General features: G+C 30.1%; 52 protein-coding genes and 5 tRNA genes (2 of these 57 running past the window's edge). 22 read left to right on the top strand and 35 right to left on the bottom strand.

The window, feature by feature from the left end; genetic code table 11:
* The 23 genes from rpoC to OD91_RS04750 form a co-directional block, all read right to left on the bottom strand.
* Positions 1-446, bottom strand: partial view of a DNA-directed RNA polymerase subunit beta' gene (gene rpoC, locus OD91_RS04640; RefSeq protein WP_144895225.1) — the start only. The gene continues 3,829 nt to the left of window position 1, outside the view; 446 of the gene's 4,275 nt are visible here — the first part of the coding sequence; the start codon lies at positions 444-446; its stop codon lies beyond the left edge, outside the window.
* A 91-nt stretch (positions 447-537) separates the two neighbouring features.
* A complete protein-coding gene (gene rpoB / locus OD91_RS04645; RefSeq protein ID WP_144895226.1) occupies positions 538-4,350 on the bottom strand; it encodes a DNA-directed RNA polymerase subunit beta in 3,813 nt (1,270 codons plus the stop codon).
* Positions 4,351-4,490: 140 nt separating this feature from the next.
* Complete coding sequence (gene rplL / locus OD91_RS04650; protein ID WP_144895227.1) at positions 4,491-4,868, bottom strand: 50S ribosomal protein L7/L12; 378 nt, start codon at positions 4,866-4,868, stop codon at positions 4,491-4,493.
* A gap of 51 nt (positions 4,869-4,919) precedes the next feature.
* Positions 4,920-5,435, bottom strand: a complete 516-nt coding sequence (gene rplJ, locus OD91_RS04655) for a 50S ribosomal protein L10 (protein WP_144895228.1) — start codon at positions 5,433-5,435, stop codon at positions 4,920-4,922.
* Between the two features lie 19 nt (positions 5,436-5,454).
* Entirely contained in the window at positions 5,455-6,147 is a 693-nt protein-coding gene (gene rplA / locus OD91_RS04660; RefSeq protein ID WP_144895229.1) for a 50S ribosomal protein L1, read from the bottom strand.
* Between the two features lie 20 nt (positions 6,148-6,167).
* Positions 6,168-6,605: a 50S ribosomal protein L11 gene (gene rplK, locus OD91_RS04665; protein ID WP_144895230.1), complete on the bottom strand. Its 438-nt coding sequence runs from the start codon at positions 6,603-6,605 to the stop codon at positions 6,168-6,170.
* 73 nt (positions 6,606-6,678) lie between these two features.
* Positions 6,679-7,227 carry a transcription termination/antitermination protein NusG gene (nusG, locus tag OD91_RS04670; protein WP_144895231.1) on the bottom strand — a complete coding sequence of 183 codons (549 nt, stop codon included), beginning with the start codon at positions 7,225-7,227 and terminating at the stop codon, positions 6,679-6,681.
* Between the two features lie 12 nt (positions 7,228-7,239).
* A complete protein-coding gene (gene secE / locus OD91_RS04675; protein ID WP_144895232.1) occupies positions 7,240-7,428 on the bottom strand; it encodes a preprotein translocase subunit SecE in 189 nt (62 codons plus the stop codon).
* Between the two features lie 17 nt (positions 7,429-7,445).
* Positions 7,446-7,518 (bottom strand) — tRNA-Trp (locus tag OD91_RS04680).
* Positions 7,519-7,597: 79 nt separating this feature from the next.
* Positions 7,598-8,785, bottom strand: coding sequence for an elongation factor Tu (tuf, locus tag OD91_RS04685; protein ID WP_144895233.1), 1,188 nt, complete (start codon positions 8,783-8,785; stop codon positions 7,598-7,600).
* Positions 8,786-8,846: 61 nt separating this feature from the next.
* A tRNA-Thr gene (locus OD91_RS04690) sits at positions 8,847-8,919 on the bottom strand.
* A 15-nt stretch (positions 8,920-8,934) separates the two neighbouring features.
* Positions 8,935-9,007, bottom strand: a tRNA-Gly gene (locus OD91_RS04695).
* Between the two features lie 45 nt (positions 9,008-9,052).
* Positions 9,053-9,134, bottom strand: a tRNA-Tyr gene (locus OD91_RS04700).
* Between the two features lie 43 nt (positions 9,135-9,177).
* Positions 9,178-9,251: transfer RNA gene (locus tag OD91_RS04705), tRNA-Thr, on the bottom strand.
* Positions 9,252-9,348: 97 nt separating this feature from the next.
* Entirely contained in the window at positions 9,349-9,657 is a 309-nt protein-coding gene (locus OD91_RS04710) for an HPF/RaiA family ribosome-associated protein (RefSeq protein ID WP_144895234.1), read from the bottom strand.
* A 4-nt stretch (positions 9,658-9,661) separates the two neighbouring features.
* Positions 9,662-10,552, bottom strand: coding sequence for a tyrosine-type recombinase/integrase (locus tag OD91_RS04715; RefSeq protein ID WP_144896927.1), 891 nt, complete (start codon positions 10,550-10,552; stop codon positions 9,662-9,664).
* Positions 10,553-10,649: 97 nt separating this feature from the next.
* Positions 10,650-10,847 (bottom strand): 30S ribosomal protein S21, encoded by a 198-nt coding sequence (gene rpsU / locus OD91_RS04720; RefSeq protein ID WP_144895235.1) that lies wholly within the window; start codon positions 10,845-10,847, stop codon positions 10,650-10,652.
* Positions 10,848-10,989: 142 nt separating this feature from the next.
* Positions 10,990-12,156 (bottom strand): acyl-CoA dehydrogenase family protein, encoded by a 1,167-nt coding sequence (locus tag OD91_RS04725; RefSeq protein WP_144895236.1) that lies wholly within the window; start codon positions 12,154-12,156, stop codon positions 10,990-10,992.
* Between the two features lie 19 nt (positions 12,157-12,175).
* Entirely contained in the window at positions 12,176-12,871 is a 696-nt protein-coding gene (locus OD91_RS04730) for a helix-hairpin-helix domain-containing protein (protein ID WP_144895237.1), read from the bottom strand.
* Between the two features lie 9 nt (positions 12,872-12,880).
* The gene (locus tag OD91_RS04735; protein ID WP_144895238.1) at positions 12,881-14,512 is read right to left on the bottom strand and encodes a sodium:alanine symporter family protein; all 1,632 of its coding nucleotides are present in this window, start codon (positions 14,510-14,512) and stop codon (positions 12,881-12,883) included.
* A gap of 89 nt (positions 14,513-14,601) precedes the next feature.
* Positions 14,602-15,501, bottom strand: coding sequence for an SDR family oxidoreductase (locus OD91_RS04740; protein WP_144895239.1), 900 nt, complete (start codon positions 15,499-15,501; stop codon positions 14,602-14,604).
* Positions 15,501-16,499 (bottom strand): TrkA family potassium uptake protein, encoded by a 999-nt coding sequence (locus OD91_RS04745; protein ID WP_144895240.1) that lies wholly within the window; start codon positions 16,497-16,499, stop codon positions 15,501-15,503. Before OD91_RS04745 ends, OD91_RS04740 begins: the two co-directional genes overlap by 1 nt.
* Positions 16,500-16,501: 2 nt before the next feature.
* The gene (locus tag OD91_RS04750) at positions 16,502-16,729 is read right to left on the bottom strand and encodes a PspC domain-containing protein (RefSeq protein ID WP_144895241.1); all 228 of its coding nucleotides are present in this window, start codon (positions 16,727-16,729) and stop codon (positions 16,502-16,504) included.
* Positions 16,730-16,841: 112 nt separating this feature from the next.
* Between OD91_RS04750 and uvrA the strand changes: the two genes are divergently transcribed.
* From uvrA to OD91_RS04770, 4 genes are all read left to right on the top strand, one after another.
* Positions 16,842-19,664 (top strand): excinuclease ABC subunit UvrA, encoded by a 2,823-nt coding sequence (gene uvrA / locus OD91_RS04755; RefSeq protein ID WP_144895242.1) that lies wholly within the window; start codon positions 16,842-16,844, stop codon positions 19,662-19,664.
* Between the two features lie 53 nt (positions 19,665-19,717).
* The gene (locus OD91_RS04760) at positions 19,718-20,428 is read left to right on the top strand and encodes a TIGR00730 family Rossman fold protein (protein WP_144895243.1); all 711 of its coding nucleotides are present in this window, start codon (positions 19,718-19,720) and stop codon (positions 20,426-20,428) included.
* Between the two features lie 115 nt (positions 20,429-20,543).
* Complete coding sequence (locus tag OD91_RS04765; RefSeq protein WP_144895244.1) at positions 20,544-23,300, top strand: M1 family metallopeptidase; 2,757 nt, start codon at positions 20,544-20,546, stop codon at positions 23,298-23,300.
* A 120-nt stretch (positions 23,301-23,420) separates the two neighbouring features.
* Positions 23,421-25,874: a thiamine pyrophosphate-dependent enzyme gene (locus OD91_RS04770; protein WP_144895245.1), complete on the top strand. Its 2,454-nt coding sequence runs from the start codon at positions 23,421-23,423 to the stop codon at positions 25,872-25,874.
* Here the strand turns inward: OD91_RS04770 and OD91_RS04775 are convergent.
* Positions 25,871-27,148 (bottom strand): DUF2851 family protein, encoded by a 1,278-nt coding sequence (locus OD91_RS04775; RefSeq protein WP_144895246.1) that lies wholly within the window; start codon positions 27,146-27,148, stop codon positions 25,871-25,873. The genes OD91_RS04770 and OD91_RS04775 overlap by 4 nt on opposite strands.
* 113 nt (positions 27,149-27,261) lie before the next feature.
* Between OD91_RS04775 and OD91_RS04780 the strand changes: the two genes are divergently transcribed.
* The 10 genes from OD91_RS04780 (at position 27,262) to OD91_RS04825 (ending at position 35,988) form a co-directional block, all read left to right on the top strand.
* Complete coding sequence (locus OD91_RS04780) at positions 27,262-27,894, top strand: NAD(P)H-dependent oxidoreductase (RefSeq protein ID WP_144895247.1); 633 nt, start codon at positions 27,262-27,264, stop codon at positions 27,892-27,894.
* A gap of 50 nt (positions 27,895-27,944) precedes the next feature.
* Positions 27,945-29,405: an aminoacyl-histidine dipeptidase gene (locus OD91_RS04785; protein WP_144895248.1), complete on the top strand. Its 1,461-nt coding sequence runs from the start codon at positions 27,945-27,947 to the stop codon at positions 29,403-29,405.
* A gap of 156 nt (positions 29,406-29,561) precedes the next feature.
* On the top strand, positions 29,562-30,332 hold the full coding sequence (locus OD91_RS04790; protein ID WP_144895249.1) for a ParA family protein: 771 nt from the start codon (positions 29,562-29,564) through the stop codon (positions 30,330-30,332).
* Positions 30,325-31,212: a ParB/RepB/Spo0J family partition protein gene (locus OD91_RS04795; protein ID WP_144895250.1), complete on the top strand. Its 888-nt coding sequence runs from the start codon at positions 30,325-30,327 to the stop codon at positions 31,210-31,212. The genes OD91_RS04790 and OD91_RS04795 overlap by 8 nt, the downstream gene beginning before the upstream one ends.
* Position 31,213: 1 nt before the next feature.
* Complete coding sequence (locus OD91_RS04800; protein ID WP_144895251.1) at positions 31,214-31,804, top strand: DUF5683 domain-containing protein; 591 nt, start codon at positions 31,214-31,216, stop codon at positions 31,802-31,804.
* A gap of 1 nt (position 31,805) precedes the next feature.
* Positions 31,806-32,507: a 4-hydroxy-tetrahydrodipicolinate reductase gene (gene dapB / locus OD91_RS04805; protein ID WP_144895252.1), complete on the top strand. Its 702-nt coding sequence runs from the start codon at positions 31,806-31,808 to the stop codon at positions 32,505-32,507.
* Positions 32,508-32,590: 83 nt separating this feature from the next.
* Positions 32,591-34,321, top strand: coding sequence for a signal peptidase I (gene lepB / locus OD91_RS04810; protein ID WP_144895253.1), 1,731 nt, complete (start codon positions 32,591-32,593; stop codon positions 34,319-34,321).
* A gap of 3 nt (positions 34,322-34,324) precedes the next feature.
* Positions 34,325-34,918, top strand: coding sequence for a WbqC family protein (locus OD91_RS04815; RefSeq protein WP_144895254.1), 594 nt, complete (start codon positions 34,325-34,327; stop codon positions 34,916-34,918).
* Between the two features lie 45 nt (positions 34,919-34,963).
* Positions 34,964-35,539, top strand: coding sequence for a Crp/Fnr family transcriptional regulator (locus tag OD91_RS04820; RefSeq protein WP_144895255.1), 576 nt, complete (start codon positions 34,964-34,966; stop codon positions 35,537-35,539).
* 140 nt (positions 35,540-35,679) lie between these two features.
* On the top strand, positions 35,680-35,988 hold the full coding sequence (locus tag OD91_RS04825) for a DUF6122 family protein (protein WP_144895256.1): 309 nt from the start codon (positions 35,680-35,682) through the stop codon (positions 35,986-35,988).
* On the opposite strand, the gene OD91_RS04830 is transcribed toward OD91_RS04825, so the two are convergent.
* Genes OD91_RS04830 through OD91_RS04850 form a run of 5 tightly spaced genes read right to left on the bottom strand, consistent with a single transcriptional unit; the run spans position 35,983 to position 41,560 of the window.
* Positions 35,983-37,476 carry a lipopolysaccharide biosynthesis protein gene (locus OD91_RS04830; RefSeq protein WP_144895257.1) on the bottom strand — a complete coding sequence of 498 codons (1,494 nt, stop codon included), beginning with the start codon at positions 37,474-37,476 and terminating at the stop codon, positions 35,983-35,985. The genes OD91_RS04825 and OD91_RS04830 overlap by 6 nt on opposite strands.
* A 1-nt stretch (position 37,477) precedes the next feature.
* Positions 37,478-38,566 (bottom strand): non-hydrolyzing UDP-N-acetylglucosamine 2-epimerase, encoded by a 1,089-nt coding sequence (gene wecB / locus OD91_RS04835; RefSeq protein ID WP_144895258.1) that lies wholly within the window; start codon positions 38,564-38,566, stop codon positions 37,478-37,480.
* Entirely contained in the window at positions 38,563-39,846 is a 1,284-nt protein-coding gene (locus OD91_RS04840; protein WP_144895259.1) for a glycosyltransferase family 4 protein, read from the bottom strand. The genes wecB and OD91_RS04840 overlap by 4 nt, the downstream gene beginning before the upstream one ends.
* Positions 39,843-41,033 carry a glycosyltransferase family 4 protein gene (locus OD91_RS04845; protein ID WP_144895260.1) on the bottom strand — a complete coding sequence of 397 codons (1,191 nt, stop codon included), beginning with the start codon at positions 41,031-41,033 and terminating at the stop codon, positions 39,843-39,845. Before OD91_RS04845 ends, OD91_RS04840 begins: the two co-directional genes overlap by 4 nt.
* Positions 41,030-41,560, bottom strand: a complete 531-nt coding sequence (locus tag OD91_RS04850) for a methyltransferase (protein ID WP_144895261.1) — start codon at positions 41,558-41,560, stop codon at positions 41,030-41,032. The genes OD91_RS04845 and OD91_RS04850 overlap by 4 nt, the downstream gene beginning before the upstream one ends.
* 291 nt (positions 41,561-41,851) lie before the next feature.
* Here OD91_RS04850 and OD91_RS04855 point away from each other — a divergent pair, with 291 nt between their 5' ends.
* Positions 41,852-43,555 carry an AraC family transcriptional regulator gene (locus tag OD91_RS04855; protein WP_144895262.1) on the top strand — a complete coding sequence of 568 codons (1,704 nt, stop codon included), beginning with the start codon at positions 41,852-41,854 and terminating at the stop codon, positions 43,553-43,555.
* On the opposite strand, the gene OD91_RS04860 is transcribed toward OD91_RS04855, so the two are convergent.
* Together OD91_RS04860 and OD91_RS04865 are read right to left on the bottom strand one after the other, a co-directional pair.
* Positions 43,552-45,951 (bottom strand): YfhO family protein, encoded by a 2,400-nt coding sequence (locus OD91_RS04860; protein ID WP_144895263.1) that lies wholly within the window; start codon positions 45,949-45,951, stop codon positions 43,552-43,554. The two genes, OD91_RS04855 and OD91_RS04860, sit on opposite strands and share 4 nt — an antisense overlap.
* Before the next feature lie 2 nt (positions 45,952-45,953).
* Positions 45,954-46,208: a DUF4834 family protein gene (locus OD91_RS04865; RefSeq protein ID WP_144895264.1), complete on the bottom strand. Its 255-nt coding sequence runs from the start codon at positions 46,206-46,208 to the stop codon at positions 45,954-45,956.
* A gap of 178 nt (positions 46,209-46,386) precedes the next feature.
* On the opposite strand from OD91_RS04865, the gene OD91_RS04870 reads away from it, so the two are divergent.
* The 6 genes from OD91_RS04870 to OD91_RS04895 all read left to right on the top strand — a co-directional run bounded on the left by OD91_RS04870 (position 46,387) and on the right by OD91_RS04895 (position 52,214).
* A complete protein-coding gene (locus tag OD91_RS04870) occupies positions 46,387-47,658 on the top strand; it encodes a transporter (RefSeq protein WP_144895265.1) in 1,272 nt (423 codons plus the stop codon).
* 20 nt (positions 47,659-47,678) lie between these two features.
* Positions 47,679-48,797: a GNAT family N-acetyltransferase gene (locus OD91_RS04875; protein WP_144895266.1), complete on the top strand. Its 1,119-nt coding sequence runs from the start codon at positions 47,679-47,681 to the stop codon at positions 48,795-48,797.
* A complete protein-coding gene (locus OD91_RS04880; protein WP_144895267.1) occupies positions 48,797-49,507 on the top strand; it encodes a 16S rRNA (uracil(1498)-N(3))-methyltransferase in 711 nt (236 codons plus the stop codon). Before OD91_RS04875 ends, OD91_RS04880 begins: the two co-directional genes overlap by 1 nt.
* Positions 49,508-49,602: 95 nt before the next feature.
* The gene (locus OD91_RS04885) at positions 49,603-50,244 is read left to right on the top strand and encodes a DUF4159 domain-containing protein (protein WP_144895268.1); all 642 of its coding nucleotides are present in this window, start codon (positions 49,603-49,605) and stop codon (positions 50,242-50,244) included.
* Complete coding sequence (locus tag OD91_RS04890; RefSeq protein ID WP_144895269.1) at positions 50,228-51,157, top strand: bile acid:sodium symporter family protein; 930 nt, start codon at positions 50,228-50,230, stop codon at positions 51,155-51,157. Before OD91_RS04885 ends, OD91_RS04890 begins: the two co-directional genes overlap by 17 nt.
* Positions 51,158-51,164: 7 nt before the next feature.
* On the top strand, positions 51,165-52,214 hold the full coding sequence (locus OD91_RS04895; RefSeq protein WP_144895270.1) for a lysophospholipid acyltransferase family protein: 1,050 nt from the start codon (positions 51,165-51,167) through the stop codon (positions 52,212-52,214).
* Here the strand turns inward: OD91_RS04895 and OD91_RS04900 are convergent.
* The 4 genes from OD91_RS04900 to OD91_RS04915 form a co-directional block, all read right to left on the bottom strand.
* Positions 52,198-55,119: a glycoside hydrolase family 3 N-terminal domain-containing protein gene (locus OD91_RS04900; RefSeq protein ID WP_144895271.1), complete on the bottom strand. Its 2,922-nt coding sequence runs from the start codon at positions 55,117-55,119 to the stop codon at positions 52,198-52,200. The two genes, OD91_RS04895 and OD91_RS04900, sit on opposite strands and share 17 nt — an antisense overlap.
* A 30-nt stretch (positions 55,120-55,149) precedes the next feature.
* Positions 55,150-55,635: an ABC transporter ATPase gene (locus tag OD91_RS04905; RefSeq protein ID WP_144895272.1), complete on the bottom strand. Its 486-nt coding sequence runs from the start codon at positions 55,633-55,635 to the stop codon at positions 55,150-55,152.
* Positions 55,636-56,463 (bottom strand): 3'-5' exonuclease, encoded by an 828-nt coding sequence (locus OD91_RS04910; RefSeq protein ID WP_144895273.1) that lies wholly within the window; start codon positions 56,461-56,463, stop codon positions 55,636-55,638.
* Positions 56,464-56,534: 71 nt separating this feature from the next.
* Complete coding sequence (locus tag OD91_RS04915) at positions 56,535-57,389, bottom strand: PPK2 family polyphosphate kinase (RefSeq protein ID WP_370511740.1); 855 nt, start codon at positions 57,387-57,389, stop codon at positions 56,535-56,537.
* Positions 57,390-57,533: 144 nt separating this feature from the next.
* Between OD91_RS04915 and OD91_RS04920 the strand changes: the two genes are divergently transcribed.
* Positions 57,534-57,671 carry the 5' portion of a flavodoxin family protein gene (locus OD91_RS04920; RefSeq protein ID WP_144895275.1) on the top strand. It continues 363 nt past the right edge of the window, so only the first 138 of its 501 coding nucleotides appear in the window; the start codon lies at positions 57,534-57,536; its stop codon lies beyond the right edge, outside the window.

The raw sequence follows: 57,671 nt of genomic DNA on the forward strand, positions 1-57,671 counted from the left end.
GTTGCAATACCTGGTTGAATTACTACATAACGTTCGTAGTAAATAATCATATCTAACTTTTTAGATGGTAAACCTAAAAGGTATCCCATTTTGTTAGGTAATGATCTAAAGTACCAAATATGTGCTACTGGTACTACTAAATTGATGTGTCCTACTCGGTCTCTACGTACTTTTTTCTCAGTAACTTCAACACCACAACGGTCACAAACAATTCCTTTATAACGAATTCTTTTGTATTTACCACATGCACATTCGTAATCCTTAATAGGACCAAAAATACGCTCACAGAATAAACCATCTCTTTCTGGTTTATGTGTACGGTAATTTATTGTTTCTGGTTTTAAAACTTCACCTTTAGAAATCTCTAAAATAGCTTCTGGTGATGATAAACCAATTGAAATTTTATTAAACTTTTTTACAGTGTACTTATCGTTTTTTCTTGCCATGGTAATGGATTCGAATTAAAATTGTAAAAAGATCTGCTTTAAGCAGAAAATATTATAAAAGCAGGAAAGCAAAAACTTTCCTGCCAAATTATTATTCCTCTAATCTAACGTCTAAACCTAAACCTTTCAGTTCGTGCATTAATACGTTAAATGATTCTGGTAAACCTGGTTCTGGCATAGACTCACCTTTAACAATACTTTCGTATGTTTTAGCTCTACCCATTACATCATCAGATTTTACAGTTAAGATTTCACGTAAGATACTTGATGCTCCATATGCCTCAAGTGCCCAAACTTCCATCTCTCCAAAACGCTGACCACCAAATTGTGCTTTACCACCTAATGGTTGTTGTGTAATTAATGAATAAGGACCAATAGAACGCGCGTGCATTTTATCTTCAATCATGTGTCCTAACTTAATCATATAAATTACACCAACTGTTGCTGGTTGATCAAATCGTTTTCCTGTTCCTCCATCATATAAATACGTGTGACCAAATCTTGGTACACCAGCTTCATCTGTATAAGAATTAATCTCATCTAAAGAAGCTCCATCAAATATTGGTGTTGCATATTTCTTGTCTAATTTCTGACCTGCCCATCCAAGAACAGTTTCATAAATCTGACCAATATTCATACGCGATGGTACACCTAATGGATTTAATACGATATCTACTGGAGTTCCGTCTTCTAAGAAAGGCATATCTTCTGCTCTAACAATACGAGCAACAATACCTTTATTTCCGTGACGACCTGCCATTTTATCACCTACTTTTAACTTACGTTTTTTAGCGATATAAACTTTAGCTAGTTTTAAGATTCCTGCTGGTAATTCATCACCTACAGAAATAGTAAATTTCTCACGACGTAAATTACCTTGTAAATCGTTTACTTTAATTTTATAGTTGTGAATTAATTCACTTACTAAAGCATTCATTACTTTATCAGTAGTCCAGTTACCTCCCGTTAAATGTGCATAATCTTCAACAGCATTTAACATTTTTAAGGTATACTTTTTACCTTTTGGTAAAACTTCTTCGCCTAAATCATTAAATACACCTTGAGATGTTTTTCCAGATACAATCTTGAAAAGTTTATCTACTAATATGTCTTTTAAATCTTCAAACTTAGATACAAAAGATCCTTCTAAAGCAACAATAGACTCTTTATCTCTTGCTCTTTTTTGCTTATCTTTTACAGCTCTTCTAAATAACTTTTTATCAATTACTACACCTCTTAATGATGGGGAAGCTTTTAATGATGCATCTTTTACATCACCGGCTTTATCACCAAAAATAGCACGTAATAATTTTTCTTCTGGAGTTGGATCAGATTCTCCTTTTGGTGTAATCTTACCAATTAAGATATCACCAGGATTAACTTCTGCTCCAATTCTAATCATTCCATTTTCATCCAAGTCTTTTGTAGCCTCTTCAGAAACATTAGGAATATCATTTGTTAATTCTTCTGTTCCTAATTTAGTATCACGAACATCTAAAGAATACTCATCAATATGAATTGAAGTAAAGATATCTTCTCTTACTACTTTTTCAGAAATTACAATTGCATCCTCAAAGTTATACCCTTTCCAAGGCATAAAGGCTACTTTCATATTTCTTCCTAAAGCTAATTCTCCTTTTTGAGTTGCATATCCCTCACAAAGTACTTGACCTTCTTTAACTCGATCACCTTTTTGTATAATTGGTTTTAAGTTAATAGAAGTACCTTGATTGGTTTTTCTAAATTTAATTAAGTTATATGATCTTTCATCAGATTCAAAACTAACTAGTTTTTCCTCATCAGTTCTATCATACTTAATTGTAATAATATTTGCATCTACATATTGTACAACCCCGTTTCCTTCTGCATTTATTAAGATTCTAGAATCTTTTGCAACTCTACGTTCTAAACCTGTACCAACAATTGGAGATTCTGGACGTAATAAAGGTACCGCTTGACGCATCATATTTGACCCCATCAATGCACGGTTTGCATCATCATGTTCTAAGAAAGGAATTAACGATGCAGAAATAGAAGCGATTTGATTTGGAGCAACGTCCATATAATTAATTACTTCTGGAGTTTCTACTGGAAAATCACCCTCTTCACGAGCAATAACTCTTTCAGCAGTAAACTTACCATCTTTATCTACATCTAAATTAGATTGGGCAATTTTCATACCTTCCTCTTCTTCAGCACTTAAGTAAATTGGATCTTGATCCAATACTTTTCCTGCTTCTACCTTCTTATATGGTGTTTCAATAAATCCAAGGTTATTCACTTTAGCAAAAACTGCTAAAGAAGAAATTAAACCAATATTTGGTCCCTCTGGAGTTTCAATTGGACATAAACGACCGTAATGTGTATAGTGAACATCACGAACCTCAAATCCTGCTCTTTCTCTTGATAAACCTCCAGGTCCAAGTGCCGATAAACGACGCTTATGTGTAATCTCTGCTAATGGATTTGTTTGATCCATAAACTGAGATAACTGATTGGTTCCAAAGAACGAGTTAATTACAGATGATAATGTTTTAGCATTAATCAAATCGATTGGTGTAAACACCTCGTTATCACGTACATTCATACGCTCACGGATGGTTCTAGCCATACGAGCTAAACCAACACCAAATTGACCTGCTAATTGCTCACCAACTGTTCTAACACGACGGTTAGATAAGTGATCGATATCATCTACTTCAGCTTTAGAATTGATTAACTCAATTAAATACTTAATGATGGTAATGATATCATTCTTAGTTAATACCTTTTGATCTATAGGTTCATTTAACTGAAGTTTAGTGTTCATTCTAAAACGACCAACTTCACCTAAATTATAACGTTGTTCTGAGAAGAATAATTTATCAATAATTCCTCTTGCTGTTTCCTCATCTGGCGGTTCAGCATTACGTAATTGTCTATAGATATGTTCTACAGCCTCTTTTTCTGAGTTTGTAGGATCTTTTTGTAATGTGTTATGAATAATTGCATAATCTGCCATTAAATTATCCTCTTTATGTAAAAGGATAGCTTTAGCACCTGCTTCAATTATTTCATCAATATGTTCTTTTTCAAGAATCGTATCACGATCAAAAACAATTTCGTTACGTTCAATAGATACTACTTCTCCAGTATCTTCATCTACGAAATCTTCATGCCAAGTTTTTAATACTCTTGCGGCAAGTTTACGACCTAATACTTTCTTTAATCCTGATTTAGAAACTTTTACTTCTTCAGCTAAATCAAAGATTTCAAGAATATCTTTATCTCTTTCAAAACCAATGGCTCTGAATAATGTTGTTACTGGTAATTTTTTCTTTCTATCAATATAAGCATACATTACTTGATTGATATCAGTTGCAAATTCGATCCAAGATCCTTTAAAAGGAATTACCCTTGCAGAGTATAATTTTGTACCGTTTGCGTGGAATGATTGTCCAAAGAATACACCAGGAGATCTGTGTAGTTGAGATACAACTACTCTTTCTGCTCCATTGATAACAAATGTACCAGAGTTTGTCATATAAGGAATTGTCCCTAAATAAACGTCTTGTACAATGGTTTCAAAATCTTCGTGTTCAGGATCTGTACAGTATAATTTTAGACGTGCTTTTAATGGCACACTATGTGTTAATCCTCTTTCAATACATTCTTGAATGCTATATCTAGGTGGATCTACAAAGTAGTCTAAAAATTCTAATACAAATTGATTACGTGTATCAGTAATTGGAAAATTATCCATAAAGGTTTTGTATAAACCTTCTTGACCTCGCTCTTCTGCTTTAGTTTGAAGTTGGAAAAAATCTTGAAATGATTTTACTTGAATATCCAAAAAATCTGGATAATCAGTTCCCAACAGAGAAGATGCAAAGTTTATTCTTTCAGTAGTGTTTTTCGTCGCCAAAAGAGAAAATATTTTAGATTAAAATCTTAATTAATAAAGAACGAATATATACACAAAATGGTCTAGGTCTAAAAACTAACGTTTTTAGTACCTAAACCTTTATTGTTTTCCCGTGTGTAAATAAAAACGGGAGTTGTAGCTTACTTAAGCTCTACTTCTGCTCCAGCTTCTTCTAAAGATTTTTTAAGACCTTCTGCCTCATCTTTAGTTACACCTTCTTTTACTGCTGCTGGTGCGCTATCTACGATACCTTTAGCTTCTTTTAATCCTAAACCAGTTAATTCTTTAACTAATTTTACAACAGCTAATTTAGAACCACCTGCTGCTTTTAAGATTACATCAAATTCAGTTTGCTCATCAGCTCCACCATCAGCTCCACCTGCTGCTGGACCTGCTACTGCTACAGCTGCTGCTGCTGGCTCAATACCATACTCATCTTTTAAGATAGTAGCTAAATCATTAACTTCTTTTACTGTTAAGTTAACTAATTGCTCTGCGAAATCTTTTAAATCTGCCATTTTAATTGTTTTAAAAATTCTTTTATTATTTAGTTTATTTAGTGTGCTTTATTATCTTTCTGATAAAGTTTTTACAATTCCAGAAAGTGTTTGACCACCAGACTGTAATGCTGAAATAACATTTTTAGCAGGTGATTGTAATAAGGTAATAATATCTCCAATAAGTTCTTCTTTAGACTTAATGTTTACAAGTGTGTCTAATTGGTCATCGCCAACATAAACAGACTCTTCTACATATGCTCCTTTTAATAAAGGTTTGTCTGATTTTTTTCTGAACTCTTTAATTACTTTCGCTGGTCCATTACCAGTTTCAGAAATCATTAAAGAAGTATTTCCTTTTAAAACATCTTGTAATTCTCCAAATTCTTTATCTGAAGCTTCCATTGCTTTCGAAAGCAATGTGTTTTTAACAACAGCCAATTCTACGTTTGCTTTAAAACAAGCTCTACGTAAGTTTGATGTAGTTGCAGCATCTAATCCAGAAATATCTGTTAAATAGACAATACTAGTATCTGCTAACTTTGCTGTTAAATCTTCTATTACTTGTGATTTCTCTTCTCTAGTCATAATTTACTATTTAACTGCCTTATGAAAATGCTTTTACATCAATAGCAACACTAGGACTCATAGTAGAAGACATAAAAATGCTTTTAATATAATTTCCTTTTGAAGCTGTTGGCTTTAATTTTAATATCGTTTGTAATAATTCATTTGCATTATCTGCAATTTTATCAGCATCAAACGAAGCTTTACCTATAGCTGCATGTACAATACCAGTTTTATCAACTTTAAAGTCAATTTTACCAGCTTTTACATCTTTTACAGCTTTTGCAACATCCATTGTTACCGTACCTGTTTTTGGGTTTGGCATTAAACCTCTAGGACCTAAAACTCTACCTAAAGGACCTAATTTACCCATTACACTTGGCATGGTAATAATAACGTCTACATCTGTCCAACCTCCTTTAATTTTCTGAAGGTATTCATCTAAACCAACATAATCAGCTCCTGCAGCTTCTGCTTCAGCTTCTTTATCTGGTGTTACTAATGCAAGCACTTTTACATCTTTACCAGTACCATGTGGTAGTGTTACCACACCACGTACCATTTGATTTGCCTTACGAGGATCTACTCCTAAACGTATTGCTAAATCTACAGATGCATCAAACTTTACAGTAGTAATCTCTTTGATTAAAGCGGAAGCAGAACTTACATCGTAAGACTGATTAGCGTCTACTTTTGCGTATGCTTCTTTTTGCTTTTTTGTTAATCTTGCCATTTTACTATTTTTTATAAAGTTTATGCTGGTGCATTACCTTTTACGGTTAATCCCATAGAACGTGCAGTACCTGCGATCATTTTCATTGCTGATTCAACTTTAAAGGCATTTAAATCTACCATTTTGTCTTCTGCAATTACTTTAATTTGATCCCAAGTAACAGATGCTACTTTCTTTCTGTTTGGCTCTCCTGAACCTTTTTTTACTTTGGCCGCTTCCAGTAATTGTACTGCCGCTGGAGGTGTTTTTACAACAAAATCAAAAGATTTGTCTTTATACACATTAATAACAACTGGTAAAACTTTACCTGGTTTGTCTTGAGTTCTAGCATTAAACTGCTTACAGAACTCCATAATGTTAACACCAGCAGCACCTAAAGCGGGTCCAACCGGCGGCGATGGATTCGCTGCGCCTCCCCTTACTTGTAATTTAACTACTTTGCTAATTTCTTTTGCCATTTCTAATAAATGTTTAGTGATGAATTTTAAAATTGGAAGCTTTAAAAAACACCGGTATATATTTGTGTAACAATTATATCTTATCTACTTGCATATAACTTAATTCTAATGGGGTTTTTCTTCCGAAAATCTTAACCATTACTTCAAGTTTACGCTTCTCTTCATTTACTTTTTCTATTGTTCCGTCAAAACCATTAAATGGTCCATCTACAACTTTTACAGTTTCACCTACTGTATAAGGTATTGCAATATTTTCATCTTGTACAGAAAGTTCATCAACTTTACCAAGCATCCTATTAACTTCAGATCTACGCATTGGTACTGGCTCTCCCCCTTTTGTTTCCCCTAAAAAACCAATAACTCCTGTAATTGATTTTATAACGTGAGGAACTTCTCCAGATAGATTTGCTTCTACCATTATATAACCAGGAAAATAAACGCGTTCTTTATTTACTTTCTTTCCGTTTCTAATCTGAACTACTTTTTCTTTTGGTACTAAAACCTGACTAACATAGTCTGAAAGACCTAAACGAGAAATTTCAGTTTCAATATAAGATTGAACTTTATTTTCTTGTCCTCCAATTGCTCTTACAACATACCACTTCATTACTGAATCAGTCATAGTTCTACTTGTTTAAAATAATTTGAAAAAGTTATCTAATCCTGTTTGAAAAACCTTATCTATTGCAGCGACTGCTACAGCAAATAAAATAGTAAACACCGCTACAGTAACTGTAGTCTTTTGTGCTTCCTCTTTAGATATCCACGTCATGTGGTTATTTAACTCTTCAAAAGAATCTTTGATATATTGTATAAAGTTCATCTTTCTATTCTGTTTTGCACGGGTTGAGAGGCTCGAACTCCCGACACCTAGTTTTGGAGACTAGTGCTCTACCAACTGAGCTAAACCCGTATCCTTATTTTATTCATAAAGGCGTCCCGATAAAATCGGGACACCTTGATAATTAAACTTTTATTTATTGACTAATAAATTAGTCTAAAATTTCAGTTACTTGACCTGCACCTACTGTTCTACCACCTTCACGGATAGCAAAACGTAAACCTAAGTTTAATGCAATTGGTTGAATTAATTCAACAGTAATTGTTAAGTTATCTCCTGGCATAACCATTTCAACTCCATCAGGTAACCCAATGTTTCCTGTTACATCAGTTGTACGTACGTAAAACTGTGGACGGTAATTGTTATGGAATGGAGTGTGACGTCCACCTTCTTCTTTCTTAAGTACATAAACCTCAGCTTTAAACTTAGCATGTGGTGTTACAGAACCTGGCTTACAGATTACCATACCTCTTGAAATCTGAGTTTTTTCAATACCTCTTAATAAGATACCTGCATTATCTCCAGCTTCACCTCTATCTAAGATTTGACGGAACATTTCGATACCAGTAATTGTAGAAGCTAATTTCTCAGCACCCATACCAATAATATCTACTGCATCACCTGTATTAGCGATACCTGTTTCAATTCTACCAGTAGCAACAGTACCACGACCAGTAATAGAGAATACATCTTCAATTGGCATTAAGAAGTCTTTATCAACCTCTCTTAATGGCTCTTCAATCCATGCATCAACAGCTTCCATTAATTCTAAAACTGTATCTACCCATTTTTTCTCACCATTTAACGCTCCAAGTGCTGAACCAGCAACTACAGGACCATTATCTCCATCATATTCATAGAAAGAAAGTAATTCTCTTACTTCCATGTCTACTAATTCGATTAATTCTTCATCATCAACCATATCCACTTTATTCATGAATACAACCATTCTAGGAATACCAACCTGACGTCCTAATAAGATATGCTCTCTAGTTTGAGGCATTGGACCATCTGTTGCAGCAACTACTAAAATAGCACCGTCCATTTGAGCAGCACCTGTTACCATGTTCTTTACGTAATCCGCGTGACCTGGACAGTCAACGTGAGCGTAATGACGATTAGCTGTTTGATATTCTACGTGTGAAGTATTAATTGTAATACCTCTTTCTTTTTCTTCTGGTGCATTATCAATCTGATCAAAAGATCTAGCTTCAGAGAAACCTGCATCAGCTAATACTTTAGTAATAGCCGCAGTTAAAGTTGTTTTACCGTGATCTACGTGTCCGATAGTACCAATGTTCAAGTGTGGTTTCGAACGGTCAAAAGTTCCTTTTGCCATAATTATTAATTTTAATTCTTAGTTTAAATATATTTAGTGTCTAATAATACGTATTTATTTGAGCCAATGACGGGATTTGAACCCGTGACCTCATCCCTACCAAGGATGCGCTCTACCAACTGAGCTACATCGGCCTTATTGGATTTTTGAGCGAGAGACCGGGTTCGAACCGGCGACATTCAGCTTGGAAGGCTGACGCTCTACCAACTGAGCTACTCTCGCTTTTCTAAATTAAAAAATCAACTTAGATTTTCATATTAAAATATGTGGGGAGAGCAGGATTCGAACCTGCGAAGACGTAGTCAACGGAGTTACAGTCCGTCCTCGTTGGCCGCTTGAGTATCTCCCCTCAATTTTAATTATTTTAATGAACTAACATTCTGTTGTTATTGAGCCGATGGAGGGACTCGAACCCACGACCTGCTGATTACAAATCAGCTGCTCTAGCCAGCTGAGCTACATCGGCTTTTATAATAAAAAACAACCCGCTATTTCTAACGGATTGCAAATGTATAAAGTTTTTCTTTATTGTAAAACTTTTTAGAATTATTTTTTTTAACTTTTTACAATACTAATGTTTCTCTTTGTTTTTGTTTAGATTTTTTTAGCTGTCTTTTTAATGACTCTACCCCTAAACTCACACCTTCTTCAAAAGATTTTGTAAGTTTTTTCACTATTAATTCACTTCCTGGAATATTTATTTTTATTTCAGTTATTTTATTTTCTTTATCACTTGTATGCTGCACTTTTAAAAATACTTCCGAATCTACTATCTTATCATGAAACTTTATTAAGCTTCCAACTTTATCATCAATAAAACTAATTAGTTCTTTGTCTGCATTAAAATTAACTGATTGGGTATACACTTTCATAAATCTACTTTTTATTTCCGCTTCTAGGATGCGATTGATTATACACTTTCTTTATCTTATCTAAACTATTATGAGTATAGACTTGGGTAGAGGCTAAACTTGAATGTCCTAGTAATTCTTTAACCGAGTTTAAATCCGCTCCTTCGTTTAGTAAATGAGTTGCAAAAGAATGCCTTAGAATGTGGGGACTCTTTTTTACCTTAGAGGAAACTTTACTAAAGTAAGAATTTATTACTCTATACACAAGAGTTTCATAAATTTTATTTCCTTTTTCGGTGATAAATAAATCGCTAGATTCTGGAAATATTTCTTTTTTTCCTTTAATATAAACTTTTAATGTTTCTTCTACAGATTTTAATAAAGGTACAAAACGCTCCTTATTTCTCTTTCCTAATACTTTAATAGTATTATCTGAAAAGTTAATATCTCTCTCCTTTATATTAATAAGTTCAATTCTTCGAATTCCTGTTGAATAAAAAAGCGCTACAATCGATTTATTTCTAAGGCTAATAAAGTCAGTCTCATTATTTATATCATCTAAAACTGCGTTTATTTCTTTTAAGGAAAAAGGTACCTGTATTTTTTGTTCTACTTTTAAAGCTTTATGCTTTGCTAGCGGATTAATTTCAATTTTTTTTACCTTTTGTAAGAACTTATAAAAAGACTTTAAAGAACTCACCTTCCTATTTATAGTTCTATTTGATATTTGCTCATTAACTAAGTTAACAATCCAATTTCTAATTTGATTATAATGTACTGTTGAAATATCATTTTCTCCATACTCTAATTCACAAAAATCTCTAAAAGAATTCAAATCCTTTTTATAGGCAGTAATTGTATGAATTGAATATTTTTTCTCGAATTCTAAATATTCTAAAAAAGAGTGTATCAAAATGTGGTTTTTGTTGCTAGTAAATTTACAAAACTTTAGGCATAAAAAAATCTCGTATTGAAAATTCAATACGAGATTTATATTTTATAATACGTTATTTCTAACCTACTTCTTCTTGAGTTCTTAATCTCTGAACGTAAGACGCTTTAATTCTTTGCGCTCTTTTTTCTACAGATGGCTTTGTAAAATGCTTTCTGTTACGCAAATTCTTCATTGTCTTAGTACGATCAAACTTTCGTTTAAATCTCTTTAAGGCTCTATCGATATTCTCTCCTTCTTTTACTGGAATGATTAACATATGTTGGCACCTCCTTTCATACAGTCTCTTTATATTTTATATAGTTTAAAAAACTATTGGTTTATTTTTCGGACTGCAAAGATAGAAAGTTATTATGAATTAACAATTAGTAATTTTGAATTATTTAATCGACCTAAAAAGTCTATGTAACTGGCTTGTATTCTTTTCTATCAATCACAATTTTTGCGATAATCTCTTTTAAGATTTCAGAAGTACCTCCGCCAATTGGCCCCAATCGACTATCTCGAAGTAATCTTGCCATTGGATAATCTTCCATATAACCGTAACCTCCTAAAAGCTGCAATGCATCATAAATAACCTCGTCTGCCATTTTTGTTGACAATAGTTTTGACATACTAGCTTCCTTTACAACATATTGACCATCATTTAAACGCTTTGCAATTGAGTAATTGTATTCTCTACACATATCTACTCTACTTGCCATTTCAGCAATTTTATGTCTTAAAACTTGAAAATTCTCTAGCGACTTTCCAAATGCAACACGCTCTTTCATATAAGCAAGTGCATACTCTACAGCATAATCTGCCCTTGCATGTGCATTTACTCCCATCACTAAACGTTCTAAAGCAAAATGCTGCATAATATATGGAAATCCTTTTCCTTCATCACCCATTAAATTCTCAAGAGGCACCTCTACATTATCAAAAGCAATTTCTCCAGTATCTGACGCTCTCCAACCCAACTTATCTAGCTTTGTTGCAGATACTCCTTTAGTATCTCTATCAACTACAAAAATACTTATTCCTTTATATTTATCTTCTGGATTTGTTTTAGCTGCAACAACCAAATAATCAGAAAGAACTCCATTTGTTATGAAAGTCTTCGCACCATTTAATATATAAACATCTCCTTTTTTTACTGCTGTAGTTCTAATACCAGCTACATCAGATCCACAAAACGGCTCTGTTATTGCCAAACAACCAATTTTATCACCCTCAATACTTGGTGCTAAATATTTGTTTTTAATAAAATCATCACCTTCTTTATTAAGGTGTGTCATTGCCAAATAAACATGCGCCCACATAGCCGCTGCAAATCCACCAGAATTAATTTTCTGCAATTCCTCTAAAAAGATAACAGTGTAAAAAAGATCTAGGTTTAATCCACCATATTGTTCTGGATAATTCAATCCAAAATAACCCATCTCACCAAACTTCTTCCAAATAAAACGATCAATCGTACCGGTTTCTTCCCATTTATCTATATGCGGAACAACTTCTTTTTTCAAGAACTCTTTAAAACTTTCACGAAAAGACTCGTGTTCTTCAGTAAAATACATACTGTTCATTAGCTATTCTGTTGTTTGTTTATTTAGCTTCCAAATATAAGATTATTCTCTCATATTTTTCTAATGGAAAGCCGTCGATTTTCTTTAATTCAGAAATATCTTGAAGTTCTGCAACTTCATCTCTATAGTCAAAAATTTTCCTACAAAGTTCATAATCTATTTCAGGGATTTTTAACACTTCTTTAAATGTTGACGTATTAATATTTAACTTAACAATTTCGCCTTTTTTGGTATTTTTTTTTTCTTTAAAATTCGAAATGAAATTTTCTTTAGTATTCTTTTTCTCCAGATTCCTTTTTATAACCCAATCTGGAAATTTAAAATATGGAGAAATAACAGAAAGTAAACTATCCGAAACTTTAGTAACTCGTTGAAATTGGTTTTTAGAGTTGATAAATTTATTAGTATTTCTAAAAGCATGAAGCTTATCTATTTCCTCAGTAGACATTCCTAATTGATATCCTTTAAAATCGGTAATGTAATTAGGGTTAAAAGGATAGATTTTTGGCTTTCTTTTCTCTAATTCAATTATTTTTAAACTGTCTATTTGTTTCTGAAAAGCAATTAATTCAGGTTGATTTACACCTTCTAAATCATCAGTAGAAAAATCGACATATACATATATTAATTGCAGGACAATAATTAACAACAGTAAAAAGAAAATCCCATTTCTTTGGCGCTTAGTATACCAGAAATGGGATTTAAATAAGTTCATTTTATTTTTTTATGCTTTCGCTTCTTTTATTGCATCTGTATATCTTTTCAATTGTTTCTTAACTACTGGGAACAAGAAATACAAACCAACCATATTAGGGAATACCATTGCAAATATCATTGCATCAGAGAAGTCCCAAATAGATTTCATACTTGCTGCCGCACCAATAACCACAAATAATAAAAATAATAATTTGTAAGTTAGATCTGCTTTTTTACCTCTACCGAATAAATACTTCCAAGATTGCAAACCGTAATAAGACCAAGAAATCATTGTAGAAACCGCAAATAACACAACTGCTATCGTTAAGAAAACATTAGAAAAAGGAATATAGGCCGCAAATGCTTTTGAAGTAATTCCTGCTCCTTCATAAGAAACACCATCAATTATTACAGCTCCTGCTCCGTCTCCTCCATATTGAAAAATTGATGCTCCTGAAGCATCTCCTCCAAAGTTAAAGATAATTATTACTAAAGCTGTCATTGTACAGATTACAACTGTATCAATAAATGGCTCTAACAATGCTACTAAACCTTCTGAAGCTGAATATTTTGTTTTTACTGCTGAATGCGCAATTGAAGCAGAACCCGCTCCTGCTTCATTTGAAAATGCAGCTCTTTTAAATCCTACTAATAACACACCAATAAATCCTCCAACTCCAATAGCTGTTGGATTAAAAGCTTCTCTAAATATTAAAGAAAATGCATCGTCAATTAATGAAAAGTTAGCTCCTAAAATATATAAACATGCTAACACATATAATCCTGCCATAAATGGAACTACTTTTTCAGTTACCTGAGCAATTCTTTTAATTCCTCCAATAATAATAACACCAACTAAAATAGCTAACACAATTCCAATAATTGCTCCTGCAGCTGTACTTTCTAAACCTAATAATTCTTTTAAAACTACAGTTGCTTGATTTGACTGAGCAGCGTTACCACCACCAAACGATCCACCAATACAAAAGATTGCAAAGAAAACTGCAGCAATTTTACCTAACATTTCAAAACCGCGTTCTTTTAATCCTTTACTTATATAGTACATTGGTCCACCATACACTGTTCCATCTTCTCCTACATCTCGATATTGAACTCCCAATGTACACTCTACAAATTTTGTTGACATTCCTAAAAATCCACAAACTACCATCCAAAATGTAGCTCCTGGACCACCTAATGCAATTGCTAAAGCAACACCTGCAATATTTCCATTACCAACCGTACCTGAAACAGCAGTTGCTAATGCTTGGAAATGTGTAACTTCTCCTTCAGCGCTTTCATCTTTTATTGTTTCTTTAATATCACCACCTGGAGTATTATCACCATACGCTTCATCAACACCATGACCTTCATCTATTTCATCATATTTACCTCTAACGACATTAATTGCTGTCTTAAAATGAAAGATGTTTGGAAATTTAAAATAAATAGTAAAAAACGCAGCACTTGCAACTAAGAGAAGAAGCACAAACGGAATCTCTACACTTTCACTTTTATAAATAGGAAAGAAAATCACACTGCTAAAGAAATCTGATATCGGCTTAAAAGCTTCATCGATTCTTTGATCTATTCCTTTTTCTTGTGCAAATGAAAACATAGGCATTGCTAACAAAAGCAATGAAAGAAGTTTTTTCTTCATAATATAATTAGTTAGTTTTATTTAAATTGTAGCTTGCAATATCATAAAAAATTGCACTTATGACAACTTTTTGTCGTTAAAATTAACATTTACATTAATGTTTGTTTAAATCTTTCTAAATCTTCTTTGAAAGATTTTGGATGAAACCCTAAAATAGAATTCGTTTTTGACAAATCAAATCCAGTTTTTGCAGGTCTTGGAGCAGTTTGATTTAAAGTACTTGTAGAAATTGGTTTAATTAAGCTTTTATCTAAACTAAAAGAATCTGCAATTTGTTGAGCAATTTCAAAAATACTCAACAATTCATTTGAAGAAACATTAAAAATTCCAGTAGTATTTTGATCGATTGCCATTTTACAAGCTATAGCCAAATCTTCAACATACGTTGGCGTCCTAAATTGATCATCAACTATAGTAATTTCTTTTCCTTTAGAAAGCATTTCTCTTACCCATAAAACAATATTGGATCTACTCATATCAAATACTTTCCCATACACTAAAATAGTTCTAAGAATTGTATAGTCAATGGTTGAATTCGTTAAAATTTCTTCTGATTTTAATTTTGACAACCCATAATAACTTAACGGGTTTGGCTCATCAGTTTCTTTATAATACCCTTTTTTCCCATCAAAAATAAAGTCTGTAGAAATATGAATTAAATGTGTATTATTTTTTTCTGAGTATTCTTTTAAATACTTAACAACTTCTACATTCAGCAAATCACATCCATCTTTATCATCTTCACAAACATCTACATGCGTCATTGCAGCAGTATTTATAATAACATCAGGGTTGTATTTACTTAACTGTTTTCTTAGTTCTTTTTCAACAGTAATATCAACAGAAACATAATTAAAATCTTCTCTCCCACTTCTGTTTTCACCTCTAGAAAAACCGATTACTTGATACTCTTCTTTTTCTTCTGATAATAACCTCAATAAAGTTTGACCTAACAAACCATTACTCCCTGTGATTACAACTTTCTTCATTAAAATACTTCTCTTAATTTTGTGATTTGCTCTGGCCTACCCAAGACAATTAAATTAGAATCTTTTACTAATTTTACCGATGCTTCTGGATTAATAATATATTCGTTTTCAGCATTCTTAAAACCAATAACTGTACATCCAGTTTTTTTACGTAAATCTAAGTCTAAAATTGTTTTACCTAAATATTTTTCTGGCAAATTATTAACATCAATCTCTTCTAAATTAGTGGTAGTTTCTCCAGAAATTGTAAGTTGATCTACAAACTCAATTATGTCTGGCGTAGCAACTAATGAAGCCATGTGCGCGCCACCTAACTTATCGGGCATAATTACATTATTTGCCCCAGCAATTTTCAATTTATTATACGATGTTTCTTTAGATGCTCTACTGATAATTTTACAATTCGGATTTAGCTGTTTTGCGGTTAAAACCACAAACAAGTTATCTGCATCAGAAGGTAATGCTGTTATTAAATTTTCTGCTTTAAGTATTCCAGCTCTTAACAAAGCTTCATCTGTAGTTGCATCACCATCAATATGTAAAACTTTGTTTTCCTCTAAATTCTCAATCAATTCCTTATTTTTTTCAACTATAACAAAATCTTTTTGATAATTTTTTAATTTCAAAATAGCTTGTTTACCGTTTCTTCCATAACCACAAACAATGGTATGACCTTCTAATTTTTCGATTGTTTTTTGCACTCTTTGTAGTTTAAGTTGTTTAATTAATTGACCACTTACAATGTATTCTGTAAAAGACGAAATTGTATATCCGAAGATAGAAATACTTGTTAAAATTAAGAAAATAGTGAATATTTTTTCTTCCGGACTTAAAGGATGAATTTCACCAAAACCAACTGTTGTTATAGTAATTACAGTCATATATAATGAATTCACAAACGTATCTCCAGACAAATACATATAACCACAAACCCCGATTGTGAGGATGAAAAATAACAGGAATAATGTTTTGTATAGTTTAGATTTTAAAATATTCATAGTTACAAATCAAAAACCGAACTTCTTTTGGTGTAAATCATATCTTTTAATCGCAATAAAAAAGCCAAGGTTAAATAAAATCCGAAAGACAAACCTACTGTTACAAACGAAATATAAATAAAAAACAACCGAACATTAGTTGCTCTCATACCTAATCTATCAGCAAATCTTGACGAAACAGCAAAGCCATGTCGCTCAAAAAAATGCCGTACAGAATGGATAAATTTCATTACCTAAAATTTTAATCGCAAGATACTATTTTCAACGGATTTGTTATTAACATATAAACCAAAACTCAATTCAAATTGGTAACTTTGCGTTTTTCCATAAAATCCATATTTTTTGAAAGACCAGGAATACTTACAAGTTTACGGCGCAAGAGCTCATAATTTAAAAAATATTGATGTTAAAATTCCGCGTGAAAAACTAGTTGTTATTACTGGATTAAGTGGAAGTGGAAAATCTTCTTTAGCGTTTGACACTATTTACGCAGAAGGACAAAGACGCTATATAGAAACATTTTCAGCTTATGCTCGTCAGTTTTTGGGTGGATTAGAAAGACCTGATGTTGACAAAATTGATGGTTTATCACCCGTAATTTCTATCGAGCAAAAAACCACAAATAAAAGTCCACGATCTACTGTAGGAACCATTACAGAAATCTATGATTTTTTAAGACTACTTTTTTCCAGAGCTGCTGATGCATATTCGTACAATACTGACGAGAAAATGGTAAGTTATTCTGATGAACAAATCAGACAGTTAATTTTAAAAGATTTTGCTGATAAACGAATTGCCGTTTTAGCACCTTTAATTAAATCTAGAAAAGGACATTATCGAGAGCTTTTTGAACAAATTTCTAAACAAGGTTTTGTTCGTGTTCGTGTAGATGGAGAAATTAAAGAAATTGTGAAAGGAATGCGTTTAGACAGGTATAAAACGCATGATATAGAAGTTGTAATCGATCGATTAGTAGTAAATGAATCTGCAGAGAAACGTTTAGAAGAAACCATAAAAACTGCATTATATTCTGGTAATAATATTTTAATGGTGATTGATGTTGATGATGAAAAACCACGTTATTTTAGTAGAGAATTAATGTGTCCAACATCTGGAATTGCGTATCCAAATCCAGAACCAAATACATTTTCTTTTAACTCACCAAAAGGCGCATGTAATAATTGCAACGGATTAGGAATTACCAATGAAATAAATCAACAAAAAGTAATTCCAGATTCTAGCATTTCAATTAAAAATGGTGGAATTGTTCCTTTGGGCGAACAAAAAAGTAGTTGGATCTTTAAACAACTACAAAACATTGCAGAGCGTTATAAATTTAAATTGACAGATCCTATCAATAAAATCTCAAAAGAAGCCATGGAAATTATTCTTCATGGAGGAAATGAAAAATTTAAAATTGAATCTAAGGCTGTTGGTGTAACAAGAAATTATGAAATTGATTTTGAAGGTATTATTTCTTTTATAGAAAGTCAATACAAAAACGCAGAAAGCACATCAATAAAACGTTGGGCAAAAGGTTTTATGGATGAAGTTTCTTGCTCTACCTGCGGCGGAAAAAGATTAAAAAAAGAAGCGCTTCACTTTAAAATTACCGATAAAAATATTAGCGATTTATCACAAATGGATATTACTGAATTAGCTAGTTGGTTTCAGAATATTGATCAAGATTTATCAGAAAAACAAAAAACAATTGCTACCGAAATTTTAAAAGAAATTAGAACTAGAATTCAGTTTTTACTAGATGTTGGCTTAGACTATTTAACCTTAGATAGAACATCCAAATCACTTTCTGGTGGTGAAGCACAACGGATTCGTTTGGCAACACAAATTGGCTCACAATTAGTGGGTGTACTATATATTTTAGATGAACCAAGTATTGGTTTACATCAACGAGACAATCAAAAATTGATTGATTCTTTAGTTAAATTAAGAGATGTTGGTAATTCCATTATAGTTGTTGAGCATGATAAAGACATGATGGAACATGCCGATTTTGTGTTTGATATTGGTCCTGGAGCAGGAAAATATGGAGGAGAAATTGTAAGCGCTGGAACTTATGAAGAATTAAAATCACAAAACACACTAACTGCGGATTATTTAACAGGAAGAAAAGAAATTGAAATTCCTAAAAAGCGTAGAAAAGGAAATGGGAAAACCATTAAACTTTCAGGAGCAACAGGTAACAATTTAAAAAATGTTTCGGTTGAATTCCCGTTAGGAAAAATGATTTGTGTTACTGGAGTTTCTGGTAGCGGAAAATCAACATTAATTAATGAGACATTATATCCGATTTTAAACAAACATATTTATAGGGGAGTGAAAAAACCTATGCCTTATAAAAAAATTACAGGTTTGGATAATGTAGATAAAGTTATTGATATAGATCAATCTCCTATTGGTAGAACTCCTCGCTCTAATCCAGCAACGTATACAGGTACTTTTTCTGAAATTAGAAGTTTATTTGCAAAAACTCCAGAAGCGGCAATTCGTGGTTATAAACCAGGAAGATTTTCATTTAACGTAAAAGGTGGTCGTTGTGAGACTTGTCAAGGTGGTGGTGTTAGAGTGATTGAAATGAACTTTTTACCAGACGTACATGTAGAATGTGAAACTTGCCAAGGAAAACGTTTTAATAGAGAAACTTTAGAAATTAGATATAAAGGAAAATCGATTTCTGACGTTTTAAATATGACCATTGAAGATGCTACAAACTTCTTTGAAAGTATTCCGAAAATCCACAGAAAATTAAAAACAATTAAAGATGTTGGTCTTGGATACATTACACTTGGGCAACAATCAACTACACTTTCTGGTGGTGAAGCACAGCGAATAAAACTAGCTTCAGAGCTTTCTAAAAGAGACACTGGAAATACTTTTTATATTCTAGATGAACCTACAACTGGACTACATTTCGAAGACATCAGAGTATTAATGAATGTATTAAATAAATTAGCTGATAAAGGAAATACCGTTTTAATTATTGAACATAATTTAGATGTTGTAAAATTAGCTGATTACATTATTGATGTTGGTATGGAAGGTGGAAAAAAAGGTGGAGAAATTTTATGTAAAGGAACACCAGAACAAATTATAAAACACAAAACTAGTTATACTGCAAAGTTTTTGAAAAAAGAGTTAACTTAGTCGTTTGCTAAAAATCTAGCAGATTATTAAATCAGAAATAAAATACAAGAGATATGAATCCAAATGATGACAGAAAGATAAAAGAAAAATTACAGCCAAAAACCTGGAATGAAATCAAAACAAATGATTCTTGGGCGATTTTTAAAATTATGGCTGAATTTGTTGATGGATATGAACGTTTAAGTAAGATTGGGCCTTGTGTTTCTATCTTCGGATCTGCAAGAACAAAACCAGACAATCCGTATTATAAATTAGCAGAAGAAGTTGCTTATCAATTAACTCAAAATGGTTTTGGCGTTATTACTGGTGGTGGTCCTGGAATTATGGAGGCTGGTAATAAAGGAGCCAATAGAGGAAAAGGAACTTCGGTTGGATTAAATATCGAATTACCATTCGAGCAGCATGACAACCCATGGATTGATTCAGGAAAAAGTTTAGATTTTGACTACTTTTTTGTTAGAAAAGTTATGTTTGTAAAATACTCACAAGGTTTTGTTGTAATGCCTGGTGGTTTTGGAACAATGGATGAATTATTTGAAGCAATCACTTTAATACAAACAAATAAAATTGGTCGTTTTCCAATTGTTTTAGTTGGTAAAAAATTCTGGGCAGGTTTATTAGATTGGATAAAAAACACACTTTTAGAGGAAGGCAATATTAGCGAAGGAGATTTAAAATTATTTAGAGTTGTAGATACTGCTGAAGAAGCTGTAGAACATTTCAATAAATTCTACGCTAAATATCAATTAAAACCAAATTTCTAAACAAACTTTACGTTCACTATTTGTGTCTAATTAGAAAATATATTTCTTGTTAATTTATAAGCTGTCCTTGAAAAAAAATATACTCATAATTATTGCGTTTCTGCAAGCATCTATTATGATAGTTGCACAGCAAAACACAATTAGTATAAAAGCAAGTTTAAAAACTGAAAAAGACGTTGTAGATATTTTACAAAAAATTATTTTTTATAATAATTCCGATAGCACATTAACTAAAATATATTTACATAATTGGGCTAATAGTTATAAAGACAGAGAAACTCTATTATCAAAAAGACTTATAGATGATTATAACAAGTCTTTTTATTTCTCTAAGGAAGAGGAAAGAGGTTATTCTAAAATCATTAATTTAAGTGTTGATTATAAAACAGTATTATACAAAGAAGTCTATGGTCAATCCGATATTATAGAAATACAGTTAACAAAACCTTTAAAATCGGGAGATAGCATTACCATAAATACATCGTATAACGTTAAAATCCCTGATGCAAAATTTACTGGTTACGGAAAGTCATCAACTAACAATTATCATTTGCGATTTTGGCATTTAATTCCGGCTGTTCACAACAAGAAATGGCACTTAATGAGTAATCTAAATATGAATGATTTGTATCAAGAAGCTACAAATTATGATATTGAATTTCGCATACCTCAAAATTACTTTTTAGAAAGCAACTTAAAAGAGATAAAAAAGGAAAAAGATATTTATTATTTATTAGGAAAAAATAAAACTGACATCATATTAGACATAAATAAAAATGCAAAATTTAAAGATTTTAAAACAAAACAAATAACCATTAAAACTGATGTTCTTCCTGATAACATTCAAAACAAATTAGCAACAGAAGTCTTGCAAAGAGGTTTATCATTTATAGAAGAATATTTAGGCAAATATCCACATCAAGACATTTTTATTGATAAAATAACGCAACGAAAAGATCCAATTTTAGGTATCAATAAATTACCAAAAGCTTTAAGTCCGTTTTCTGAAGTTTTTAAATGGGACTTAACCATGTTTAAAGCAATTTCAAAAAAATATATTGAAAACACTTTATTAGTTAATAAGCGAAAAGATTATTGGCTGGTAGATGGTTTGCAAACATATTTACTAATGGAATATACTCAAAAATTTTACCCAGAAGTTAAACTACTCGGTAAAATTTCTAACTTTTGGGGAATTAGAGCTTTTAATTTCGCTAAATTGAATTTTAACGACAAATACCCTTTTATATATCAATTTAGTGCAAGAAAATTTTTCGATCAATCTTTAACAACAAGCGCAGATTCTTTATCCAATTTTAACAGAAAAATAATTAACAGATATAAATCTGGCTTAGGATTACGATACATTAAAGGGTTTATTGAAGGTGGTGTTTTACAAGAATCATTTAAAGAATATTATCAAAAAAATAAATTAAAAATTTCTTCCAGTAAGAGTTTCGAAAAAATACTTACCTCTAAAACTGACAAGGATTTAAGTTGGTTTTTTGGAGATTATATAACAACTAATAAAAAAATTGATTATAAGATTGCAACTGCTGATGTGAAAAACGATAGTATTGTAATAGTCATTAAAAACAAACGTAACATTACAGCACCAGTTGCATTGTATGGCATTAAAGACAAAAAAATAAAATTTAAAAAATGGATTACTGGAGTTGATAGTACAAAAACAATTAAAGTTCCTAAAAACGGTTTTGATAGGCTGTCATTAAATTACGAAAATATTTACCCAGAATACAATAATCTAAACAATTGGAAAAGTCTTAAAAAAAGAATTTTTAACAAACCACTCCAATTAAAGTTTTTTAAAGATATAGAAGACCCTTATTACACACAATTGTATTATGAACCAGACATTAAATACAATTATTATGATGGATTAATTATAGGGGCAAAACTGCATAACAAGCCTATTATAGACCGAAACTTTGAATTCACAATTACACCTTCTTATGGAATAAAAAGCAAGTCTATAACTGGTAGTTTTCACACAAGATATAGTCAATATTTTGAAGACTCTAGCATCTACAGAATTGTCTACGGAATTGGCGGAAGTAATCTGCACTACGCTCCTGACTTAGCTTACAATACATTTAATCAAGGAATCACTGTTCAGTTTAGAAGAAAAAGCCTTCGTGACGTTGGAAGTAGTTTTTTATCAGCAGGGTTAATAAATATCAATAAAGAAGTACCTGTTGGCACTCTTAAAACTGAGCAAGACGCTTACAGTATTTTTAATTTAAAATACACATATAATAGACCAGATATTATTAATGGGTTAAGATTTAGAGTTACCACAGAATTTGCTAGTGATTTCTCAAAATTAATTGGAGAAATTAGATATCGTAAACAAACATCTTTAAACACAAGATCTGAGTTTAGAATTTTTGCAGGTACATTTTTAAATAATTCAACTTCTGGAGATTATTTTAGTTTTGGTTTAGATAGAGCTAATGATTATTTATTTCAATTAAACTATTTTGGACGATCTGAAAACTCAGGAATTTTTAGTCAGCAATTTATTTTAGCAGAAGGTGGGTTTAAATCTATTTTACCAACTCGGTTTGCAAATGAATATATGATTTCATTTAACTCTAGTATAGGAATTTGGAAATGGCTTGAAATTTATAACGACCTAGCTTTTCTTAAAAACAGAGGAGATAAAGTATTTTTAGGCTATGAAAATGGAGTTAGATTTAACTTTGTACCCAATATTCTTGAATTCTACTTTCCTATCTATTCTACAAATGGTTGGGAGATAAATCAACCTAACTACTCAAAGAATATTCGTTTTGTTTTTACTGCAAACTTAAGTGCAATTTATAATTTTGTTCGTAGAGGTTTTTTATAAATTCCATATTAAAATAAAGTAATTTCATTGTTTTATTACGATATTCGTAATAAAAAAAATATATTTCATGTTTTCATCTAAAAAACCTATCTTTGTAAAACCAAAATATCTTAGCGAAATATGACTACAAAAACAGCTACTGAAACAAAAGAGCAATTATCATTTAAAGATTTTAAAAGCGAAGTTTTAAACGATTACAAAATTGCCCGAATCAGTAGAGAATGTAGTATTCTTGGTCGTAGAGAAGTTCTTACAGGTAAAGCCAAGTTTGGTATTTTTGGTGGCGGAAAAGAAGTTCCACAACTTGCCATGGCTAAAGCTTTTAAAAATGGTGACTTTCGTTCTGGTTATTATAGAGACCAAACTTTTATGATGGCCATCGGAGAACTTACTGCTAAACAGTTTTTTGCTGGTTTATATGCACATACAAACCTAGAGTTAGAACCAATGTCTGCAGGCCGCCAAATGGGTGGTCATTTTGCAACACATTCTATCGATGATAAGGGAAACTGGAAAGATTTAACGAGTCAAAAAAATTCATCTTCAGACATTTCTCCAACTGCAGCACAAATGCCTCGTTTACTAGGTTTAGCTCATGCTTCAAAAACTTATAGAAATATAGATGAACTAAAAGGCTTTACTAAATTTTCTAATCAAGGAAATGAAGTAGCTTGGGGAACTATTGGAAATGCTAGTACTAGTGAAGGTGTGTTTTTTGAAACTATAAATGCTGCTGGTGTTCTACAAGTACCTATGGTAATGAGTGTTTGGGACGATGAGTATGGAATTTCGGTTCATGCAAAACATCAAACGACTAAAGAAAGTATTTCTGAAATTTTAAAAGGATTTCAAAGAGAAAACGGTAGTAATGGTTATGAGATATTTGTCATCAATGGTTGGGATTATGTTCAACTAATTGATGTTTATAATAAAGCAGGTCAAATAGCTCGAGAAGAACATGTTCCTGTTTTAATTCACGTAAAAGAATTAACACAACCACAAGGACATTCTACTTCTGGATCTCATGAACGATATAAAGACAAAGAGCGTTTACAATGGGAACAAGACTTTGATTGTGTTGTTAAAATGCGCGAATGGATCTTAGATTTTCAACTAGAAGATAGTGAAGGAAATATATTACGTTTTATAGATTCCGAAGAAGAATTAATCAACTTAGAAAAAGAAGCTAAGAAAGAAGTTGTTGCTGCAAAAAGAAATGCTTGGAATGATTTTACTGACGAAATAAAAAATGAGGCACTAACCTTAAATAATATTCTAGAAAGAGTTGCTCAAAAAAGCAGTAATAGTTCTTTTATTGTCAAACTAAAAGATGATCTGGCTGCAATTGTAGAGCCAATTAGAAAAGATGTTTTAGTAGCGGCTAGAAAAAGTTTACGTTTTATTAAAGATGAAACTTTTGTTGAAAAATCTCACCTACAAAAGTATATCACTTCTTTTACTGAAGATGCATATCAAAAATATTCATCGCATTTAACTAGTGAAACAGAATTAGCAACAATAAATATTCAAAAAGAAGCTCCAGTTTATAGCACTCAAAAGAATTTTGTTGATGCAAGAATTATAATGCGAGATAATTTTGAAGCATTATTAAAAAAATATCCAGAAGTATTAATATTCGGTGAAGATGCTGGTTTTATTGGCGATGTAAATCAAGGATTAGAAGGTTTACAAGAAAAGTTTGGAGAAGACAGAGTTTTTGATACCGGAATTAGAGAAGCAACTATAATTGGGCAGGGTATTGGAATGGCAATGCGAGGTTTAAGACCTATTGCAGAAATTCAGTATTTAGATTATTTACTCTATGCCTTGCAAATTATAAGTGATGATTTAGCAACGTTACGTTACAGAACTTTTGGTAAGCAAAAAGCACCCTTAATTATTAGAACTCGTGGTCATAGACTTGAAGGAATTTGGCATGCAGGTTCGCCTATGGGGGGAATTATTAATAACGTTAGAGGAATTCATGTTTTGGTTCCAAGAAACATGACTAAAGCCGCAGGTTTCTATAACACATTACTACATAGTGACGATCCAGCTTTAGTAATTGAATGCTTAAATGGATATCGTTTAAAAGAAGAGCTACCTTTAAATCTAGGCGAATTTAAAACTCCAATTGGTGTTGTAGAAACAATAAAAGAAGGAACAGATATTACATTATTATCTTATGGATCAACTTTAAAAATCGCACATCAAGCTGCTAGAGAATTAGCAGAAGTAGGTATAACAGTTGAATTAATTGATGCACAAAGTTTACTACCTTTTGATAAAAACCATGATGTAGTAAATTCTATTGAAAAAACAAACCGTTTATTAATTGTTGATGAAGATCTACCTGGAGGAGCCTCAGCTTATTTATTACAAGAAATTATTGAAAATCAAAACGCGTATCAATTTTTAGACAGCAAGCCTCAAACCTTAACAGCTAAAGAACACAGAACAGCTTATGGTACTGATGGTGATTATTTCTCGAAACCGTCTGCAGAAGATATTTTCGAAAAGGTTTACGAAATGATGCATGAAGTAAATCCCGAAAAGTATAAAAGTTTATATTAAGGATTAGACCTCAACAAACTATTTCCAACAACACAGTCTAAACATCTTTTTTTATTACAATAATTATTTTTTAATTCTAATAATGATTGTGTTTCAAAAGCATTATTTGATTTAATTTTTAATTCAGAAAACTTAGAAATAATACTGTTTTTCTCAGGTTTTATTTGTTGAATTAAATGCAAGAAATCTTGTTCTTTTACCCCTCCTCTACTTTTTAAATACACGAATTTTAAAGGTATAATTGTATTAATCAATAGTAAATCTATAAATGATTTAGTTAATCTTTTAACTAATTTTCTTGAGGAAGTTTCGAAAGAATAATGTGTTTTCCAGAAATCATTTATTTCAATAGAAAATAGATTATAAAAATCTTCCAACTTTGAAATTTCAATCAATTTAGAAAATAAATTTTGATGCTTATGCATCAATGCAGACAACTGAGCAATTCTAATTGTTGGAAAATTATTAGGTCGCATTCTAAAAAACTGAAAGTTATTTTTTGATATTGATTTTAAATCATACTTATTCTTCAAATGTTTGTATTCGGTTTTCAAGCTCCTATAATATAAATCTTTAATTTCTTCTTCTAAAAATCCTGCTTGACCAAATAATAGAGCAGATAGTTTTACCTCATCAAAACATTCTTTTCTTATAATAGAAAAATCAATACTTTGAGAAAGTTGCAAGAAAACAGATCCATTAACTTTTAATCCAAAATTCTTAGCCAATAATTGAAATAAAACCGCGTCAAAATCATTATTAGATTGTTGTAATAATATTTCAATGAATAGTGATTTATTCTCCAATCTCTCAAAATATAAACGCTCTAGCCAATTTTTAAAAAGAAAACTATCAATCTTATTTATTTCTCTTTCACAAGGAATCCAACATTGTTTTTTTGAAAATAATTTTTGATAATTTTCAAGAATAATATCATCTACATAATTTTTCAATTCTAATGTTGGAATTGGATTATTATTTTTCATAAAAACATCCACATCATGTTCCCAGACAACATGTAAAATAACAGCATCGTAATTTTCATCAATTTCATGTCGATGCAAATACCAATCCGATGATTTTAAATGTATTTCAACGTTTCCTGCCCAAGTTTGATTATCAATTTTAAGTTGTGCATTCAAAAAATCTGGTCCAGAATTTTTATTATGCAAACCTGAATTTACTATAACAAGCCTTTCATTTTTTTTAGTAACTAAATTAATTTTTGAAAATAGTTTGTGCAGCCACAAATAATGTAGAAACTCCTCTTTCATGCTTTTTTATTTTAAAGTTACAACATTAATTGATAATTTAATAGATATATACAATCGAATAGATTAATAATTGAAAATTAATCAAGTATTTTTGCATTGTTAAACTTTGAAAAATGAATAGTATAGAAAGCTTGCAGTGGCGTTATGCAGTTAAAAAATTTGATGATTCTAAGTTGCTATCAGAAGATCAAATAAACACATTGAAAGAAGCATTTAACTTAACCGCGACTTCTTATGGATTACAACCTGTAAAGTTGGTTATTGCTAGCAATAAAGCCATTCAGCAAAAATTAGTTGAACACTCTTGGAATCAGCAGCAAATTGTTCAAGCTTCACATATTTTAATATTTGCAATACCAGAAATATATTCTAAAGATGATATTGAAAAATATTTTGATTTAACTAAGAAAATTAGAAATACGCCGGACTCAATTTTACAACCTTACAAAGAGTTTTTAGTAGATGATGTTTCTAAAAAAACACAAGAAGAATTATTTCTTTGGAATAAAAATCAAGCGTATTTGGCTTTAGGAAACTTATTAACTGTCTGTGCTTCAGAAAAAATAGATTCGTGTCCAATGGAAGGATTTATTCCTGAAAAATATGATGAAATTTTAGAATTAAAAAAGCATAATTTAAAATCAGTTTTAGTTTTACCTGTTGGATTTAGAGCTCAAGATGATAGTATGAAAGACTTGAAAAAAATCCGTAGAAATACTGAAGAAGTAATTATTGAAATCAATTAATTTTCATTTTAAAAAAGTATTTTTGAAATACTAATAAAGAATCAAAAACAATGAGTACAGAAGTAAGAAATCAAGAACCTAAAATTGTATGGAATCATTTCGCTGATTTAAATGCGGTTCCTAGACCTTCAAAAAAGGAAGAAAGAGTAATCCAATTTATGGTTGATTTTGGCAAAAATCTTAACCTAGCTACTATTGTAGACAGTGTAGGAAATGTGATTATTACAAAACCTGCAACTTCTGGAATGGAAAACAGAAAAACAGTTGTACTACAAAGTCATTTAGACATGGTGCATCAAAAAAACTCAGACACTATTTTTGATTTTGATTCTGAAGGAATTAAAATGATTGTTGATGGTGATTGGGTTAAAGCTGAAGGAACAACTTTAGGAGCTGACAATGGCTTAGGAGTTGCAGCTATTATGTCGATTTTATCTTCAACAGATATTCCGCATCCAAATATCGAAGCACTTTTTACGATTGATGAAGAAACTGGAATGACAGGTGCAATGGGTCTTGAAGGAGGTATTTTAAAAGGTGACATTTTATTAAACCTAGACACAGAAGAAGATGATGAAATTGGTATGGGATGTGCTGGCGGTGTTGATGTTACTGCTACCAGAAATTATACATTAGAAGAAACTCCAAAAAATACAACTGGTTATTCAATATCTGTCACAGGATTAAATGGAGGTCATTCTGGAATGGATATTATTAAAGGTTTAGGTAATGCAAACAAAATTATGAATCGTATTTTGTTTGATGGTTTTTCTAATTTCGGTTTACGTATTTCTGAAATAAATGGTGGTAGTTTGCGTAACGCTATTCCACGAGAAAGTTTCGCAACTATTGCAACTAGCACAGATTCTAAAGATTATTTTCTATCTAAAATCAACGAAGTTATTAACAATATTAAAGCTGAGTTTTCAACATTAGAACCCAATCTTTCAATTGAAATAAAAGAAATTACATCACCAAAAAATGTAATGGAATTAAGTGTTCAAGAAGGATTGATAAAATCTATATATGCTGGATTAAACGGCGTATACAGAATGAGTCCTGATATTGAGAATCTAGTGGAAACTTCAAATAATATTGCACGAGTAATTGTAAAAGACGGAGCAATAAAAATTGGATGTTTAACACGTTCTTCATCAGAAACAAATAAAACAGATTTAGCAAATTCTTTACGTTCAGTTTTTGAATTAGCAGGTTTTAATGTAGATTTTTCAGGTCATTATCCAGGCTGGTTACCCAATGTAAATTCAGAAATATTAAAAACTGTAACACAGATTTACAAAGACATATTTAAAGAAAACCCAAATGTAGCTGCCTGTCATGCTGGATTAGAATGTGGAATTTTAGGACAGAATTATCCAAACATGGATATGGTTTCTTTTGGACCCAACATTAAGGGTGCTCACTCACCAGATGAGAGAGCTCAAATTTCATCAACTCAAAAATTCTGGAAATTCTTACAAGAAATTCTAAAGAATACACCAAAAAAGTAAAAAGAGTATATAATTTATTTTTGTTTAAAAAGAACAAAACCAACACTTTACCTCACTGTTTAACAGGGGTTTAAAAAATTAATTCTTTGTTAACATCTTTACTTTAAAAAAAAGAGAATAAATTGTAATTTTACTAGAATATAAATAGCTTATTTAATGGGTAAAATTATTGCCATAGCAAATCAAAAAGGTGGTGTTGGAAAGACAACTACGACAGTTAATTTAGCTGCTTCGTTAGGCGTTTTAGAGAAAAAAGTGTTATTAATTGATGCAGATCCGCAAGCTAATGCTTCATCGGGTTTAGGCATTGATGTTGAAAGTGTTGAATTTGGGACTTATCAAGTCTTAGAACATACCATTTCAGCAAAAAAAGCTATTCAAAAAACAACTTCACCAAATGTTGATATTATTCCTGCACATATTGATTTAGTTGCTATTGAAATTGAATTAGTTGACAAAGCAGAAAGAGAATATATGCTTAAAAAAGCATTGATTAATCTTAAAAGTGATTATGATTATATTCTAATAGATTGTGCACCGTCATTGGGTTTAATCACATTAAATTCTTTGGTTGCTGCAGATTCTGTTATGATCCCAATCCAATGTGAATATTTTGCTTTAGAAGGTTTAGGAAAACTATTAAACACGATTAAAAGTGTGCAAAAAATTCATAATCCAGAATTAGATATAGAAGGCTTATTGCTAACCATGTTCGATTCTCGATTACGCCTTTCTAATCAAGTAGTAGATGAGGTTAGAAAACATTTTAGCACTATGGTTTTTGACACCATTATTAGAAGAAATACGCGTTTAGGTGAAGCACCAAGTTATGGTGAAAGTATAATTGCTTACGATGCAACCAGTAAAGGTGCTGTAAATTACTTAAATTTGGCAAACGAACTTTTAAAGAAAAATGCGAATGGCTAGAGCAACTAAAAAACAAGCTTTAGGAAGAGGTTTATCTGCCTTATTAAAAGAGTCTTCAGATATCGTTTCTGCTTCAGATAAAAATGCTGATAAAGTTGTTGGAAGTATTATTGAAATTGAACTAGATTTAATTGAAGTAAATCCATATCAACCAAGAACTTATTTTAACGAAGAAGCGTTACGAGAATTAGCAAGTTCTATCAAAGAGTTAGGAGTTATTCAGCCAATAACCGTAAGAAAACTAGAAGGAAACACATTCCAATTAGTTTCTGGAGAACGTCGTTTTAGAGCGTCAAAATTAATTGGAAATAAAACTGTTCCAGCATACATAAGAATTGCAAACGACCAAGAAATGCTTGAAATGGCATTGGTTGAAAACATACAGCGTAAAAATTTAGATCCAATAGAAGTAGCACTTTCATATCAACGATTAATTAATGAAATTCAGTTAACACAAGAAGATTTAAGTACTCGCGTTGGTAAAAAAAGATCTACGGTAACCAATTATTTACGTTTATTAAAACTTGATCCGATTATACAAACAGGTATGCGAGATGGTTTTATTTCTATGGGTCATGGACGTGCTTTAATAAATATAGAAAATAAAGACGAGCAACTTTCTATCTATGAAAAGATGCTAAAAGAAAAACTATCTGTTCGTCAAACTGAGCAATTAGTTAAAAATCTAAAAGAAGGTACAAAATCAACAGTTCAAAAAAAGAAAGTGCTTCCAAAATATATTAAGGAAAGCTTAAAAGATATTAGTGAATACTTTGGGCATAAAATTGACGTTAGTGTTACTAGTAATGAGAAAGGAAAAATAACAATTCCATTTCATTCTAAAGAAGATTTTAAACGCATAAAAAATCTATTAAAATAAATTGTTCACTCGTAACTTCATAGCGTTATTAAGCATCCTATTTTTCACCTCAACTTTATATTCTCAAAAAGATTCTTTAAACGTAAAAGGTGTAAAATTATCAGGTGATTTAAAAGTTGCTGATAAAGTATATAATCCTTTATCACCTTCTAAAGCGGCATTTTTCTCTGCAGTATTTCCTGGTGGTGGACAGATTTATAATAAAAAATACTGGAAAGCACCAATTGTTTGGGGAGCTTTAGCCATACCAACTTATTATTATCTTACAAGTGACACAGATTACAAAAGGTACAGAACCGCTTTTAAACTTAGACAAAATGGTTTAAAAGATGAGTTTACTTTAGATGACGGAAATAAATTACTATCCGATGATGGACTAGAAAGTGCTCAACGTCAGCTTAGGCAAAATAGAGATTTATCATTATTATCAGGAATAATTATTTACATATTACAAATTGTAGAAGCCAGTGTTAACGCACATTTATTACAATTTAATACCAGTGATAACATTTCATTAAAACCAACAATACAACCAGATCCTTTTAAAGTAGAATCACCTACCGTAGGACTTACATTAAAATACTCTTTTTAAAATGAAAATAGCCTTACTTGGTTACGGAAGAATGGGGAAAGAAATTGAAAAAATTGCTTTATCTCGCGGACATGAAATTGTTATCAAAAAAGATGTAGACGACATTATTGATATTTCTTTGGCTGATGTTGCAATCGATTTTAGTGTTCCAACAGCTGCATTTAATAATATAACAAATTGTTTTAACAACAATGTTCCAGTGATTTCTGGAACCACTGGCTGGTTAGACAACTATGACGAAGCTTTAGAAGTTTGTAAGCAAACCAAAGGTGCTTTTATTTATGCATCTAATTATAGTTTAGGTGTAAATATTTTTTTCGAATTGAATAATCAATTAGCAAAAATGATGAGCGCTTTAGATAGTTATAATGTAACTATGGAAGAAATTCATCATACAAAAAAATTAGACGCACCAAGCGGAACAGCAATTACATTAGCAGAAGGGGTTATTGAGAATACTGATAAAAAATCTTGGTCTCTAGAAGGTGAAGCAACATCAGAAAATATTCCAATTAATGCCGTTAGAACTCCAGATATACCAGGCACACATACCGTTTCTTATGTTTCTGAAGTAGATACTATAGACATTAAACATACAGCACATAATAGACAAGGGTTTGCTTTAGGAGCTGTTATTGCTGCTGAGTGGATTTTGGGAAAAGAAGGTGTATTTTCTATGAGAGATGTGTTAAACATCCGTTAAAGAATGTAACATTTTTAGAAATTTTACATCTAATAAAATTAAGTTTGATATCGTTTTAAAATCGATAAAATAAAAATACAGTTATGACATTTACACAATGGTTTCTATTTTTTCTAATTATACAAGTTGTTCATTTTTTAGGAACTTGGAAATTATACATAAAAGCAGGTAGAAAAGCTTGGGAAGCTGCAATACCGATTTACAATGGCATTGTTCTAATGCAAATCATTAAACGACCAAAATGGTGGATTATCCTATTATTTATTCCAGTTGTTAATTTGTTAATGTTTCCTGTTGTTTGGATTGAAACTATCAGAACTTTTGGCTTTTATAAAAGAATAGATTCATTTTTAGTGATAGCAACATTAGGACTTTATATATTCTATATTAATTATGCAACTGACGCTACTTATAATGATGAACGAAGCTTAAAACCAAGATCAAGTTTTGGTGAATGGGTTAGCTCTATTGCTTTTGCAATTATAGCAGCAACATTAGTACATACGTATTTTATGCAGCCTTATACTATTCCAACTTCATCTTTAGAAAAAACATTGTTAGTTGGTGATTATTTGTTTGTAAGTAAGTTTCATTATGGAGCAAGAGTACCAATGACTACTATTGCTGCACCGATGGTACATGATACAATTCCTTCTATACCAGTACCTTTTACAGGCATTTCTTTAAATAAAGCTTTTGGTTCATATCTAAAGAAGCCTCAATTACCTTATATGCGTTTGCCAGGGTTTCAAAAAATAAAGCGTAATGATATTGTTGTTTTTAGTTGGCCTGCAGATAGTCTAAAAACTATGTGGGGAGATACATCTGGAGAATTCACCTATAAACCTATCGATAAAAGAACCAACTACGTAAAACGTTGTGTTGGAATTGCAGGAGATACATTAGAATTAAGAAATGGTTATGTTTTTATTAATGGTAAGAAAAATGAATTACCAGATAGAGCTAAATTACAATTCTACTATACGTATACTTCTAAAACACCGATAGATAACAGAACATACCCAAAATTTTTACGTAAAAACGAACGAACATTCGTTTATAAAATATTGAATGAGTATTGGGATAATCCCAAGGTTCAAAAAGCTTTTAGTACAGGCGCAAACTTAACCAAAATTGGTTCTGATTCTTTGTATACTGAAGTTGCAGGTGGCGTTGCTCCAAATCTAGCTCAACGCTTAAAAATGGAGATGATTGCTACTAAAATCAACATCAACATGACTGAGGATGAAGTAGCACGTTTAAAAAATTATTCGCAAACAGTTTCTATTGAAAAAATTAATCATGCAAAAGATGATGCAATATTTCCGAATATAAAAAACACAACGTGGTCTCAAGATAATTTTGGCCCAATTTATATTCCTAAAAAAGGAAGTACTGTCGAACTTAATGATACAACTTTACCAATGTATGAACAAATCATTAAACGATACGAGAACAATGATTTAGAAATCAATGGTGATGATATTTACATAAATGGACAAAAAGCAGATTCTTACACGTTTAAACAAGATTATTATTGGATGATGGGTGATAATCGCCACAACTCTTTAGATGCTCGTTATTGGGGTTATGTGCCTTTTGATCATGTGGTAGGGAAACCTGTTTTGGTTTGGTTTAGTTGGGATGCAAATGCACCTAACTTTATGGCAAAAATAAAATCTATACGTTGGGATAGAATGTTTACAACAGTTGGCGGTAGTGGAAAATTAGTATCTTATTTCTATCATTTCTTAGCGTTATTAGGATTGTATTTTGGATATAGTTTTTATAGAAGTCGTAAAAAAGAATCATAGTTTTTGGGGCTTTTTATTCCTACATATTTTTCTCCAATCTCTCAGTATTCGGAACTTTTAAAATTTGATACAATCAATTTTGAGATAGAAGATAATTTTCAAAAACAAACCTATAGAAATCGATGTTATATTTTTGGAGCAAACGGCAAACAACTTCTAAATATCCCAATAAAACATAGTAATAAAGAAGGTAAAAAGAAAACTAAAGATACTTTAGTTGAAAACGCTTTCCCTTGGCAAAGTCAACATTTAAAATCATTACAAACCGCTTATAGAAGTTCGCCTTTTTTTGAATTTTACGAAGATGATTTACTACCGATATTCTCAAAAAAATATAAATTTTTGTTAGATGTAAATATTGATACTTATTCTTTCTTAAAAGATGCTTTACAACTTGAAACAGAATTCAAAAAAACAAACGAATACAAAGTAAATTCAGAAAATGATTTTCGTTATTTGGCAGAAGTAAAACAAAAGACACCAAACAATCCTAAAAAATACATTCAAATTTTTGATGATAAGCATGGATATATCTCTAATTTATCAATGTTAGACTTACTTTTTATGGAAGGACCAAATGCAATAAGTTATTTGTAATAAATTTTCATTAGATTTATATCGAAAGTAATTTTATCCCCTAACATGAAAACTTTAGAAAACTTTATTAATAATTTTCATCAATTACCAAAAGAATCTTTTGATAAATTTCTGGCATTAACTACTTTAAAAGAATTTTCTAATAAAGAAATTCTTGCCGAAGCTGGTAAGATACCTAAAGAATTATTTATACTTAAAAGAGGAGTTGTTAGATCGTATTATACAGACTCTAATGGTAAAGAATATATTAGAAGCTTATTTAACCCTATTTGTGCAACGGGTGCATTAGGTGCATTAGTGCAAGACAAACCTTCGGCACTTTCTTACGATTGCCTAACTGAATGCGAATTATATATTGTTAATTTTAAAGACTTAAAAAAACTTATAAGAAACGACAAAGAGATTGCAAATATGTATGCAAATGTTTTGGAGCGAATTTTCATATTACTAGAAGCTAAAATTTATGAATTATCTGTTTTAGATGGTACTCAAAGGTATTTAAAATTAAAAAAAGAAATACCTACTATTGAAAAGCTGATTCCGCAATACCATATTGCATCTTATTTAAACATTTCAGCAGTTCAATTAAGTAGAATTAGAAGAGAGATTAATTCAAAATAACTTCCAATTAACATATGTATAGAATTTTATATAAATAATTTTTTATATTTGGTTATAGAACCCCACAACCCTCTATATATATTTATTAATTGCACAAAGCAATACAAAAAGGTTTACTTTTGAAGTAGGCCTTTTTTTTTATGACTATTAAATTCTTACTTCATTATGGACTTCACTTTATTGCTCCATTACTCATTGCATATCTAATTAATAAAGATCATTGGTTAAAAATCTATTTAGTTTTTATACTAACTATGCTTGTAGATTTAGATCATTTATTAGCAACTCCTATTTTTGATCCTAATAGATGTAGTATCGGATTTCACCCACTACACTCTTATATTGCCATATCAATTTATGGGGTTTTATTATTCTTTAAAAAGACTAGAATTATAGCGATTGGATTATTGCTACATATGTTAGCAGATTATATCGACTGCTTCTTATGACTTAATTTTGATAAACCTCTCTAATAAAGAATTGATTTGAGTAGAAACTTTCAATTTAACTACTAACAAAACATATAAAACAAGAATTAATATACTTTTTAGCATCAAATTAATTAATGGTGAAATTTCAAAAGAGAAAATTTTAACTGACGGAAAACTAAAATTCCAGAAATAAAACATTGCAAATAAGCTTGCTATAACACAAAGCATGATGACGGTTTTATCTGTAAAAGGTGAAAAATTAAATTTACTTTTTACAAATAGTAATTTCAATGTATTAAAAGTAAAAATAGTTATTAATGTAGATAATGCTAATCCATCTGTACCATAAACACCAAATAACCATTTATTTAGATAATATACACTTAAAGCCATACCTACACCAAAAGGTAGTGATATTTTATAAAATTTAGAATTACTAATTATAGCCCCGTTATTACCTAAAAACATATTGTATAACTTCGCTAGAGAAATCATCAACACAACTAATTCACCTCCTGCATATCCTTTTTCTGGCAGTAATTTAAAAAGTTCGTGTACACCACAATTCACTAGTAAAAAGAATACCCCACCAACTAACAATAAGTTAATAGAGCTCTTTTTATATAAAGAATTTACTTCTTTATGATCGTTATCATTTAATGTGATAGAAGTTAAGGGCTGTAAAATCTGTGTCATTGCTCTACTTGGTGCTTCAATAAAAGAACCAATAAAAACTGCTACAGAATAATATGCTGCTTGCTCTATAGTTTCCTTACCTGGAATCATGACTTTATCAATATCAAGTAAAATTGCGCCAGCACTCCCAGCCAAGATAATGTAAAGTGAATATCTTATTATTTCACCGAAGTTATCAGGTAACTTAAAAGTAAATTTTGGAAAGTACAGACTAAACGCATAAAACATCATCACAAAAACTCTTATTACATAAGCTCCTGTTAAAAAATAAATAAATTCTGGTTTGGTTATAAAATCAAAAAAAACAGCTGACAATAAAATCATGACTACTGCCCTATTCCAAAATTCTTTTAAAACATTTCCAAAAACCGATTTTAATTGCACCTTAGACCAAGCATAAAAAACTTCGAAATATGCGCAAGAAACTGCTACTATAAAAATAACCAACGTATAACTTTCAATTATTTGATTTTCTGGCGTAATCTTACTCATAATCCATGTATGCATATAATCCCAGAAATACCCTAAAGGAATTGCAATGACTAAAGGAAAAAATATAATAATAGATAAAAATCGGTCTTTTTCTTCTTTAGTTTTATAGGAAGAAAAGAATTTAACGATTGTATAATGGACACCTAAAGCAGTAATTGGCATTATTAAATTTGATGCTGATAATAAATAAGCAACCAACCCATAATATTCACTTTCTAAAATTCTTGGATAGAAAAATAGCGTATTGATTCCCCCAACAATAAACGCTATATATATGATTAGCGAATTCTTAAACGATTGTTTAAATATAATTCCCAATTTATTCTTTGATTAAATTTAGTATTGATTGATAAATTTTCTCTCCAACATAATCACCATATAAATCAATATTAAAATCTATTGATGAATTTTTAAATTGATGAAATGCTTCTAAAATTTTAGATGGAATAGACGCTACAACTTTTGCAAAACCATTATCTACAAGCTCCACCCATTCGGTTTCTTCTCTAACAATAACACAATGTTTTTTATTAAAAAACGCTTCTTTTTGCAAACCACCACTATCGGTTATTACCATATTACAATTAGATAATAAAGTTAACATATCAAAATAACCAACAGGCTCTATTAATGTAATATTTGACGACAAATTGTACTTACTTAATTGCTTCTTTGTCCTTGGATGAAGTGGTAAAACAACTTGTTTCTCTTGATGAACCTTCTCTAATGTTTCAAAAATATTTTTTAAATTTTGTTCATCATCTGTGTTTTCTTGACGATGAATGGTCGCTAAAACAAATTCGTTTTCAACTAAATCTAATTCTTCAATAATTGTTGATTTTTGCGCAGCTACTTTTTTATAAAATTCAACTGCATCTTTCATGATATCTCCATGTTTTTCTATAGTGATATCCATATTTAAAAAACCTTCCTTTTTTAAATTATCTATAGCATTATCTGTCGGACAACTTAACAAGTCAGAAATTCTATCTGTTACAATTCTATTGATTTCTTCTGGCATCTTATTATTAAAAGAACGTAAGCCTGCCTCAATATGAACAACTTTAATGTGTAGTTTTTTTGCAGCTAATGCACCAGCAATTGTTGAGTTTGTATCTCCATACACCACTACAGCATTTGGTTTTTCTTTTAGAAGAATTTCTTCAATATTTTCTAGCATTTGTCCAGTCATAGCTCCATGAGATAAACTATGAATTGCTAGATTGTAATTTGGTTTCGGAATCTGCATTTCATTAAAAAAAACAGCACTCATATTAGCATCAAAATGTTGACCCGTATGAACAATCACTTCATTTACAACATCATACTTTTTTATAATTCTACTTAATACAGCAGCTTTTACAAATTGAGGTCTTGCTCCTAAAATAGTGACAATTTTATTTTTCATCCTTTTACGGTTTCAACAATAATATTTGCTAGTTTTTTAGTCAATTCTTTTCTATGAAATTTATTAATATCGCTTTCTACAATCAATAACTTATTATTCTTATAATCATTGTAAAATTTAAGAATAGTTTCTTTTAAAACTTCTTTATCTTCATAACCAACCGTAATTCCTGTATTTGTTGAATTAATAATTTCAGCTGCATCACCATCCGTTGGCCCAATTGCTAAGATAGGACGTTTTGCTTGTAAATATTCGAAAATCTTACCAGTTATAATTCCTTTTGCACTAGGTACTTTATTAATGGCTAGTAATAAAACTTGTGATGATTGTTGATGTTTTTTTACTTCATCATGCGAAACGTAATCTATTACATTTACATTATTATCTTCAAAAACTGCTATAGCATCTTTTACTTCATTAGCTATTTTTCCAATCAATTTAATTTCTAAATCTGTTTGAAAACCCTTATTTTCTAAACAAATATCTTGCAGAACTTTCCATAATAAAAAAGGATTTCTATCTGCATTCATTAGACCAACATGTGTAATAGTAAATCGTTTACCCAAAGATACTTTTACCTTTTCATCACCAATTTCAGCATCAAATCCGTTAGTAACAACATGAATATTATTTGATAAACTAGAAAAATTCTCTTTCATAGTTTTACCAACAACTAAAACAGCGTCCGAGTTTTTAATAACCTCTTTTTCTAAAGATATATGTTTCTTTTTTGATTTCTCAGTTAAAGGAAGTTGATGGAAATAATCAATTTCTGTCCACGGATCCCTAAAATCTGAAATCCATTTTACACCTAAGTCTTTTTTTATTTGTAAACCAATTAAATGTAAACTATGCGGTGGACCAGTAGTAATAATTATATCGACTTTATTCTCTGTTAAATATTCTTTTAAATACTTTATAGATGGTTTTATCCAAAATTTTCTTGCATCGGGAATAAAATAGTTTGCTCTAATATATTGCAACATTTTTACGAAAAAAGTTGGTTTTGAATCTAAAAATCCTGCACTAGTTTTTGCTTTATTACTTTTAAAAAAAGAAAAAATAGTATTTGGTTCTTTTATCGATTTCTTTAAAATAGTTATGTTTTTAGGAACTTCTTCCTCTAATGAACTATCAACTATTGCATAACTAGGGTTATCTACAGTATATACGATTGGTTCAATATTATAGTCTTGTAAATATTTCACAAACTTCAACCAACGTTGCACTCCAGAACCTCCCGAAGGTGGCCAATAATATGTAATTATTAATGCTTTCAAGTTGCTAAAGTAGTATATAAATCTATTAACTTATTAGATGTATGTTCCCAAGAAAATTCATTTTCAATAAAATGCTTTCCGTTTTCTCCTAAACGAGTTCTTAATTCTTCATTATTATATAGTTCTAAGATTTTATCACTAAAATCTTTTACATTTTTTTCTTGGTGAACTAAACCTGAATCCACTTTTTCAACAAGTTTTTTTTGAGCAATAGCATCACTTACCAAAAGTGGTTTTCCTAAACTCATATATTGAAAAATTTTATTTGCATAGGCTACATCATGTTGCAAATTTCTATGCAAAGGAGAAATGCAAATATCACTGGCTAAAATATACGATTGAAAAAGAGAAACATCTTGCCATCCTTCAAAATCTACAAAACTTTCAACATTTAATTTCTTTACCTGTTCTTTTAAAATTGGATCTGTTGTATTTTTACCAACAATTACTAATTTTATTTTTGGTAGTCTATCTTTTAAATTTTCCACAGCACTAATTGCAGTTTGCAAACCTCTTCTTAAGTGAGTATCTCCTAAATACAAAACAACAAAGTTATTCTTGTATTTATTAATAACATTCTTGTCTTGCTTATAATTAGTATAAAATCCTTTTCTGATTGTATTTGGAACTAAAACAAATTTATCTTTCTCTGCTGAATTTCTATTCGTTAAATCTTCTATAAATTCTGGTGAAACAGAAATAATCTTATCTGCCTTTTTAATAAATTCCTTTTCTTTTTTTTTCCATTTTTTTGGTGAAATAATATATTTTCCTGGAAATTTTTGAAGGTGTGGGTACAACTTCATAACTTCTGGCATATTATCGTGTAAATCTAAAACTACAGGTAATTTGTGCTTTTTATTTGCTTTAAAAACAGCTTTGGCAATTCTAATATCGTGTATATGAAGGGCTTCAATTTTATTAACTTCTATAAAATGTTTTATCTTTTTACACATCATAAAAGTATAGAACGGGACAGTATATGCTAATGCAGAAAGTTTATATTCAAGTTTATTAGATTGATATCTTTTAACTTGAATTCCGTTAATAAGTTCTTCTTTTTTTTGGTTTTTATACGTCAGACAAAAAAGAAAAACTTGATGACCAGCATGAATTAAAGAAATTGCCTCGTTCTCCACTCTTGGATCTGGTGGAAACGTTGAGTCTAGAATCATTCCAATTCTCATCTATCTATCTTTTCGGAATACACAGCATAATATCTTGGAGTAAACATCCTTAAAATAGGTCTAAATCCTATTTTTTTTATTGGACTCGTCCATTTTTTTGTTTCTTTAATTTTCCAACCAGACTTTTCTAATAACCAATCAAATTGCCAATCTTCAAATTCATGATAATGTCTATCCCACATATCAGTTTTACTTCTGTACGCTTTTGCAAACCATAAATTAAGCGGAATTGTAGTTACTAATTTTGTAGTATTAATTTCACATAACACATTAAATGGTGCTATTAAGTGTTCAAAAATCTCAAATGCTGTTACTGCGTCAACATTATATTCTTTTACCACTTCTGGCAGCAAATCTAAATCTTCTCCTTTTGTATTATAAACGGTATACCCATAAGATTCCATGATTTCACTAAAAGAATTTCGTTCGCCTAAGTCTAAAATAGTTGCTGGAGCTGGAACTACTTTTTGCAGAAAATTAATAGTATGTTCAAATCTTCTGTTATGATGTTTTCCAGCAATAGTCATGTACTCTTTTTTTATAAAAAGTAAATTTACCAAAAACTTATGTTTATATTTAAAAAACTTATATAAATTAAAAAGAGAACCTTATAAGGTTCTCTTTTTTTTCTACTTCTTTTTCAAATAAGTTTATCTATTTTCTAGCTACATCAAAATTACTTTAAATAGAAACCTTACACAAGAAGAGTATTAGGCTTTTTATAAAAAGCACAATTCAAATTATCAAAAAAATAATCAATTAGTTCAATATAGAATGGTTATACTTGTAGTAGATAGACATAATTCATAAATAATTTAATGAAGCTTAAGAAGTCATTTATTTTTATATTCTTTTTTGGAATTATTCCCTTTTCAACTAAAAGTCAAACAAAAAAAATAGATGATTTTAATATTGAAAAAATAGAATTATTTAAAGGGTCGAATAATGACAGCTTATTATTTTATAGTAGAAGACTTCAAAAATCAAGTGATAAATGTTTATCAATTAGAGGGGAAATTAATGAAGTATATTCTATATATCTAACTTCAAATTATCATTTATCTGAAAAAAAGGCAAAGGATATATTAGAAGAATTAAATGATCAAAAACCTATTTGCTTTAGAATATTAAAAATTCAAATTTTAAACAGACTTTTTTGGATAAAAAAGAATCAGAATGATTATGCAGAAGCTTTTAATTATTTATTAGAAGCAGAAGAAGTCTTAAAAACATTAAAAGAACTAAAGGAATACTATTTTACTAATAGGATAAATATTAAAATGCAAATTGCATTAATCAAAATGATTCTAGGCTATAATTTAGAAGCAAGGACTATATTAAAAAAATCTTTAAGTGATTATAAACTATTCTTTAAGAATAATGAAAAAGAACAAGTTCATTACTCAAAAATTCTAAATCATACTAGTTTTAATAATTTGATAGGAGAAACTTATTTAAACTCTAGAGAAAACAACAATACTACAATGTTAGATTCTGCAAGTTTCTATTTTAATAAAGCGTATCAATTTGCAAAAGAATTTACACCTCCACATAAAAATTCTGAAACTTTATACCAATTAAAAGAAGCTGAAGTCTTAATTAAAAAAGAAAAATTTTATGAAGCGATTTCTTTAACTAATAAATATTCTAAAAACGCTAAAGAATATAATACTACACAAAAAATTAATTATTTAAAAGCTGTTAGTTTCTACAAACTAAACAGAAAAGATTCAGCTTTTCTATTTTCAAATAATTATTTAAAAGGCTTTATAAAAAGCAACTATTACCAAACATATGTTCATTCAATATATGACATACTAACAAATCTATATTTTGAAGACAATAAAATAGACAGTGCTTTTAAGTACTCTAAACTTACTTTAAAAGAATTAAACTATATAAATAAAAGAAAAAACAAAGTAAATCAACCTCATTATTTATATGATTTTAAAAAAGCAACTGAATTAAATCAAGCAATTTTAAAAAGCGAAAATAAAAACCAAAATTCGTTCGTTTTAACCATTCTAATTTTAGGAATTCTGTTAATTATTTTAATGCTATTTTTTATAAATAAAGCTAAAAAATCTTCTCTTAGAATTATTGAAATGAACAAACAATTAGATAAAAAAGAATCTACACCAAAAAAAGAATATAACATTGATAAAAAACTGGAAGATGAAATTTTACAAAGCCTAAAAGAACTAGAAACTTCTAAAGACTTTCTTAAAACTGATTTTTCGATAAACATGCTTGCAAAAAAACTGAACACTAATAAGACTTATATTTCCTACATAGTTAACAAGGCTAAAAATCAATCGTTTACACAGTATTTAACAGAAGTTAGAATTAACTATTTAATCAATCAATTAAAAGAAGACAAGAACTTTAGGAATTATACAATTAAAGCACTTGCTCAAGAAATTGGCTATACAAATGCTTCTGCTTTTACTAGAGTCTTTAAAATTTACAAAGGGGTTACACCTTCAGAATATATAAAGTCATTAGAAAACGACACTAACTAACGTTTCTTTTTCTCATACAAAAACCACCCTAGTGGAATTAACAATAACAAAGCATAAGAGGTTAATGTTATCAAATTTCCTTTTTGAATAATTGTTGGTTCAAATTTGAATTCAATTGTATGATCACCTTTTGGAATTATCATTCCTCGTAACACATAATTCACATTAAAATGGGGCGTTAATTTTCCATCTACATATGCATTCCATCCATTCTTATAATAGATTTCAGAAAACACAGCAAATTGTTCTTTCAGTGTCTTCGATTTATATGTTAGATGATTGGTTTTATAAGCAACTAAATCAATGGTTGCAGTAGAATCTTTTTCGAAAACACGTTGTTTTATATTATCATTACTATTAATAATCGCACTGTGCTTAGTTTTTAAAGAATCTAATCCTTTAATTTCTTCATTTGCGTTTTGCACAGGAATCAGTGTATTAACAAACCAAGCATTTCCGTTTGCATTAGGATTTACTTGAACCTGGTCTCCTTCTTTTCCACCTAAAATAAAATACTTTGTGTTTAACATATTTAACACTTCAATATTATTCTTGGCTATTTGATAATCAAATAAATCTTGATACCGACCCATTTTAGCAGCATGATATCCTCCTATTGATTTATGAAAATAAGAAGTTCTACCATCTTCCATAGGATTTCCAGTAAAATTAGCTACTCGATAATGCGTTTTATCTTTTAAAATTTCCTTATCAACATTACTTGCAGTAAAAGGTTTCCTAACTTTTCTTGGTGAAACAAAATCTTCATGATTTACATATCTAAGGTTCACTGAAACTAAATCAAAAAGAATTAATATTCCTATTCCAATAATTACTTGATTATATTTTAACTTGTTTTTTAAGAAGAACCATAATGCAGCAAAGGAAATTCCTCCTAAAATTAACGATCGTAAACTGTCTTTAAATAATAATGATTTTCTTTCTGAAATAATAGCATCAACCAAACCTGGGATTTGAGTATAATTATCATCTCGGATTCCTTCAAAGGTTGAAGAAGCAAATGCATATAACAATCCAACAATAACTAAACCTCCAAAAGTATAGATTGCTTTTTTTAATGCATCAATTTTTATTTCTGATGAATGCTCTTTAGAGAAAAATTCTTTCAGACCTAAAATTGCTAATAAGGGTACACAAAATTCTGCAATAACTTGAATAGATGAAACCGCTCTAAATTTATTATACAAAGGGAAATAGTCAATAAATAAATTTGTTAGAATTGGAAAATTTTTACCCCAACTCAATAAAATTGAAAAAATAGTGGTTGCAATCAACCAATATTTTAATCTTCCTTTTACTAAAAAAACACCTAAAAAGAATAAGAAGAAAATTACAGCACCAATATAAGCAGGAGCTTCAACAATTGGTTGTTCTCCCCAATAGGTTAATGCCTGTTTAGAATAATAATCTGCTCCTCTTTTTCCAACTTTACTTTCTACTACTTTATAAAAATCAGTATCCTTCCCTAACTCTTCAACTGTTCCTCCGCCCATATATCTAGGAACAAACAAATTGAATGTTTCCTGAATTCCATAGCTAAATTGTGTAATATATGCTTTATCTAAACCTGATGTTTGTGCTTTTTCTGTTCCACTTTCACTGATAGTTAATTCAGATTTACCACGTGTACTAACATCTGCATATTCCTTCATGGTTAGTAATCTTGTTGAGTTTGTAGCGATTCCTAATAACAATGCTAAAACGATTAAACCAACTTGTTTTGCAAATTCTGGAATTGTTTTTTCTTTTATTGATTTATAAAATTCTATCAATCCTAAAATCAATATGGCAAACCCCATATAATACGTCATCTGCGGATGATTTGCATAAATCTCCAACGACATAGCAATACCCGTAACAATAAAACCGAGTAAATATCTTTTCTGATAAATCCATAAAACACCAGCAATAACTAACGGAATATATCCAATTGCATGCGCTTTTGCATTATGTCCAGGTCCAAAAATGATAATCAAATAGGTAGAAAAGCCAAAGGCTAAAGCTCCTAAAATAGCCAACTTCCATTCAACTTTTAAAGCCGTTAATAATATGAAAAAACTTAAAAAATATAGAAAAACATAATCTGCTGGCCTGGGTAAGAAACGTAAACCTTTATCTACATATCTAACAAAATCATTAGGAAAATAAGCACTCAGTTGATATGCTGGCATTCCACTAAAAGCACTTCCTGTCCAATAAGGTTCGGTTTTATTTTGGGCTCTAAAATCTACAATCTCTTTAGACATCCCAATAAATTGGGTAATATCACCTTGTTTAATTTGTTTACCCTGTAAAACTGGACTAAAATAAAGTACAGAAGCAATTGAGAAGATTAAAACTGCAATTAAATAAGGATGCCATTTTTTTAATTTCATAACTATTCTATTTCTTCAAAATCTACATATTCACCAACTTTATTATTTCCTTGTTGCTTTTTAACAGTAGATGTATCAATTACCGTCTCACCTTCCTTTACCGTTGATTTTCTCTGCTGATTTTGATTTTGTTGCGATGCTTTTTCTTGCATTTTATTCACTACTTTCTTCATTAAAAATGGCGCAAATAATCTAGCCAAAAATTTAAAAGCATAATAAAACAATAATAGAAAAGCAATTGTTTTTAATAAACCCATACGTAAAGTTACTCTATAAAAATTTAATCAAAAGTAACAATTTGCAACGAATAGAAACGTTAAGTATTTATAAAATTATACCAACAAAAAACTATTTGTTTGCAATTGGAGAGTGGCATTTTTACAGTATGTTTGTCTTTAGGCGATAAAAACGAACGCTTACCCTATTAGAATTAATATGAAACTGAAACTTTTAGTATTCTTTTTTTTAGCTTTTTGCTCAGTTTCATTTGCACAATATACAAGCATTATAAACTCAAATAACCCAGGGTTTTCCGAAAGCCCGTATAGTGTTGGCGGTGGTGTTTATCAATTAGAATCAAATTTATTCTTCAGAAACACAAGTATAGAACCTACGTTTTCTCAACCACAATCTTTAGGGTTAGATCTATCATTTAGAACAAGTTATTTAACTGATAAATTGGAGTTTATTGCAGATTTTTCGATTCAACAAGATAAAGTAGCATTCAAAAATATTTTTCAATCACATTATTATAAATCAGGTTTAGGAAAAGCACTAATCGGAGCAAAATATTTAGTCTATGAACAAAAATATATTGATAAATCGAAGGAAATACGGAGCTGGAAAAAACGTTTTGCTTTTGATTGGAAACGATTAATACCAAATGTTGGTGTATATGCAGGTATGCATGTAACTAATGGTTTACACTTTGATGGAAATTTAAGTCCGAGAGCGGGTATTTTACTTCAAAATAATCTCACATCAGAATTAAATGTGATAACAAATATTTTTTATGATAAAATTGGAACTGATGCTTCCGAATTTTCTTTTTTAATATCAAGTACTTATAATTTTAATTTACGATGGTCTATGTTTTTAGAAAGTCAGACCTATGTTAACAAAATACAAAACGGAACAAATTTTGGAGCAGGGTTTGCTTATTTATACCACAGAAATTTTCAAATAAACACTTCAGCTAGATTACTTTTTGAAGGAGAAGCAACAGGTTTTTATACTGGTATAGGTGTTTCATATAGAATTGACAGGCATTTAGATAAATTAAAAAAAGAAGCTAGTGAATTTGATCTATTAACTTCTGATGAAAATGTAAACTATAAAAAGAAAGGATTCTTTAATAAGATTTTAAACATTTTTAAAGGTAAAAAGAAGAAAAAGACTAAAACTAAAAATGAAGTTGATGTAGAAGAAACTATAGACGAAACAGCTACACCTAGAAGAACTAGACCAAAAAGAACAAGGAAAAAATCAGCACTTAGTAAAGATGGCGGTAAAAAGAAAAAAGGGTTCTTAGGTATCTTTGGTGGAAAAAAAGATAAAAAAGAAGGCGATAAAACATCAAAAAAGAAAAAGAAGAAAGATAAAAAGAAAGGCAAGAAGAAAAAAGTTGAAACAGAGCTTGAAAAATTAGAAAGAGAAATAAAAGAGTTAGAAGAAGAATTAAAAAAGAATAAAAAAGATAACAATTAGAAATCTTACATTTGTATAGTATGATTACGCTAAAAGAAATAACAACCAAAAAGGAAATGAAACAATTTGTTACGTTTCCTTTTTCTTTATATAAAGACAATAAATATTGGGTTCCTCCAATAATTAAAGATGAAGTAAATAACTTTGACGCTACTAAAAACCCCGTATTTAAAAACGCATCAGCTCAATTCTTTCTAGCATACCAGAACAATAAAATTGCAGGTAGAATTGTGGCAATTATTAACTGGTATGAAGTAGAAAAGCAGCAGATTAAAAAAATGCGTTTTGGTTGGTTTGATGTAATCGATGATATAGAAGTCACTAAAGTTTTACTTGAAAAAGTTAAAGAAATTGGTAAACAAAATAACCTTGAATATATTGAAGGACCTATCGGGTTTAATAATTTAGACAAAACAGGTGTATTAATTGACGGATTTGATCATCTTGGAACTATGATCACTTGGTATAATCATCCGTATTACAAAGATCATTTAGAGCAATTAGGATTTGTAAAAGAAAAAGAATATTTAGAGAATAAGTTTAAATTTAAAAATGTTGATGGTGTTTATTTTGATAGAATTAGTACTCTAATTAAAAAAAGATTTCAATTGAAAGCATTAGATTTCACAAAAACAAAAGACATTTTACCTTATATAGATGAAATGTTTGAAGTTTTTAGCAAAGCATATTCTAAACTCTCAACTTTTGTTCCAATTTCTGATGAACAAATTGCTTATTTTAAAAAGAAATATATCAGTTTTATCAATCCAGAATATATAAAATTTGTTGTTGACAAGGAAAACAAGTTGGTAGCTTTTGCTATTGTTATGCCTTCTTTTTCTGAAGCTTTACAAAAAATGAAAGGAAAATTATTTCCGTTCGGAATCTTTCATTTATTAAAAGCTAGAAAACATGCTAAGGATGTTACTTTTTACTTAATTGGTGTAGATCCGGAATATCAAAACAAAGGGGTTACAGCCATTATTTTTGATCAGTACACAAAAACATTTGCGCCGTTAGGCATAGAAAATTGCATTAGAACTCCTGAATTAGAAGATAATGAAGCGATTAGAAAATTATGGGAGAATTTTAATCCAACTATTCATAAAAGAAGACGAACTTACAGATTAGATTTATAATGCAGTTATTTTACAATAAAGACATCTCTAAAGAAACAACTCAAATAACTTTTGATAAAGTTGAAAGTAGACATATTGTAAAAGTACTACGTAAAAAAGAACAAGATATTTTAACTATTACTAACGGTAAAGGAATTCTTTTTAATGCTGAAATTACTATTGCTAGCGATAAAAAATGTATTGCAAGAATTGTTGATTTTGAAGAAAAACTAAAACCATGGAACTATTATTTACATATTGCCATTGCTCCAACAAAAAATAACGACCGATTAGAATGGTTTTTAGAAAAAGCAACAGAAATTGGTATAGATGAAATTACACCAATAATTTGTCAGAATTCAGAAAGAAGAACTGTTAAAAAAGAACGTTTAAAAAAAGTAGTGCTATCAGCAATGAAGCAATCGTTAAAGTTTCAGCTTCCAAAATTGAATGATAAAATCAAATTTTCAGATTTTATAAATCAAGAAATAGATCATCAATTTTTAATAGCACATTGTGAAGAAGGCAAAAAAGACACATTAAAAAGTATTGTAATAAAAGATACTAAAATCACAATTCTTATCGGTCCAGAAGGCGACTTCTCTCCTCAAGAGATTTCTAAAGCATTATCAAAAAAAATTACCCCAATAACATTAGGATCTAGTAGACTTAGAACAGAAACTGCTGCTTTAGTTGCAGTTCAAAATATAGCATTTTCACACCAAGTTTAATGATTTAATCTAAACAAGAAAAAGTATCACTTATAAGTAATACTTTTTCTTTTACTATGTAGAAATTCATATCTTGCTCATAAATAATTAAATTTTTGAAAAGCTCACTTTTTTTTATACTATTTCTAATCACTTTTTTTTGTTATTCACAAGAAGTTGCAATTCTAAAATATAATGGTGGTGGCGATTGGTATTCAAACCCAACTGCAATACCCAATCTAATAGAATTCACAAATTCAAATACCAAAACTAGTATCACTAAGATTCCTAAAACGGTGATGGCAAACGATATTGAACTATTTAATTTCCCAATAGTATTTATGACAGGTCATGGAAATGTTTTTTTTAATGATGAAGAAAGTGAGAATTTAAGAAATTATTTAATTTCTGGAGGATTTTTACATGTTTCTGACAATTACGGAATGGACAAATACATTAGAAAAGAATTAAAAAAATTATTCCCTGCTCTTAAACTACAAGAAATTCCAAACAACCATCCATTATATCATCAAACTTATACCTTTACAAAAGGAATTCCTAAAATACATGAACACGATAAGAAACCTCCACAAGGTTTTGGTTTATTTTATGAAGGAAGACTCATTGTATTTTATGATTATGAAACAGATTTAAGTGATGGATGGGAAGATGCCATTGTACATAACAACCCCAAAAATGTACGTGAAAAAGCATTAAAAATGGGTGCAAATATAATTGAATATGCTTTTAAAAACTAGTCCAGAAATAAATGTAGATGCTATTAAAATTAATTTTGACACCGAAAGCTTATGGATTTTAAATATAGCTATTGGTGTAATAATGTTTGGCGTTGCACTAGGTATTACCCTTGATGATTTTAAACGACTTATAAACAATCCAAAAATATTATTAGTAGGTATGTTTTCTCAATTTATAGCGTTACCTGCATTAACATTTCTAATAATTCTAGCTTTAAAACCTCATCCTAGTTTTGCATTAGGAATGATGATGATAGCAGCATGTCCTGGAGGAAATGTTTCAAATTTTTATAGTAAAATGGCAAACGGTAACGCAGCGCTTTCAGTTAGCTTAACCGCTTTTGCCACTTTAGTTTGTATAGTTATGACACCTTTTAATTTACAGTTTTGGGGAAGCTTATACGAACCTACAAATGCTATTTTAAAAACCGTAGAACTTAATCCTTATGAGTTATTTAAATTGGTGTTATTAATTCTTGGAATTCCTTTAGCATTAGGAATGTTGCTGAATAAATACAATCTTAAACTGGCAAAAAAAATCAGTAAAATCCTACGTCCTTTTTCTATTATTGTCTTTATTATTTTAATCTTAGGAGCATTTTCTCAAAATCTAGATATTTTTGTTAATCATATTCATCATGTAGCTTTTTTAGTTATTTTTCACAATATAGTCGCATTTCTCTTAGGATATTACCTAGCTAAAATATTTGGGTTATCTAAAAAAAATCAATTAACAATTTCTATGGAAACAGGTATCCAAAATGGTGGCTTAGGTTTATTGCTGATTTTTGGATTCTTCGGCGGATTAGGTGGAATGGCATTACTAGCAGCTTTTTGGGGAATTTGGGATGTATTTTCTGGGCTACTTTTAGGTTCTTATTGGGGTAAAAAGTATAAACATCTATCTGATTAGTTTTTTCATGTTAAAGATTCTTTGGTACAATTTTATTAAAGCATATATAAAAACTGGTTTGTTTTTTTATTCCAAAGAAATAAAAGTTGTTGGGTTAGAAAATATTCCAAAAAAAGGAGCTGTTTTATTTGCTGCCAATCATCCAAATGGATTATTAGACCCATTAGTTATTTCAACCTATAATCCAAGAATCAATCATTTTTTAGTTAGAGCTGCTGCTTTTAAAAAACCATTAGCGAAAAAATTTTTAAGTTCTTTAAACTTAATGCCGATCTATAGAATTAGAGATGGTAAAAGTCAGGTTTCGAGAAATCACGAAGTTTTTAATACGTGTTTTGAAATTCTAAAAAATGAAAAAGCATTGATGATTTTTCCAGAAGGAAGTCATGGTAGAGTCAGAAAAATAAGACCTATCAGTAAAGGATTCACACGAATTATTTTTGGTGCATTAGATAAATATCCTGAATTAAATATCACTATTATACCTGTTGGATTAACCTATCAAAATCCATCCGTTTTTCCTTCAAAAATTGCAATGCATTATGGAAAACCTATCATAGCAAATAAATTTTACCACAAGAATGATATAATAAACTCTACAAACAAACTTAAAACCAAAGTAAAAGAGTCTATGGAGGAAATTACAGTTTGTATTAAAGATGAAGAAAAGTATGAACAAACTTTATCAGAATTGAATACTGCAAACATTGATTTCACAGAAATTGATTCTGTAAATACTATTATTAAAAATCAAACTGATTTAACTCCATCAAAAGAGAAAATTAACTACATAAAACCGCTGATTTATCTTATTTTGATTAATAGTATTCTTCCATATTTTATTTGGAAAATAGCTGAAAAAAAAGTTGATGAAATTGAATTTGTAGATACATTTAGATTCGGTTTAGGAATCGTCACTTTTCCACTGTTTTATCTCTTACAAAGCTTAATTGTTTTTTACTTTTTTGGAAGTTCAATTGCTTTATATTACTTTTTAGCGTCTTTTTTAATCGTATTAATCTACACTAAATTATCAGTAATTAATTCGGAAGAATAGCATCTTGAATTATTTGTTGAATTTCGGTTCTTGCATTACTTCTAACCAAACCTCTATTATTCATAGTAGGGTAAACTCTGTTTGACAAGAAAACATACACAATACCACTTTCTGGATCTGCCCAAGTATAGGTTCCTGTAAATCCAGAATGACCAAAACTTTTATCGGAAACACAACCACATGTAGCTTTTACTTTAGGATTTAATTGTGGTTTATCAAACCCTACTCCTCTACGCACTTTTTTGTCGGCATAATAACGTTTATTAAATTGGGAAAAAGTAGTTGATTTAAAAAACTCCTTACCTCCATAAAACCCTTCCTGTAAATACATTTGCATAATCTTAGCGATATCATTTGCATTGGCAAATAAACCCGCATGACCTCCTACTCCACCTTGCATAGCTGCCCCCATGTCGTGTACATAACCTTGCAATAATTGATCTCGATAATAATCATCTTTTTCGGTAGGTACTATTGCTTTCTTGGCAAATTTTTTAAGCGGTAAATACGATGTTCTATTTGCTCCTAAAGGTTTGTATAAAACCTTATCAGAAAGTTTATCTAACGATTTTTTATGCTTCTTTTCTATTGCTTCTTTTATCAAATAATACCCTAAGTCGCTATACTTATATCCTTTCCGCTCACGTTGATCTGCTTCTTTAATAAACTTAAAAATTGAATCTTTATAACTTTTATGGAGGTATAAATTTTTAGCCACTTTTATTCTAAATTTCTTACTCCATTTATTGCTATATAAATTGACTAAATTTTCTCCTGTGATACTATCTTGAGTATCCTTATAAAAAGGGATCCATGCTTTTAATCTCGCAACGTGAGACAATACTTCTCGCACCTCTAAGGTATCCTTGTTCGACTTTGCTAATTTTGGCAACATATCTCCCAAACTAGAAAATAAACTCATTTTTTTTTCATCAATTGAATGCATTACCATAGGCAATGTTGACAATATTTTGGTTAATGAGGCAACATCATAAACATCAGATTTTTTTACTTTTCTCTTTTCATGATTTGTGTGATATCCAAAACTTTTATTATAAATTACTTTACCATGTCTTGCTACCAAAATTTGTGCTCCTGGCGCCATTCTTTTTCGAACAACAATTTTTGCAACTGAATCAATTTTTTTTAAATGTTTCGAAGACATATTAACCTCTTCTGGAATCGAATATCCTAATCTTTTTAAAGATGTTCTTTCAATACCATTACCTACAGAGAAATCTTCTCCAATAGAAACAGGCAATTTTCCTTTAACATCAATAGCTCCAAAAATAGCTTGTGCAGAAATTTCTTGTGCTAGTTTACTATTCTGATAAGAAACCAGTAATCCATCTATATTGGTTAACGATTTTAATTGCAATAAAGAATACGGGCTTGCCATAATATTTAAAATCACCTTGTTTTCTCTAGCGATTTCTTGAAGCTTTACCAATTCTCTTTCTTTAAACTTAAACCCTTTCCATGGATGCGCATTCGATTTATGATAGCCAATAATTACCAAATCGTACTTTTTTAATTTTTTAATAAGGCGATTCAGTTTTTTATCAGAAACAATATCTATTCGCGTATAATTCTTAAGCATAGAAACAAAATCAGAGTTTTTTGCATCCCCTAATTTTACATACGCTATTTTTTTATCTGTCAATTCTTTTATTGGTAATACACTGTTAACATCCTTTAAAAAAGTAATGGAGTTTTTTACCAAATCACGATGTAATAATTCATCTTTAATACTATTTAAATCATCATTTAAATTTTCTTCTTTTATCGGTTGATAATCATATAACCCAGCCCAATATTTTGCTTTTAAAATTTTTCTTACAGATATATCTAATCTTTCTTCAGTTAATTGTCCGGAGTCTAGAGCGGATTTAAATAATGTAACAGAACCGGGAACATCTTGTGGAATTAATAACATATCATTTCCAGCTAAAATCGCCGCTAAATCAATCTCTGAAGAAGTTGCATAATTAGCCGCACCTTTCATATTTAATCCGTCGGTAATAACCAAGCCTTGAAAACCTAATTTATGTTGTAATAAATCTGTTGTTACATTTTTTGATAATGATGATGGTAAAGTTTCATCTGGTTCTAATTTTGGAATGCTTAAATGTGCTGTCATAACACTACCAACACCAGCTTCAAAAAGTCGTTTATAAGGATACAATTCTATAGAATCTAATCGTTCTTCATCAAAATTGATAACGGGTAGTGTATGATGAGAATCAGTTGCAGTATCTCCATGACCTGGAAAATGTTTCGCATTTGCTAAAACCCCTTGTCTTTGCATTCCTCTTATAAGCGCTATAGCTTTTTGAGTAACATTTTCTTTACTTTCTCCAAAAGAACGATTTCCAATGATTGGATTGTCAGGGTTTGTATTGATATCTACTACTGGTGCAAAATTAACATGAATTCCAACACGTTTACAATGCTTTCCTAAACGCGTACCAAAATCTTCTATCAATTGATTATTTTCTATAGCTCCTAATGTCATATTCCACGGGAAACGGTACGTGTTTTTAAGTCGCATATCTAATCCCCATTCTCCATCAAAACCAATTAATAAAGGTGTTTTTGCTAATGCCTGATATTTATTATTTAATGCAACTTGTTTTTGTGGAGTTCCTTGCATAAAAATTAAATTACCAACATGATATTTGGTAATCATTTCATTGATAAAATCTTCATGTTTTTTATCCAAATTAGAATAGGCTTGCACCATAAAAAGTTGACCGATTTTTTCATCAACAGACATATTTGTTAAAAGACTATCTACCCAGACTTCTTGGGCTTCAAAATCTTTTGTACGAAGCGGATCTATTTGTTGTGCAAAACCAATTGCAACAAAAAAAAGTATATATAATAAACTTAATTTTCTACTCATTCCCCTAATTTTCTTTTTCTAAATCAATTGTTATACCAAAAAACGTTTATGCCAACTAAGATTTGCTGGCACTTCCCATTTGGTTTCTAACTCTTCTTTAGTATTTATCATATTATTAAACACAATGGTTTCTGATGTAATTTTTTTATCTTTTGCAAACTGCTGAAATTCAAATAGTTTTACAATATTAACAAAATCACCATCTTTAAAAGAAACGTTCATCTTATCCATTAAATCTAATTGAAATTCTTTTTCTAATTCTTGTACAAAACGCACAGATGCATCAATGGAACAGCCAGAAACGTTATTAAAACCTTCATCAACCGCTAACACTAAAAACTGATTATATTTTATAGTAAACGATCCTTTTAAATCATCTCCATGACGTGTCCATTTATCTATAAACAATAACGCTTTCGCACTAATATATTCTACTTCTTCGATACTAAATTCTCTATTGGATTGATAAATCCAAACTCTAGAATTATTAGGTAAGCTTTTAAATTCTGTAAACATTTATCTTAAATTAAACTTCTGCTGAAGTGCTTGTAATTTATCTTCATCGGACATTGACTTTTTAGGTGCAGACATTCTAGCTTTAATTTCTTTTAATACTTTTTTAGTGTACAATGGAAAATCTGCATTCTGAATCCAAGCATTATAACCAGGGTTTTCTTTCAACACATCTTCAACCGTTCTTCCTTTATATTTTCCAAAAGAAAAGATTTCCTGATCTTCTTCATTCATTAAAATAAAACCAGCAAAATCTGCTCTTTTTCCATGTGTAGAATACTCACTTAACGCATCTACAGAGTCACCTATATCGTCGTATTTATCTAACTGAGCTAACAAAATTTCGTAGGTTGCATTGGTATCAGCTTCTGCTCCATGCGCGCCTTCTAATTCTTTTCCACAATAAAATTGATATCCAGCTCCTAAAGTTCTCTGTTCTTTTTTATGAAAAATCACCTGAACATCTATCGCTTTTCTGTCTTTCATATCAAAATCTATCCCAGCACGCATTAATTCTTCTGCAAGTAACGGAATATCAAATCTGTTAGAATTAAATCCTGCTAAATCGCAACCGGCAATCATCTCATTAATTTGAGATGCTAATTCTTTAAATGTAGGTTCTGTAACAACTTGTTCATTTGTTATTCCGTGAATATCCGAAGCTTCTTTTGGAATTTCTATTTCTGGATTTACTAACCAAGTTTTACTTTCTTTATTTCCGTTTGGTAATACTTTTAAAATAGCAATTTCTACAACTCTATCTTTAGCAATATTAATTCCAGTTGTTTCTAAATCGAAGAATACAATGGGTTTTGTTAAGTTTAGTTTCATTTTTTAAGTTAAAAGGAAAAAGGTTATTGGTGAAAGTACTTTCTACTTTTACCCAAAAACATTAACCTAATTTATTCATTATTTAATTGATCTTTAAATTCATTAATTTTATCTAAATCTTTTTTAGCTAAAATTGGTTCTTTAAAGTTATATTTTTTTAATTCAGTATGCATAATGTCAGCAACAATTAATCGCGCAGTAGGTTTATCATCTGCTGGTACAACAAACCAAGGTGCATAATCTGTAGAAGTTCTGTTTAGTAAATCTTCATAACAATCTTGATATTGACCCCATAATTTACGCTCTTTTAGATCTCCAGAAGAAAACTTCCAATTCTTTTCAGGAATATTTAACCTACGTAACAATCTGTTTTTTTGTTCATCTTTAGATAGGTTTAAAAAGAACTTTAGAATTAAAGTTCCATTTGAAGCAATATGCTGTTCAAATTCATTAATTCTTTTCATTCTATCATGGTAAAAAGCGTCGTTTAAATCGTCTAAACTTTTTACTGTCGGAATATTTTCACCAAAAATATATCCTGGATGAACTCGTGTTACCAATACATTTTCATAATGCGTTCTATTAAAAACCCCCACCTTACCTTTTGCAGGCAAAGCAATATAATGACGCCATAAAAAATCGTGTTTTAATTCTAATTCTGTAGGAACTTTGAAACTGTGTACTTCTACACCGCGCGCATTAAACTGTTTAAAAACTTCACGAATTAAACTATCTTTTCCAGAAGTATCCATTCCTTGCAAGCAAATTAACGCGCTGTATTTACCTTCGGCATACATCGTGTCTTGCAACTTACTTAGTTTTTTTCTAACTTTTTTTAGTTTTTTTTCTGCATCTTCTATTACTTCTTTTGTAATTGAGTTTTGTAAACTAATTTTTGAAGAAACTTTATACTTTTCTATATCCATCATCACACTTTTAATAAAAACTAAATATAAGGAAAATACTGATTAATACTATTGATTTTCTCTTGGGTTTCATCAATAATTATTATTATTTTTTCAACAATATGCTGATCCTTTTTTAGACTTTTATTAAAATTTATTTTAGTAATGAAAACTGTAATTATTCAAGGTAGTTCAAAAAGTGATGGAAACACAAGTAAAGTAATTAACTATTTGAACAATAAAAATCAATTTGATGTAATCGATTTGAAAATCAAAAATATTGGTCCGTTTGATTATGATTTC

The sequence above is a fragment of the Lutibacter sp. Hel_I_33_5 genome (assembly GCF_007827455.1).
Taxonomy (GTDB): Bacteria; Bacteroidota; Bacteroidia; order Flavobacteriales; family Flavobacteriaceae; genus Polaribacter.

Excerpts from the sequence above, each read along its gene's own strand:
- OD91_RS04760 (WP_144895243.1), top strand. The coding sequence starts at position 19,718 with ATGAATCCAAATGATGACAGAAAGATAAAAGAAAAATTACAGCCAAAA.
- OD91_RS04765 (WP_144895244.1), top strand. The coding sequence starts at position 20,544 with ATGATAGTTGCACAGCAAAACACAATTAGTATAAAAGCAAGTTTAAAA.
- OD91_RS04900 (WP_144895271.1), bottom strand. The coding sequence starts at position 55,119 with ATGAGTAGAAAATTAAGTTTATTATATATACTTTTTTTTGTTGCAATT.
- OD91_RS04850 (WP_144895261.1), bottom strand. The coding sequence starts at position 41,560 with ATGACTATTGCTGGAAAACATCATAACAGAAGATTTGAACATACTATT.
- OD91_RS04725 (WP_144895236.1), bottom strand. The coding sequence starts at position 12,156 with ATGAACAGTATGTATTTTACTGAAGAACACGAGTCTTTTCGTGAAAGT.
- dapB (WP_144895252.1), top strand. The coding sequence starts at position 31,806 with ATGAAAATAGCCTTACTTGGTTACGGAAGAATGGGGAAAGAAATTGAA.
- OD91_RS04710 (WP_144895234.1), bottom strand. The coding sequence starts at position 9,657 with ATGAAAGTGTATACCCAATCAGTTAATTTTAATGCAGACAAAGAACTA.
- OD91_RS04865 (WP_144895264.1), bottom strand. The coding sequence starts at position 46,208 with ATGGGTTTATTAAAAACAATTGCTTTTCTATTATTGTTTTATTATGCT.
- OD91_RS04775 (WP_144895246.1), bottom strand. The coding sequence starts at position 27,148 with ATGAAAGAGGAGTTTCTACATTATTTGTGGCTGCACAAACTATTTTCA.
- rpsU (WP_144895235.1), bottom strand. The coding sequence starts at position 10,847 with ATGTTAATCATTCCAGTAAAAGAAGGAGAGAATATCGATAGAGCCTTA.
- OD91_RS04780 (WP_144895247.1), top strand. The coding sequence starts at position 27,262 with ATGAATAGTATAGAAAGCTTGCAGTGGCGTTATGCAGTTAAAAAATTT.
- rplA (WP_144895229.1), bottom strand. The coding sequence starts at position 6,147 with ATGGCAAGATTAACAAAAAAGCAAAAAGAAGCATACGCAAAAGTAGAC.
- OD91_RS04890 (WP_144895269.1), top strand. The coding sequence starts at position 50,228 with ATGCTTTTAAAAACTAGTCCAGAAATAAATGTAGATGCTATTAAAATT.
- OD91_RS04825 (WP_144895256.1), top strand. The coding sequence starts at position 35,680 with ATGACTATTAAATTCTTACTTCATTATGGACTTCACTTTATTGCTCCA.
- rplK (WP_144895230.1), bottom strand. The coding sequence starts at position 6,605 with ATGGCAAAAGAAATTAGCAAAGTAGTTAAATTACAAGTAAGGGGAGGC.
- rplJ (WP_144895228.1), bottom strand. The coding sequence starts at position 5,435 with ATGACTAGAGAAGAGAAATCACAAGTAATAGAAGATTTAACAGCAAAG.
- OD91_RS04845 (WP_144895260.1), bottom strand. The coding sequence starts at position 41,033 with ATGAGAATTGGAATGATTCTAGACTCAACGTTTCCACCAGATCCAAGA.
- OD91_RS04790 (WP_144895249.1), top strand. The coding sequence starts at position 29,562 with ATGGGTAAAATTATTGCCATAGCAAATCAAAAAGGTGGTGTTGGAAAG.
- OD91_RS04910 (WP_144895273.1), bottom strand. The coding sequence starts at position 56,463 with ATGAAACTAAACTTAACAAAACCCATTGTATTCTTCGATTTAGAAACA.
- OD91_RS04770 (WP_144895245.1), top strand. The coding sequence starts at position 23,421 with ATGACTACAAAAACAGCTACTGAAACAAAAGAGCAATTATCATTTAAA.
- OD91_RS04895 (WP_144895270.1), top strand. The coding sequence starts at position 51,165 with ATGTTAAAGATTCTTTGGTACAATTTTATTAAAGCATATATAAAAACT.
- OD91_RS04745 (WP_144895240.1), bottom strand. The coding sequence starts at position 16,499 with ATGAATATTTTAAAATCTAAACTATACAAAACATTATTCCTGTTATTT.
- OD91_RS04880 (WP_144895267.1), top strand. The coding sequence starts at position 48,797 with ATGCAGTTATTTTACAATAAAGACATCTCTAAAGAAACAACTCAAATA.
- OD91_RS04735 (WP_144895238.1), bottom strand. The coding sequence starts at position 14,512 with ATGAAGAAAAAACTTCTTTCATTGCTTTTGTTAGCAATGCCTATGTTT.
- OD91_RS04860 (WP_144895263.1), bottom strand. The coding sequence starts at position 45,951 with ATGAAATTAAAAAAATGGCATCCTTATTTAATTGCAGTTTTAATCTTC.
- tuf (WP_144895233.1), bottom strand. The coding sequence starts at position 8,785 with ATGGCAAAAGGAACTTTTGACCGTTCGAAACCACACTTGAACATTGGT.
- OD91_RS04750 (WP_144895241.1), bottom strand. The coding sequence starts at position 16,729 with ATGAAATTTATCCATTCTGTACGGCATTTTTTTGAGCGACATGGCTTT.
- OD91_RS04875 (WP_144895266.1), top strand. The coding sequence starts at position 47,679 with ATGATTACGCTAAAAGAAATAACAACCAAAAAGGAAATGAAACAATTT.
- wecB (WP_144895258.1), bottom strand. The coding sequence starts at position 38,566 with ATGAAAAATAAAATTGTCACTATTTTAGGAGCAAGACCTCAATTTGTA.
- rplL (WP_144895227.1), bottom strand. The coding sequence starts at position 4,868 with ATGGCAGATTTAAAAGATTTCGCAGAGCAATTAGTTAACTTAACAGTA.
- secE (WP_144895232.1), bottom strand. The coding sequence starts at position 7,428 with ATGAACTTTATACAATATATCAAAGATTCTTTTGAAGAGTTAAATAAC.
- lepB (WP_144895253.1), top strand. The coding sequence starts at position 32,591 with ATGACATTTACACAATGGTTTCTATTTTTTCTAATTATACAAGTTGTT.
- OD91_RS04820 (WP_144895255.1), top strand. The coding sequence starts at position 34,964 with ATGAAAACTTTAGAAAACTTTATTAATAATTTTCATCAATTACCAAAA.
- OD91_RS04795 (WP_144895250.1), top strand. The coding sequence starts at position 30,325 with ATGGCTAGAGCAACTAAAAAACAAGCTTTAGGAAGAGGTTTATCTGCC.
- OD91_RS04915 (WP_370511740.1), bottom strand. The coding sequence starts at position 57,389 with ATGGATATAGAAAAGTATAAAGTTTCTTCAAAAATTAGTTTACAAAAC.
- OD91_RS04870 (WP_144895265.1), top strand. The coding sequence starts at position 46,387 with ATGAAACTGAAACTTTTAGTATTCTTTTTTTTAGCTTTTTGCTCAGTT.
- OD91_RS04740 (WP_144895239.1), bottom strand. The coding sequence starts at position 15,501 with ATGAAGAAAGTTGTAATCACAGGGAGTAATGGTTTGTTAGGTCAAACT.
- OD91_RS04905 (WP_144895272.1), bottom strand. The coding sequence starts at position 55,635 with ATGTTTACAGAATTTAAAAGCTTACCTAATAATTCTAGAGTTTGGATT.
- nusG (WP_144895231.1), bottom strand. The coding sequence starts at position 7,227 with ATGACTGATTCAGTAATGAAGTGGTATGTTGTAAGAGCAATTGGAGGA.
- OD91_RS04785 (WP_144895248.1), top strand. The coding sequence starts at position 27,945 with ATGAGTACAGAAGTAAGAAATCAAGAACCTAAAATTGTATGGAATCAT.
- OD91_RS04730 (WP_144895237.1), bottom strand. The coding sequence starts at position 12,871 with ATGAACTTATTTAAATCCCATTTCTGGTATACTAAGCGCCAAAGAAAT.
- OD91_RS04855 (WP_144895262.1), top strand. The coding sequence starts at position 41,852 with ATGAAGCTTAAGAAGTCATTTATTTTTATATTCTTTTTTGGAATTATT.